Genomic DNA, 54,174 nt, shown 5'->3' with positions numbered 1-54,174 from the left:
GCTCGGCGAGGCGGACGTCGTCACCCTGTTCCTGCTCCCGGAAGTCAATCTGCGCCTGCGCCCTCGCCTGCTGGCACAGCTGCGCCCCGGCGCGCGTGTGGTCAGCAATCGATTCGACATGGGCGATTGGGAACCGGACGAGGAGCGGCGCGTGGCGGGTTATCCGGCATACCTGTGGATCATCCCGGCCGATGTGTCGGGCACATGGCAGATGGAGTTCGACGGGCGGACAGCGATCCTTGATCTCGGCCAGCAGTTCCAGCAGGTCAGCGGCACCGCCACCATCGATGGAGTGTCCCGGCCCGCCATTGTCAATCTGGTCGGGGAGAGCCTGCATATCACGCTCGACCTCGCAAACGGGCAACGCTTCTTCGAAGGTCGCATAGACGGCGATCGGCTTGTTTCGACGAATGAAGACAGCTGGTCGGCGATGCGCACCGGGGGAGAGGTGGCAAAGGGTTGAGGGAACCGGCCGCGACCTTACATCAAGGGCCGACCATGCCGCTTCACCTCACCAAGATCGCCTTCGGCGCGCAGAGCTTCGCCGATATCGAGGCATGGTATGCGAACCGCGCCGGGTTCAAGGTCAACACCCGCTATCGCCCCACGCGCTGGGAGGAAACGATCGGCGGATCGCTGTTCTGGATCCACGAGCACAACCTCGTCGCCCGCAGTCGCATCACCGGTTACGAGCAGCAGGACAACGGACGCTGGTGGATCGTAATCGAGCCGAAGCTGGTGAAGGTCCTCCCCCGTCCCAAGCGCGCGCACCAGGGCTGGCGCTACCTCAAGGGCGAGCCGCCGCGCGACCTGGAGGACGGCGAGGACCCCGGCGATGTCATCCCCGGCAGGCTGGCGGGCAAGCTCTCGCGTCTCGGCCTCATCTGATCCATACACATTTGCGAAAGCCGCGCGCGCCTACACCCGCCGCACCATTCCGATCGAAAGGATCACCAGGCTCATGAAAATCGCCCTTGCCCTCGCCGCCGCCGGTCTCGCCCTGGCTACCCCGCTTGCCGCGCAGGACGTTTCGCCCGAGGCGCTGAGCCAGGTTCAGCCCGCCGATCCCGCAAGTGTGAGCGACGAGGAGATCGCCACCTTCGTGACCGTGGTGATGCAGGCGCAGGCGCTCGAGGAGGACGAGAGCCTGAGCGACGAGCAGCGCATCGAGGGCTTGTTCAACGCCGCCATCGCGCAGGGCATGAGCGCCGACCGCTTCGTCGCGCTGAGCATGGCGATCGGGCAGGACGAGGCGCTGCAGCAGCGCGTGCAGGCTGCCGTCATCGGCATGGTGCCGGGCGACGCCGAAGGCTAGGCCGGGCTTTTCGGAACACCCGGTGCTCCTCGTCCATTGATGGACAAAGGAGAACCGAAATGTCCGAGCGCCAGAGCGCCCATCCCGACAACGAACTGATCGACACCCTCACCGACGTCGCCCCCTCGCAGCAGAGCCGCGCGGGTGGCGAGGTCGCCAAGGACGTCGGCACGCGCGGTGAACTGAACCGCGCGACCGATCCCGACAACCGCGAGCCCGTGGTCGGCAGCGACAATCCGTCAGACGATGCGAAGAAGGGCCCGAAGACCCGCGCCGCGATCCAGTCGGAGCGCGACGACGCCTAGACCGGCGGCTGCGGCGGGCACATCAGCGTCACCGTCTCGGCCTCGCGGTCGAAGGTGATGCTGGCGCAGTGGCCGATCGTGTCGAGGCCGATGTAAAGCCGCTGCATAGGCACCTCGCGCCCGCTGTCGCCCGTGACGACGATTTCGTTGGGATCGGGCTCGGGCGGCGCTTCATCGGTCAGCCCGCTGGCATCGCCCATATCGGAGACGCGCACCGCCAGGTTGCGTATCTCCAGCTCGCCAAGCATCAGCGGTGCGCTCAACGTCAGCGGGCGCACGGGGCGCTCCACGCCGTACAGCACCGGGATCTCGCGCGCCTCGCCGGAGAGCCATCCGCCAGTGGCATCGGCGATCCACTTGCCGCCCGTCGCGCTGACGAGGCTTTCGGCCCGGGTCAGATTGAAGGCGACGAAGATCGTTCGGTCGCCGACCTGCAACGAAGGGCCCGACTGGCTGCGTCCCATGTCGGGCGCGATGGCAAAGGTCAGCGGACGGTCTTCGGCCTGCGGTGCCCGCATCTGGATGACGGTGCGGGCGAACGGAAAGGTGGTCGGACCGGCCAGCACGTCGGCCCCGTCGATCACCTGCGCCTGGCTGAAGGCGGTGCGGCGGCGGAAAGTCCCGCCGTGGGTATGGTAACGCACGGTATCGGTGCGGAACAACAGCCGCGTCGCCCCGATGACGTAGACGTAGCCGATCATGCTCGGCTCCAGCCCCAGCCGCGCGGCGGCATCGGCGTTGACCGTGGGCACGGATATCGCGTCGGGCGCGACGATCACCTCGACCGGCATTTCGTTGATAGTCATCGTGACGGGCTGGTTGGCGTTGACCACCAGTTCCATCTGTTCGAGGTCTGCGCGCTGCGCAAAGGCGCGCGCCTCGGGCACCACGGCGGCGCCGAGCGCAAGCCCGGCCAATGCGAGATTTCGCGGCAATTGGTAACTCCCCTGTCGTGCCCCTGCTTGCGTTTGAGGGCCGGGCGACTTAACGGGAAGTGAAGCGTCAGGCGGCCGCTTCCATGCTGGCGATCTGCACCAATGCGCGGGCGAAATCGGCGGGCTCGGCGCTGCCCTGGAGGATGTATTTTCCCGCGATCACGAAAGTGGGGACGGCGGTGATACCGCTTGCCCTCGCGCGGGCCTCCTCGTGGCGGACGGCTTCGTCCAGCGCGGGATCGTCGAGCGCGCCGAGCGAAGCCTCGCGCTCCAGCCCGATGCCGGCGGCGACATCGGCCAGCACCTCGCGGTCGGATACGTCCCGCCGCTCGCGGAAATGCGCGGCGAACAGCGCCAGCTTCAAGCGTGTCTGCACCTCCGGTCCCGCGTCTGCCAGTGCCCAGCGCAGCAGCTTGTGCGCATCGAGGGTGTTCCACATCATCGGTTCGGGCGAAGGGTCCTCGGTGCCGGTGTAATCCAGCGGAAAGCCCGCCTCGCGCGCCTTGGCGTGCAGCGTTTCGCGAATGGTCGCGCTTTCTTGCGCCGAACGACCGTAGACCTCGGCCAGGTGGGCGGCCTGCGACTTGCCTTGCGGCGGCGCCTCGGGATTGAGCTCGAAGGGCATCCAGCGGATCGTCGCCGCGACATCGCCGCCAAGCTGCTCCAGCGCGCGGGCGAGGTTGGCGTGGCCGATGGCGCACCACGGGCACATCACGTCGGACCAGATGTCGATGTCGAGAGCGGTCATGCAGTTTCCTCCAGCCACCATTGCAGCAGGTAGCACGCGATGGCGACGGGCGGCGGGGCGACAAAGGCGCGGGCGTCCTGCCCCCGCGCCATCGCGTCGGCCACGTCCTCGCGGGTGAACCAGCGCGCGTCCTCGAGTTCCGTCAGGTCGACAGACAGCTTGGCGCTGTCGGCGCGCGCATGGCAGCCGATCATCAGCTGGCTGGGAAAGGGCCACGGCTGGCTGGCGACGTAGGAGACGTCGCGCACGTTGAGGCCGACCTCTTCCAACACCTCGCGCGCCACAGCATCCTCCACGCTTTCGCCCGGCTCGACGAAGCCGGCAAGCGCGGAATAGGCGCGATCGGGCCAGCCACGCCCGCGGCCGAGAAGCAGCGCGCCATCATGTTCGACCAGCATGATGACTACCGGGTCCGTGCGCGGAAAGTGCTGCGCCGAGCACGACGGGCAATCGCGCTGCCAGCCGCCCTTGGCGATGGTGGTGGCCGCGCCGCAGCGGGCGCAGAACCTGTGCCGCGCATGCCAGTCCACCAACGCCCGCGCCCCGCCGTAAAGCGCCAGCTGGTCGGCGGGCAGGCGGCCGAGCGCGGCGCGGTCGATGCGCTGCTCGTATGCGGGGCGATTGTCGCCCTCCGCGGGGACGGCGGCAAACAGCGCATCGCCCTCGCGCAGGCCGAGGAACACCAGCTCCGCACCATCGTCCGCCAGCGGCACGAAGGTCAGCGCGTCGCCAGCAGTGACCGCGGCGAGACCGTCCATCGCCAGCAGGCGGGAGGCAGGGTCGGCGCGCAGCTGCGCCAGGTATTCGGGATCGGCGCGGACGTGGTCGGCCCGGTCGATGCCGTGGCCGGTAAAGGCGATCCCCGCCCCGCTCACGCCGCCGCCCTCATGCGGCTCGCCGCGCCGCCATCTGCGCCGCCGCGTCCTCGGCCACGACCACCGGGAAACGCTGCTGCACGTCGTAGCTTTCGGCGGGCATGTACTGCGTCATCAGCGTCTGGCGCAGGCCCCAGTCGAGGTTCACCAGCCCCGCCGTTCCCGCCGCCCCGAACCAGCCGAACAGGCCGGCCGCCTCGCCCGTGCCGACCAGCCCGCCGGCACCGTAGCCGAAGGCGCGCCCACCGCTGGAAAAGCCGCCGTTCGCCGCCAGCGTATCGGGCATGAGGTCCGACGTGCCCAGCCGCACCGCCGCCTCGCTCATCACCCGGCGCCCGTCGAATTCGCCGAGGCCGGCGAGCATCTGCAGGAAACGGTCGTAGTCGCGCGCGCTCGAAACCAGCCCCGCTCCGCCAAAGGGAAAGGCCGGGCGGTCGAGGAAGACCGAGCTGTTCGGCAGGTCGATGGGGATCGGCAGGCCGCCCATCACGAAATAGTTGGCCGCCAGCCGCCCGGCATCGCCGCGCGCGACGCGGAAGGTGGTGTTGTCCATCCCCAGCGGATCGAACAGGCGCGTTTGCAGGAACGCATCGAAGGCCTGCCCGCTGACCATCTCGATCACCCGCCCCAGCAGGTCGAGCCCCATGGAATAGCTCCAGCGCGTGCCCGGCTGGTAGACCAGCGGCATCTCCGCGAGGCCGTCGGCGAAATCCTCGAGGCTGCCGGTCGCCGCGCCGCCGAAGAATTCCTGCGCCAGTTCCATCCGGCTGACCGCGGCGGGCACCAGCCCGCGCCGCCCGTAGGCCGCCTTGATCGGGCCCTGCTGGATGATCGGATACCCGAGCCCCGAGGTATGGGTCAGCAGGTGACGGATGGTGATCGGGCGGACCGCCGGCTCCAGGTTGTCGGCAGTGATTGGCCCATCGTAGACCTTTTGCACGCGCATGGTGCGATAGGCGGGGAGAATCTCGTGAAGCGGCTGGTCGAGCGCCAGCAGCCCGTCGTCGATGCACATCATCGTCGCCATGCCGGTGATCGGCTTGGTCATGGAATAGATGCGCCACAGTGTATCCGGCCCCACCGCGTCGGGCCCGCCGAAGGTGCGCGATCCGGCAGCGATGAAATCGGGCGCGTCCTGCTGCCAGCCGAGCCCCGCGACCATGCCCGCCACCTTGCGCTGGTCCACGAAGCCGCTGACGAAGCGCTGGACCGAAGGCCAGTCCGAAGCGCGCGCCAGCGCCGCCAGCGGCGAGGCGGCAAGCAGCGCGCCCGCGCCCAGCACGGCGGACCCGCGCAGCGCCTCGCGGCGGGAAAGCGAGATGGCGAAATCGGTCATGGCAAGGGGCTCTCGGCGGAAGGTTGCGAATGCAGACCTAGATACCCCGCAAGGCTGCATCAAGCTTGAACGGGCGCGCTGTATTGCCTATCTAAGACAGATGCTGAACATCGTCTCGATCCTTGTCGGCCTGCTCTCGCTGGTCATCGTCATCCCCTCGCAGATACCGCTCCTCGGCATCGGCAACTGGCTCGCCCTGCCGCTGCTGGCGGTGGGCATCGTGATCGGCCAGCTGTCGAGCAAGAACACCGGGCGCAACCTCAACCTGGTGATCCTCGCCATCGCGGTGGTGCGGCTGATGCTCGGCGGCGGCGTCCTCTAGTCCGCGCGGCTCGCCAGCACCCGCTCGGCCGCCTTGGCGAAGAGCGTGGGCAGGCCCGCCTCCGCCAGCCGGTCGATAGGCCACCATTCGCCCTCGCCCTGCGGATTTGTATCGCCGGCGTGAAGCGCCACGCCCAGCTCGAGATCGAAATGGGTAAACCCGTGGCGCACGACGCCTGCCGCTTTCCACGCGCCCGCTATAGGCGCATCGCCGCCGCCATCCGCGCCCGCGCGCCAGCCATCGTCGGGTAAGGCGCGCATCCCGCCGAGCATTCCCTTCGCCGGGCGCCTGACCAGCCAGACCGCCCCCTCGCGCTCGATCCAGAAGGCCGTGCCGGTCCTCAGCGGCTTCGCCTTTTTCGCCGCCTTTATCGGATAGCGCAGCGGGTCACCCGAAGCGCGTGCCGCGCAGTCCGATTGCAGCGGGCAGAGCAGGCACCTGGCGTCGCGCGCGGTGCAGATCGTCGCGCCGAGGTCCATCATCGCCTGCGCGAAGTCGCCCGCCCGCTCGTCGGGGGTGATTTCGTCGGCCTTCGCGCGGATCGCCTTGCGCGCGCCCGGCAGCGGCGCGTCGATGGCGAAGATCCGTGCGACCACTCGTTCGACATTGGCGTCCACCACCACGGCGCGCCGGCCGAGGGCGATCGCGGCCACGGCGGCGGCGGTATAGTCGCCCACGCCCGGCAGCGCGCGCAATCCGGTCTCGGTATCGGGAAAGCCGCCCAGCCCGGCCACCGTCCGGGCGGCCTTCACAAGGTTGCGGGCACGCGAATAGTATCCGAGCCCGGCCCAGGCGGCCATCACCTCTTCCTCCGGCGCGGCGGCGAGGGCCTCCACCGTGGGCCAGCGCGCGGTGAAGCGGGCGAAATAGGGCACGACCGCGGCGGTCGTGGTCTGTTGCAGCATCACCTCGCTCAGCCACACACGGTAGGGATCGGGCCGCTCCTCGCCCCTCACCCGCCACGGTAGGCGCCGCGCGTTGCGATCGTACCATTCGAGCAGCTTCGCGGAAATCGTGGCAGTCACAGTAGCGGGCACGGCCCGGCTATGGCATGGCGGCACGGCTCATGGAACGCGACGAATCCGAGAAACCGGGGAAGACCCCGCCCGCCACCGCGCGCGCAAAGGGCAAGGCCAAAGCCAAGGCCAAGCCCTACGAGCGCCCGCGCGGCGGCCCGGCCCTGCCCGTCGCCGACCTCGTCCCGCAGATCGGCCGCGCCGCCTTTCGCCGCTTCGGCTTCGTGCAGTCGAGCGTCGTCACCCGCTGGCCCGAGATCGTCGGCGCGGCCCACGCCCGCGTCTGCATGCCGGAATCGATCCGCTTTCCGCCGGGCGAAAAGTCGGACGGCATCCTCCAGCTCGTGGTGCTGCCGGCCCACGCCCCGCTGATCCAGCACGTCATCCCCGAGATCATCGAGCGGGTGAACCGCTTCTTCGGCTACAGGGCCATAGCCCGGGTGAAGATGCGGCAAGGCAGCGTTAAGCCGCCGTCATCCACGGAAAGGCGCGTGCCGCCGCCCTCGCTCAAGCCCATTCCGATGGACCTTGGCGAAGGCTTGCGCGATATCGGCGATCCCGAATTGCGCACGGTGCTCGAATCACTGGCCCGCGCTGTCGCGCAGGAAGAGGACGAAGCGAAATGAAGACCTGGCTGTCAGCAGCCCTCGCCGCCGCCCTGTGCGGGCTGGCTGCCGCCCCCGCCGCGGCGCAGAACTGGAACGCGACGTACGAGCGCACGGCCACCGGCCACCGCATCGGTAATCCCGATGCCGATATCCAGCTGATCGAATACGTCAGCTACACCTGCCCCCACTGCGCGCATTTCGAGGCCGAGAGCGAGGCGGAGCTGCGCTACGTCTACGTCCACGAAGGTCAGGCCGGGGTCGAGGTGCGCCATCTCATCCGCAACATCGTGGACATTGCCGCCGCGCTTAGCGCCGAATGCGGGCCGGAGGACGCGTTCTACGAAAACCACCGGATGTTCCTGAATACGCAGGACGAATGGATGGGCCGCGGCCGCGCGCTTTCGCAGGCGCAGCAGGCGCGCTGGGCGGCGGGGGACTGGGGATCGCGGATGCGGGCCATCGCCTCCGACCTCGATTTTTACGAGATGATGGAGCCGCGCGGCCTGTCGCGCTCCCAGCTCGATGCCTGCCTGACCGACCAGGCGCGGGCCGAGCGGATCGTTGAACAGTCGGAGGCCAACGCCGCCGAATTCGGCGTGCAGGGCACGCCCAGCTTCGTGCTCAACGGCTCGCTGCTCGACGGCGTGCACAGCTGGCCGCAGCTCAGCCAGGTGCTCGCCGCCACGCGCGAGATGGCCCTCGCCCCCACGCAATAGGGCATAAGCCTGTGCAAAAGCGCCGTCACGCGGACCCGCGGCGCTTTGCTCACCCGCCGCCGTGCGGTTAGTCTCGGGGTTCGCCTGACTACGGGAAGACTTCTGCCATGAGCCGTTCGCGCCGCCTTACCCTCGCCCTCATCGCCGCGCCGCTGGCGCTGGCGCTCGCCGCCTGCGGTGACGAAGCCGACGACGAGGCGGTCCTTGCCGGAGAGCCGGTGGCTGCCGTGCCGGCACCCGCGGGCAGCACGTGGTCGGAACAGGCCGTGCGGACCGAGGCCGGTGGCTGGCAGGTCGGCAACCCCGACGCGCCGATCAAGCTGATCGAATACGGCTCGCTCACCTGCCCCGCCTGCGGCCAATTCTCGGTCGACGGGTCGGAAGCCCTGCACCGCGAATACGTCGACACCGGCCGGGTCAGCTACGAATTCCGCACCTTCATGATCCACGGCGTGCCCGATCTCGTGATGTCGCGTCTGCTCGAATGCGGCGCGGTGACCTCGGCGGTGCCACTGGCCGATCAGATCTGGCAGTCGATGATGGCGGGCAGCCCGCCGTTCGACACCACCAACGGCGCGGCGCTCGAACAGGCGAACGCCCTGCCCGAAGGCCAACGCCTCGTCGCGCTTGCCGACACCGCGGGCACGCTCGACTTCTTCGCCGCGCGCGGCATCAGCAAGGACCAGGCCGCCACCTGCCTCGCCGACTTCAATGCCGCACAGGCGCTGTCGGACAAGACCACGGCCGCAGCCGAGGCCGACAACGTCAACCGCACGCCGACCTTCTTCCTCAACGGCCGCCAGATCGACGAGAGCAGCTGGGCGGGCGTCGAGGCCGCCCTGCAACGCGCCGGCGCGCGCGACGAATAGGGCCTGAGAGGGGGCGGCGCAGCGATGGAGTTCCGCAAGCTCAGGCTGAGCGGCTTCAAGAGCTTCGTCGAGCCCGCCGAACTGCGCATCGAGCCGGGGCTGACGGGCGTCGTCGGCCCCAACGGCTGCGGCAAGTCCAACCTGCTCGAGGCGATCCGCTGGGTGATGGGCGAGAACAGTCCGAAGTCCATGCGCTCGGGCGGGATGGAAGACGTGATCTTCGCAGGCACCGCCACCCGCCCGCCGCGCGATTTCGCCGAGGTGGTGCTCCACGCGCGGGACGACGGCGGCGACGAGCTCGACGTGGTGCGCCGGATCGAGCGCGGCGCGGGCAGCGCCTACCGCGTCAACGGTCGGGACGTGCGGGCCAAGGACGTCTCGCTGATCTTCGCCGATGCCGCCACCGGCGCGCACAGCCCAGCGCTCGTCAGCCAAGGCAAGATCGCGCAGGTCATCGCCGCCAAGCCGACCGAGCGGCGCATGATGCTGGAAGAGGCGGCGGGCATCGCCGGTCTGCACGTGCGGCGGCGCGATGCCGAACTGAAACTGCGCAGCACCGAGAAGAACCTCGAGCGGCTCGAGGACCTGATGGCAGGGCTCGACACGCAGATCGCTTCGCTGCGGCGGCAGGCCAAACAGGCCGAACGCTACAAGGCGCTGTCCGACCAGATCCGCGTGGCCGAGGCGCGGCTGCTGTTCGCCCGCTGGCGCGACGCCGCGGCGGCCGCGGAGGCGGCGCGGGCCGAGGCGAAGGCGGCGGACGAAAAGGTTGCAGAGGCGCAGGAACTGGCGAAGCGGGCGCAGGCGGCGCAGCACGCTCTGGCGGCGAAGCTGGCAGAGCTGCGCGACGAGCTCGCCGACCGCCGCGACGATGCCTCCGCCCACGGGCACCGCATGGCCGCGCTCGCCAGCCAGCTCGAGGCGGCGGAGCAGCGGCTGCGCGATCTCGACCGGCAGCACGCGCGGCTGGAGGAAGACCGCGTCGATGCCGACCGCATGACGCGCGACGCGGCGCAGGCGATGAAGGATCTGAGCGCCGCGCTGGCCCAAGGCGAGCGCACGCTGGCGCAGGACGAGGCGAAACGCCCCGAGCTCGAACGTGCGCTGGAGGCGGCCGAGCGCGCGGGCCGTGCGGCGGAACTGGCGCTCGCCAATGCCACGGCCGAGAACGCCGGGGTCGAGGCGGAATGGCGCGTGGCCGAGGCCGAGGTGACGCAGGCCGAGGCGCGGCTGGCGCGGCTGGACGGCGAGGCGCGGCGCGTGGCCGACCAGCAGGCGGCGCTCGCGGACGAAAGCGATCCCGAGGCAGAGGTGGCGGAAGCCCGGCAGGCGGTCGCGGCGGCGGGCAAACGGCTGGCCGCCCTGCGCGGCGAGATCGAGGCAGAGCGCGCGCGCAAGGACACTCTCACCGCGGCGCGTGACGAGGCGGCGGCGGCACTTTCTTCCGCGCGGGCCGAACTGGCGGGCGTGGAGCGCGAATACCAGGCGCTGAAGCGCGACCGGGAGGCGCGCGAGCGGCAGCAGGCGGGGCGGCGGGGACTGCCCGTGGCGCTCGACCGCGTGGCGGCGGAACGCGGCTACGAACGCGCCCTCGCCGCTGTGCTGGGGCGCGATGCAAAGGCACCGCTCGGCGCTCCGCAAGGGACCGGAGAGGGGCGGTACTGGACAGGGTCAGAGCCGCCCAAGCCGGTGGCGGACAGCCTGGCCCACCACCTGCGCGACATTCCGGCGGAGCTCGCCGCCCGCCTGGCGCTCGTCCACGTCGTCGACGAGGATGACGGGCGCACGCTCGCTTCCGGCGAGTGGCTGGTCACCCGCGAGGGCGCGCTGCGGCGGTGGGACGGCTTCGTGGCGCGCGGCGAAGGCGCGGCGGAGGCGGCCCGTCTGGAGGCGGACAATCGCTTTGCCGACCTTGCGAACCAGCTCCCCGACCTGCGCTATGCGGCTCAGGCTGCCGAGACGGCGCAGGGCGAGGCGCAGGACGCGCTGAGGACATTGCAACAGGATCTCGTCGTCCGCGACCGGGCGCTGGATGCGGCGGCGGAGGCCGAGCGCCATGCCCTGCGCGCGCTCGACCAGGCCGAGGCGCGGCGTGAGAGGCTGGCGGAGCGACGCGACGTGCTTGCCGCCGCCTTGGCCGAGCACGCGGGCCAGCGCGAAGCGGCGGAAGCGGAACTCGCCGCCGCCAGGAGCAAGCGCGACGCCCTGCCCGATCCGGAGGCAGGGCGCGCCGCGCTCGGAGCCGCGCGGACCCGGCACACGGCCAAGCGCGAGGGCGTGCAGGCCGCGCTCGCCGCGCTCTCCACCCATGACCAGTCGCTTGCCGTCCTGCGCGAGCGGGTCGCGACCCAGCGCGCCGACATCAAGGGCTGGGAAGCGCGCGCGGGCGATGCCGCCACCCGCCTCGCAGGCATGACCGCGCGTTTCGAGGAAATCGCCGAGGAACGCGCCGTTGTCGCCGCCAAGCCGCAGGGGTTGCTGCGCGAGATCGAGGGTGGCGAAGCTGTGCGCGCCCGGCTCGGCGAGGACCTGCGCAAGGCCGAGGCCGACGTGGCCGAGGCGACCGAGCAGTCGCGCGAGGCCGACAAGGCGCTGGCCGACCTCAACGAGGCGCTCTCCACCACGCGCGAGCAGCGCGCGACGCTTGCCGCGCGGGCAGAGAACGAGGAGCAGCGGCGCGAGGAGATGGCGCGCATTTCCGGCGAGCGATTTCAGTGCCCGCCCCCGCTGCTGCCCGGCCGCTTCGACTTCGACGATGCGGCGGTGCGCAACCACGGTCTCGAAGGCGAGGAGATGGACCGCCTCGTCAACAGCCGCGAGCGGATCGGCCCGGTCAACCTCGTCGCCGCCGACGAACTGGCGAAGATCGAGCAACAGCACGGCGCCAGCGCCGAGGAGCAGGCGGAGCTTGCCGAGGCGGTCAATCGCCTGCGTCATTCGATTGGCAGCCTGAACCGCGAAGGCCGCGAGCGGCTGCGTGCCGCGTTCGAGGAGGTCGACGGCCACTTCCGCCGCCTGTTCACTCGCCTGTTCGAAGGCGGCCAGGCGCATCTTGCCATGATCGACAGCGACGACCCGCTGGAGGCCGGGCTGGAAATCTTTGCGCAGCCGCCGGGCAAGCGGCTGCAATCGCTCAGCCTGCTTTCGGGCGGCGAGCAGGCGCTAACCGCAACCGCGCTGATCTTCGCGCTGTTCCTAACCAATCCGGCACCAATCTGCGTGCTAGACGAGGTCGACGCGCCGCTCGACGATGCCAATATCGAGCGCTTTTGCGACCTGCTCGACAGCATGGTGCGCGAAACCCAGACGCGCTACCTCATCGTCACCCACAATGCCGTCACCATGAGCCGGATGCACCGCCTGTTCGGCGTGACGATGGTGGAAAAGGGCGTCAGTCGCCTCGTCAGCGTGGATCTGGGCGAAGCCGAGGCGCTGGCGGCGGAGTAGCGCGAAGAGCTGCGTCAGGCCCGTACAAGCTCCGGGCGCACGGCAAAGATCATGTGCATCTGCAGGCCGCGGTCGGTGAACTCGCGCTCGATCCGGCCTTCGAGCTGGCGGATGGAGGCATCTATCATCCTCGTCCCGAAGCCACTCTCGCCCGGTGCGTCGGCAGCGCCCGCCTGGCCGACACCGCTTTCGATCCAGTCAAGTTCGACGCAGCGATCCTCCGGCACCGGCACGCGCCAGCTGATGTCGAGGCTGCCGCCCAGTTCCGACCAGGCGCCATACTTGACGCAATTGGTCACCAGCTCGTGCAGGATCAGTCCGAGCGGAGTAACCTGCCGGGCCACCACCTCCACCTCTGGACCGGACAGCGAGAGTTTCGTCGCCTCGGTCACATAAGGCGCGACGGCCGTGCGGATGAGGTCCTCAAGCCGGGCGACCGGGGTTTCCAGCTGCCCCTGCGTGACGGAATGGGCGATCGACAGGGCATTGATCCGCTCGCTGATCTTGTTCGCCGCCGCGGCCGTGTCGCTCTCGCCCCGCAGCGACATCCGCACGATGGCCTGCACAACGGCAAAGATGTTCTTCACCCGGTGATTGAGCTCGCGCGAGAGCAGGTCGGCCCGGTCTCTCGCCTCCGAAAGCGATTGCGCCGTGCGCGCCTCCGCCTCGGCGCGGGCGGTGCGAAAGATCTGCCACAGACCCAGCGCCAGTGCCGCCAGCATGGTGACGAGTAGCGCGATCAGCACCGGCACGATGCGGTTTTCGGTCGCCAGCGCGGCCTTGGTGGCATCGGCGAGAATATCACGCTCGATCGCCTCCAGCTCGCCGATGGCATTGCGGAAGCCGACCATATCGGCGCGCCCCCGATCGGTCTCGATCAAGCGCTGCGCATCCGTATTGCGACCGCTCTCGACCAGATCGATGGTCTGCGACATTTCCGCCAGCTTGGCATCGCCGAGGCGCTGCATGGTGTCCAGCAGCTCACGCTGGCGAGGCGTGGCGACGGGGCCCATCAGCCCTTCGAGCCGCTCCATCGCCAGCGGAAAATCGCGGCTGCCGGTGTGATAGGGCGCAAGGTAGTCGGGATCGCCGGTGATGACATAACCACGCTGCCCGGTCTCGGCATCGATCAGGGCGCGGCCACCCTGGCGCAGGGCGAAGAGGATGTCGCTGGTCAGCTGCACCTGCGCACGCTCGCGCCGCTCGGCAGAAATGTTGACGAGCACGGTCGCGATGCCACCCACTAGGCTGATGGCGAACAACGCGAACAGCACGAGACTGGGGATTCGCGGACCATCTCGCAGCAATTTCAATCGCATTGCCTGCCCTCACCCCCACGACATGTCGCGAAGCCGTTCCTAAGCCGATTTGCCGTTCTTTTACAAGAGCTTCCGAGCAGCCCTTCGGAACTATCTTAGTCCAGCACAGCCCGCGGTCCCGGGCCCTTCAGACCCAGCTTGTCGTCCTTGTTGTAAAGCTGGCACTTCGCAAGGCTGAGACAGCCGCAACCGATGCACTGGTCGAGCTGGTTGCGGGTGCGGGTGAGGAGGTTGATCTTCTCGTCGATGGCGCCGCGCATGGCCCGGCTGATCTTCTGCCAGTCGGAGAGTGTCGGATTGCGGCCTAGCGGCAGCTCGGCAAGGTGCGCCTCGATCTCCGCCAGACCCAGTCCCAGCTTCTGCGCGATCAGGATGAAGCTGACCCGGCGGATGTCGCCGCGCAGGTACTTGCGCTGGTTGCCGCCGGTGCGCAGCGGATTGAGCAGCCCCTTGTCCTCGTAGAAGCGGAGCGCCGACACCGCCACGCCGGTGCGCCGTGCAAGCTCGCCGATGCCGATGAACTGTGGCTGCATCGCATCTCCCCTCCTTCTTCCACAAAAGCTTGACCTCAACTTAGCTTGAGGTTGCACAAAGACCAAGTGCGAGTCGCGGCGGCCAACCCCGTGGTGGCATCCTCGCAATGTTTGGAACGCCTTACTGGAAGGATTTCATATCGTGACAGAGACAAGCCCGAGCGCCCGGATAGAGCACGTCAATCTCACCGTGAGCGACCTCGACCGCTCGATCGCCCTGTTCCAGAGCCTGTGCGGGTGGCATCTGCGCCTTCGTGCCATGCACGGCGCGCGCGGCGAATTCGCCCATGTCGGGACGGACGAGGACTACCTCGCGCTGTGGGCCGATGGCGGCGACCATTCGGGCCAGGCCAAGGGCCGACCGCTCAATCACGTGGGGTTGCAGGTGGCCGATCTTGACGCGGCCGAGCGCGCCGTGCGCGATGCGGGGCTCGAAACCTTCAGCCACGGCAAGTACGAGCCCGGCCCGCGCACGTTCTACTTCTTCCACTGGGACGGGATCGAATTCGAGGTGGTCAGCTACGCCTGAGGGTCAGAAGCTTTCTTCGTAGACCCGCGCGATGTCGCCTCCCCAAGCGCCGTGATACTTGTCGAGCAGGACCTGCGCCGGCACCTTGCCGCTGTCGACGATCTGACGGAGCGGCGCGAGGAAGCCGCTTTCGTTGTCGCCCATCGAGTTGAGCCGCGCGCGCGCGACGAGGCCGGCGTGGGCGATATCGAGCACCTCGCGCGCGAGGTCGCGCAGGGTTCCGCCGCCGGGAATCGGCGCGGCGAGCGCCTGCGCGGGCACGGCGGCGCGCAGGGCCTCGCGCTCGTCCATCGACCAGTCCTTGACGAGATCCCAGGCGGCATCCAGCGCGGTATCGTCGTAGAGCAGGCCGACCCACAGCGCGGGCAGCGCGCAGATGCGGTTCCACGGGCCACCATCGGCACCGCGCATTTCGAGGAAGCTCTTGAGGCGCACCTCGGGAAAGGCGGTGGAAAGGTGGTCCCACCAGTCGGACTGCGTGGGCAGTTCGCCCGGCAGCACGGCGAGTTCGCCGCGCAGGAAGTCGCGGAAGCTGTGTCCGGCGGCATCGATGTACTTCCCGTCGCGGAAGACGAAATACATCGGCACGTCGAGCATGTAGTCGACCCAGCGTTCGTAGCCGAAGCCGTCCTCGAACACGAAGGGCAGCATGCCCGTGCGATGCGGGTCGGTGTCGGTCCAGATGTGGCTGCGGTACGAGAGGAAACCGTTGGGCTTGCCTTCGGTGAAAGGCGAATTGGCGAACAGCGCGGTGGCGAGCGGTTGCAGCGCCAGCCCGGTGCGGAATTTCTTCGCCATATCCGCTTCTGACGAATAGTCGAGATTAACCTGTATGGTACAGGTTCGAAGCATCATGTCGAGGCCCAGCGTTCCGACTCGCGGCATGTGCCGCATCATGATGTCGTAACGCTGCTTGGGCATGACCGGCAGTTCGCCGCGGGTCTTGTCGGGCCACATCCCGAGGCCGAGGAAACCGACGCCCAGCTCCTCGCCCACGGTCTTGCACTGCGTCAGGTGGCGGCCGGTCTCGGCGCAGGTCTGGTGCAAGGTCTCGACCGCCGCGCCGCTGAGTTCGAGCTGGCCGGCAGGCTCCAGGCTGATCGTCCCGTCACTGCCGGACATGGCGATGACGTCCACGCGGCCGTCCGGTCCTGCTTCCTCGACCGGCTCCCAGCCGAACTGGCGCATGGCGAGGAGGATGTCGCGGATGCCGCCCTGTTCCAGGTAGCCGGGCGCACGGTGGTCCGTCGTGCGATAGACGAGCTTCTCGTGCTCGGTGCCGATGCGCCAGCGTTCGGGGGACTTCTCGCCCTTCTGCATCGGCTCAACCAGCTGGTCGCGGCTCTCGATCCGCGGTTCGTCTGCGGCGGAGGCCGCGCGGGTGCTCATGATCCCTGCTCCATGTGCCGACCTGTAGCGGGTCGATTGCTATTTGCCACTCGAATCCGTGCCGCCATCCGACCAGTCGCCCCTTGTGCCCATCCACAGCGAGAGCGCGGCCAGCGCCGCCGTCTCGCCGCGCAGGATGCGCGGACCGAGCGACACCGCGCGCGCCTGCGGGTGGGCGCGGATCATGGCGCGCTCGGCATCGTCGAACCCGCCCTCAGGGCCGATCAGCACGGCGGCTTTGTCCGGACCGGCGGCAAAGGCGGCGGCAGCGGGCGCACCGCCCAGCTCGTCGGCGAAGAACAGCGCGCGCCCGGCGGGCCAGTCGCGCAGAAGGGCCTCCAGCTTCACCGGCTCGCCGAGTTGGGGGAGCGCCGTGCGCGCGCATTGCTCGGCCGCCTCCGTCATCAGGGTTCGCGCCCGGTCGGCGTTGAGCTTGTCGGCGACGCAGCGCCGGGTGACGACGGGCTGGATGCGCGCGGCACCGAGTTCCGTCGCCTTTTCCAGCACCATGTGGAAGCGGTCCTTCTTGAGCAGCGCCGGGACCAGCCACAGGTCGGGCACTTCCTCGCGCGCGCGCAGGCGCTCGGCCGCTTCGAGCACGACTGAACGCTTGCCCGCCTCCACCACGCGCGCGGCCCACTCGCCGGTCGCATCGTCGCACAGCACCACCGCATCGCCCTCCCCCACGCGCATCACGCGCGCGAGATAGTGTGCCTGCGGGCCACCGAGAGCGATCCGGGCGCCCGCCGACAGCGTCTGCTCGACGAACAGGCGCGGGGCGGAGCGCGGGGGCCAGGCCGGGGTCGCGGGCATGGCTAGGCACTTGGGCGAAGCGCGGCTAACAGGCAAGCCCACGATGACTGCCGACACGATCACCCCCGACACCCAGCACCGCAGCCTCGCCGAGCGTCTGCCGCAGCCCATGCGCGACTATGCGCTGCTGGCGCGGTTCGACCGGCCGATCGGCTGGTGGCTGCTGTTCTGGCCCTGCGCCTGGGGCGTCTGGCTGAGCGGGACGGGGTTCCAATGGTCGCTGATCGGCTGGCTGCTGCTCGGCGCGATCGCCATGCGCGGGGCGGGCTGCGTCTACAACGACGTGGTCGATGCCGATCTCGACCGCCGCGTGGCGCGCACGGCCAGCCGCCCTGTGGCGAGCGGCAGGGTGACGAAGCGTGCCGCCTGGGGCTGGTTGCTGGCGCTTTGCCTCGTCGGCCTCGTGGTGCTGCTGCAACTGCGCTGGCAGGCGCAGCTGGTGGCGCTTGGCAGCCTGGCGCTGGTCGCCGCCTATCCCTTTATGAAGCGGATCACCTGGTGGCCACAGGCCTGGCTGGGGCTGGTCTTCACCTGGGGGGCGCTGGTCGGCTGGACCGAGATGCGCGACGACCACTGGGCCGTCATGTTCGCGCTGTGGGGCGGCGCCTTCTTCTGGTGCATGGGATACGATACGATCTACGCCCTGCAGGACCGCGAGGACGATGCGCTGGTCGGCATCCGCAGCTCCGCCCTGAGGCTGGGCCGCCACGTGCGCGGCGGCGTGGCGCTGTTCTACGCGCTGGCGGCAGGCCTGTGGGCGCTGGCCTTCTGGCTGCTGCGAGGCGATGCGCTGGCGCTGCTCGCGCTCGCTCCTGCGGCGCTGCACCTGGCCTGGCAGGTGGCGACACTCGACCCGGCGGACCCGGTCAATCCGCTCGCCCGCTTCCGCTCCAACCGCTTTGCCGGCGCGCTGGTGGCGGCGGCGTGCTTCGTGGCGGGGAACGCCGGGGCCTGATCACTCCGCGGGCTGGAGGCGCACCGGCCTTCGCGGATCGATCCGCACCAGCACGCGCGCGAGGCGGCTCGTCACCGCGCCGTGCTCCTGCATCCACGCGTGGTAGGCGCCGTACCGCTCATCCTCGAGCAGCAGGTGCGCCTCCTCCGTCCGGGCGCGCCAGTAATAGATGCCGCTGACCACGGCGAGGAACACGGTGTTGCGCACCATGTCCGTCAGCGATCCGCCGGTGACGAGGAAGGGCATGACCGTCGACCACCAGAACAGGTTCTTCGACAGGTAGGCCGGGTGGCGGGTGAAGCGATAGGGGCCGTTGGTCAGCACGCCGCGATAGGTCAGGTTCGAGAAGCGTATGCCGAAGGCCATCGTCGCCCAGGCATAGACGGCGGTAAGAAACACCAGCCAAGTCAGCCACACCCACAGCAGCGCCTGCCAATCGCCCAGCCAGTAGGCCCAGCCCGCGGTATTTGTCTCGTAGGCGAGGATGTTGCCCAGCACGCCCCAGCTGAAGGGCGGATAGCAGGCGAGCGCCGCCAGCCAGCCGGCGAGGAAGGGATTGCCGCTGCGGATCTGCGCGTCGAGCGGGCGCATGGTGAGCAGGTAGCCGACCGTGCCGATTTGCACGTCGATCACGAACAGCAGCTCGAACAGCGCCGTGCCCAGCCGTACCGGATCGGCAGCGATGGCGGCAAAGTCGGTCTCCACCACCGAGGCGAAGCCCGGCGGCAGGATGGAGATCATGAAGGCCCCGAAGAATCCCTTGATGAACCAGGTGCGGGCGTGCTTCCTCACCTGCTCGCCGTCATAGCTCTCGCGCCCGATCAGCATGGCGCCGAAGTGCCAGGCATGGTCGCGCGGGTTCACCAGCACGCGGTCGAGCCACACGACGTAGGGCACCGACAGCACGAGCAGCGGCACCACGGCGGCGCCCAGCACCTCCATCGCGAACAGGTATTGCCCGTCCCAGTACCAGCGGCCGAGGCAATAAAAGGCGCCGATCGCGAACCACGTCACCCACAGCCCGGCGAGCTTGGTGATCGACACGTCGAGTGTTTCCGTGACCGGCTTGCGGCGACTCCAGTCGATGCCGGTGGTGGGGCGGCGGTGGACCTTGTCGACCAGCACCGACCATGCCGCCATCGCCACGCCGGTGAGCGCCATCGCCAGCAGCGCCGAATAGGGGCCCGACAGCCTCCCGCGCGATCCGTCGAAGCCGAAGGCCTCGACCACGGCGGGAAAGTTGCGGGCGAACAGGATGTAGCCGACCAGCGTCAGCAGGCCGACCGCGCCGACCCAGCCGGATACGTCGCTTTTCGGCAATGCGGGCGGGTTCGATCGGGCGTTGCGGGTCACGCCTGCCGCCCTAGCGCGAGAGGCGTCAGCGGCGGGTTAACGCCGCCGGGCGCTCTCGCCGCTGTCCCGTTGCGGGACGATCAGCGGTAGGCGGTGATGGTCCCGCTGTCGTCGAGGATGTACATCGTGTTGTTCGCCACCACCGGCGGCAGCGATACGCCGCTGTCGAGCTGGCTGTGATCGGCGACCGCGCCGGTCATCACGTCGACCGACTTCACCGCGCCGCGCGAACTGGCGATCCACAGACGGTTGCTGGCGAGCACCGGGCCGGTCCAGAAGATCGGGCCTTCGCGGTCGTCGGGATCGCGCCACTGGTCGAGCTGGGTCATCCAGCGGATGCGCCCCGTGGTGCGCTGGATCGCCAGGATGCGCGAATCGTCGGTCAGGGTGAAGACCCACTCGCCGATCACCGTAGGGGTGGAGATGCCGGCCAGCGTCAGTTCCCAGATGCGCTGGCCCGTCAGCAGCTCGTAAGCCGCCATGCGTCCGCCCTGTCCCAGCGCGTAGACGCGGCCTTGGTCGATGATCGGATCGGCATCGACGTCGGTCAGCGTGCCGACCGAGGTGGAGATGGAGGTGCGCGCCAGTGCGTCCGACCACAGCTCGCGCCCGTTCTCGTAGCGGTAGGCGACCAGTTCGCCGCTGGAGAAGCCTGCCAGAACGGTGCCCTGCCCGGCGGCAGGCGCGGCCACGCCGAACACGCCCTGCTGGCCGGAAGCCGCGGCGCGCTGCCAGCTCACCGCGCCGTCGTCGGCGCCGAGCGCGAAGATCTGGTTGTCCTGCGTCATCACGAAGACATTGTTGAAGGCGATGGTCGGCGCGCCGCGCAGCGGGCCGCCGGGCTTCACGCGCCAGATCTGCGCGCCGGTGGCAGCATCGAGCGCGACCACGTCGCCTACGCCGTTGGTGGCATAGACCCGGCCGTTCGCGAAACTCGCGCCGCCGCCGAAGGTGGCATCGGCCAGGTCGCCCGACACCTCGATGCGGTGCTGCCATACCCGCGCGCCGGTGGCGGCATCGAAGGCGTGGACCACGGCGCTGGTATCGACGGCGTAGACGCGCCCTCCGCCCACGACCGGCGAGGAGGCCAGGCGGCGGGTCTTGGTCGTTCCGGCAATGTCGGCGCTCCACGCGCGGACCGGGGTGGTCGACAGGGTGACGTGCCCGGCGACCTTGGCCGCGTTGCCGCCCGCCTGTTCCCAGCTGGCATTGGTCTGCGCCGGGGGCACCACGACTGCGACGTTCGCGAGCGCCGGATCGGCGACGATCTCGGTGGCGATGCGCGACAGGATCGGCTGGCGATTGCCGACCGTCGGAGTCACCTCCGAGTCATCGTCACCGCCGCCGAGGAAATCGAAGGTCTGGCAGCCGCCCAGCGACAGCGCGAGGGCGCAGGCCAAAAGGCGCGGGAAACGGGTGGTCGTTGTCATGGGTGTCATGCCTCTATTCGGCCAGCTCTACGGACGGCTGCTGGGCGTCCTGTCCGGTGATTTCCGCCAGCGCGGCATCGACGTCCTCGATGGCGTCGAAGCCGAGCAGACCGGCCAGCTGCCGGGTGCGTGCGCGGATGGATTGCGGGACGTCCTCGTCCTTCGAAATCGCGACCAGCAGCGGCCCCGCCTGATCGCGCTGGTTCTGCGCCAGGTAAGCGTGGGCGACGAGCTCGCCCGCGCTGCCGTAATAGGGATTGCCCGGCTGGGCGAGCGGGCCGATGCGAGCGATGACTTGCGCCGGCTCCATGTCGTCGTACTGCGTCGAAACCGAGCGGATCGCGGCAATGTCGCGCATCTGCGACGGCAGGTCGGCGTTGTTGGCGACCCGGTCGAACAGGGCCGCGGCCTCTGCCGGGCGATCCTGCTGGATGGCGATGCCTGCCTGCAGCATGGCGGCGGCCGCGGCCGCGCCGTCCTCGCCCGCGGCGATCGCGGCAAGCTTGGTATCGGCGAGGTTGACGTTGCCCGCCTCCAGCTCGTCGAGCGCCTGCACCAGCTGGGTCGAGCGTTCCTCGTCGCCCGCATGCTGCGAGGCGTTATACCACAGCCACCCGCCATAGGCCGCCATCAGAGCGACGAAACCGATGCCAAGCGGAACGCCGTATTTCTTCGCAAACGACGTGACCTCGTCCTGCCGGACGGCCTCGTCCACTTCGCGCATGAGCATGTCCTGCTCGCGGTCGCGCTGGGGGGTGGCGGGCGTGATGCTGGTTGCGGGAGGTTTGGCCACGAGGTCGGTCTGTCTTTACGGATGTTTGGTCAGGTGCCGCTCTTTAGCGGATGGCCCACGCATTTCAATCGAAGAGGCAGACGTGTCCCCGCGGCCGTGAATGGTGGATGAAGGCCCGCCCGCTCAGGCGCGCGGATATTTCTGCATCAGCCCGAAATACAGCGCGCGGTAGCGATCGATCATGCGCCGCTCGTCGAATTCCTCGCGCGCCTTTTGCTTGTTGGCCTGCCCGATCCGCTTGCGCGCAGCGGGATCGGCGGCGAGCCGTTGCAGGGCGCCGGTCAGTGCCCCGGCATCGCCCGGCGGAACGAGGAAGGGGCCGTTGTCACTCGACACCATCGCGCCGATGTCGCCCACGCGCGGCGCAACCACGGGCAGACCCGCGGCCATGGCCTCGACCACCGAAATGGGGAATTGCTCGGACCGGCTCGAGAGCGCGAACACGTCGAACAGGCCGACGAGTTTTGCGGGCTCTGCTACGAAGCCCGGTAGGTGGACGCGGTCCTCCACGCCAAGCCGCTCGGCATGGGCCAGCAGCGCCTCGCGCTCCGGCCCCTCGCCGGCGATGACCAGCTGCCATTCGGGCGGCAGGGCGGCAATGGCCTCGATCAGCAGTTCGAGCTGCTTGACCTTGCGCAGCCCTGCCAGTGTGCCGACCCAGAATTCGCCCTTGCGCTTGATCAGGCGCGGCAGCACATCGCGACTGGGCGGCGCGGCATAGGCGCGGGTATCGATGCCGTTGGGAATGCGCCGCACGCGGCTGCGCGGCTGGTCCCACGCGTTTAGCGCGATGTCCTCCAGCGTCGCGGAAGGCACCACCAGCGCGGCGCTGCGACCCAGCGCGATCCGGCGATACCAGTTGCGCCGCTTCTTCAGGCGCTGCGCCTCGTCTTCGTTGAACCCGTCCTCGTGGTGCACCAGCGGCGGCAACTTAAAGGCATCGGCGAAGATGGTGTGCGCCATCGCCGCGTCGATCGCGCCCCAGTTGTAGGTGCAGACGAGATCGTAGCCGGCCATCGCCTCGGCCAGTTTCTTGAGCCTGCCCGGCGTGGGCCTGCCGGTGAGCGAGGGAAACTTCGGCCAGCTGACCTTCGGCTTCCGGCCGATGAGGTGGGCCGCCCCGCGCTTCTCCAGATCGCCCGAGACGATGGCGTGATCCACCTCCTTCCCGAAGGCGTTGATCAGCTGCACCGTGCGCAGTTCCTTGCCGCCCGGATCGAAAGTCGAGTGCAGGTGGAGGATTTTCGGCACCCGGGCGCTCATGCCGCCACCCGCGCTAGGAGGTCGGCGACGGCGGAGCGGGCGGCCGGCTCCTCGAAGGTGGGAACGTGGCCTACCCCCGGCACTACGACGGCGGTGCAGCCGTCGATCTCGGCCACCATGCACGCCTGCGTTTCGGCGGAGAACAGGTCGGACCGCTCGCCTCGCAGCGACAGCACCGGCCGCCCGGCGAGCGCGCGGAAGACCGGCCACATGTCGACCGGTTCGTCCGGCGGCGGGGAGGAAATCGGCTCGGCGATGCGCATATCGTAGTCGAAGGCGATGCGCCCGCCGCCGCCCAGCGCCATCGTGCGCTTGGCCATGCGCAGCCAGTCCGCCATCGCGTAACCGGGATAGACGTCGGTATTGGCCTCCTGCATCGCGCGCGCGGCATGGACCCAGGTGGGGAAGCTGCGTCCCTGACCGACGTAGTCCTTGATCCGCTCGAGCCCGGCCGCCTCGATGTCAGGCCCGATGTCGTTAATGACGGCCCCTGCAAAGCGCGAGGCATCCTGCGCCGCCAGCAGCGCGATCACGATCCCGCCGAGCGAGGTTCCGACCGCGACGACCTGCCCCAGCCCCAGCGTGTCGAACAGCGCCGCCACGTCGGCGGCATATTGCAGCGGAATGTAGGTGGACGAATCCTTGGCGTACTCGCTTTCGCCGCGTCCGCGCAGGTCCGGACAAATCAGCCGCCATTCTCCGGCAAAGGCATCGGCCAGCGGCTCGAAGTCGCGCGCGTTGCGGGTCAGGCCGGGGATGCACAGCAGCGGCGGACGATCCGTCCGGCCGGCGTAATCGCGGTAATGCAGCGTCAGCCCGTCGGCGCTCTGCCAAGTGCCGGTGGTGTAGGCGGGTTCGCCCAAGGCGCAGTCCTTTCCCGATGGCCCGGCTTGCGGCGGGCGCTGGCGATGGCCACTAATGGTGCCATGCGCGACGAACCGCAACCTGCCGAATACCGCCTCGACCCGAAAATCCGCGAAGTGGCGGGCTTTCTCGCCGACCCGGTCGAACCGGCGCGCTTCCCGCGCGAGGAACTGCGCTTTCGCAATCGCCGGTGGGACAAGGCGGTGGGCCTCGGCGCGCTGACCGACGCGCAGTGGTGCACGCATTTCGCGCGGTTCGAGCCGCTGCCCGGCAACCTCGAGCAGCCGCTCGCCCTGCGCTATCACGGCCACCAGTTTCGCGTGTACAACCCGGAGCTGGGCGACGGGCGCGGGTTCCTGTTCGCGCAGCTGCGCGATGGCGACAACCGCCTGCTCGACCTCGGCACCAAGGGCAGCGGGACGACCCCGTGGAGCCGCACCGCCGACGGACGCCTGACGCTGAAGGGCGGCGTGCGCGAAATCCTCGCCACCGAGATGCTGGAGGCGCTGGGGGTGAATACTTCCAAGACTTTTTCCGTCATCGAGACCGGCGAGGAACTGGTGCGCGGCGACGAGCCGAGCCCCACCCGCTCCGCCGTCATGGTGCGCCTCAGCCACGGCCACATCCGCATCGGCAGCTTCCAGCGGCTGATGGCGCTCGGGCAGCACGAGGAGCTCGCCCGCCTCGTCGACTACTGCCTCGCGGTCTATCCCGGCCCCCTGCCGCCCGAGGGTGCTCCGGGGCGCGAGTTGCCCGCCGTCGTGCTGCTGCAGCAGGTAGCCGAGCGGCTCGCCGACCTTGCCGCGAGCTACATGGTCGCGGGCTTCGTCCACGGCGTGCTCAACACCGACAACATCAACATCACCGGCGAGAGCTTCGACTACGGCCCCTGGCGCTTCCTGCCCGCCTGGGACCCTGCCTTCACCGCCGCCTACTTCGACACCGGCGGCCTCTACGCCTTCGGTCGCCAGCCGGAGGCGATCCGCTGGAACCTCGGCCAGCTCGCCATCGCCTTGCGCCCACTGCTGCCGGACGATTCGGATGCCGAGCCGCTCATCGCCGCGCTCGATCGCTTTGGTCCGCTCTACGGCAAGGCAATGACGCGGCGGTTCTGCTGGCGGCTGGGGGTGAGGAGCCGCGGGATGGAGGCAGACGCGCGGCTCATCGAGACTGCGGAAAAAACCATGCGCGAGGCGCGCCTTTCTCCCGACGACTTCTTCTATCGCCACCGCGGCGGGCGCGCGGCCGACGGCGCACTTGGCGAGGCGCTGGCGGACTATCGAGCGCTCGAAAGCTCTCACCCCTACTGGTCTGAAAACGCACCGCAATCCATGCTGATCGACGAGGTCGAAACGCTCTGGAGCGCCATTGCGGAGCGCGACGACTGGACACCGCTCGAACACAAGATCGCCGCGATCCGGCGCATGGGCGAGGCGCTTGGCACCACCCCTCAGCCGTCCGGCCACGCCGAGTGAATTAACCCTACCTTTGCGCTCGCGCCCCAGCCGCGTTAGGGGCCTTGCCAGACCAGAACGCGGGAGCGCGCTACCCTTGCCTGAACTGATCTCTTACGAACCGGCCACCGGCGCCGAGCTCTGGCGCGGCCGTCACGGCGATGTCGACGATCTCGTCGCCCGCGCCCGCGCCGCCTGGCCGAACTGGGCCGCCCAGCCGCTCGCCAACCGCATCGAGCTGGTTCGCCGCTTCGCCAACGAGGTGCGCAAGGACACGGATGGGTTCGCCGAGCTGATCGCGCGCGAGACCGGCAAGCCCCTGTGGGAAGCGCGCACCGAGGTCGAGGCGGTCATCGCCAAGGTCGAGATCTCGGTGCGCGCCTATGCCGACCGCACCGGACAGAGGAAGCTCGACAGCGCGTTGCAGGGCACCGCCGCGCTGCGGCACAAGCCGCACGGGATCATGGCGGTGCTCGGACCCTACAACTTTCCCGCGCACCTGCCCAACGGCCACATGATCCCCGCGCTGATCGCCGGCAACGCGGTGATCCTGAAGCCGAGCGAGAAGACGCCGGCGGTGGGCGAGAAGCTGGTTGAGCTGCTCAACCGCAGCGGCGTTCCCGAAGGCGTGGTGCAACTCCTCGTCGGCGGCCCGGACGAAGGCAAGGCCATTGTCGCCCATCCCGACATCAACGGCGTGCTGTTCACCGGCAGCGCGCAGGTCGGCATCGCCATCAATCGCAAGCTGGCGACGGAGCCCGGCAAGATTGTGGCGCTGGAAATGGGCGGCAACAACCCCATCGTCGTATGGGACACGCCCAAGGTGGCCGACGCCGCCGCGCTGATAGTGCAGAGCGCCTTTACCACCGCAGGCCAGCGCTGCACCGCGGCGCGCCGCCTGATCGTCAACTCGAAGATGTACGACGCGGTCCTGGCAGAGACCAAGAAGCTCGCCGACCGCATCATCGTGGGCGCGCCGTTCGACGAGCCTGCCCCGTTCATGGGCCCGGTGATCGATAATACGGTGGCCGACCAGATGACCGAAAGCTTCGTCTACCTGCTCTCCAACGGCGGCCGGGCGATCAAGCACATGCGACGTCCGGACGATTCGCTGCCCTTCCTCAGCCCCGCAATCATCGACACCACCGCCATGCGCGAGCGGCCGGACGTCGAACTGTTCGGCCCGCTGCTGCAGGTGATCCGCGTCGACGATTTCGACGAGGCCATCGCCGAGGCAAACGCCACCCGCTTCGGCCTCTCCGCCAGCCTGGTGGGCGGCACGCCGCAGCAATACAACCGCTTCTGGGCCAACGTGCGCGCCGGGATCGTCAACTGGAACCGTCCGACCAACGGCGCGAGCAGCGCCGCGCCCTTCGGCGGGGTCGGCTATTCGGGCAACCACCGGCCCGCCGCCTTCTACGCCGCGGACTACTGCGCCTATCCGGTCACCAGCACGGAAATGGAACAGCCGCGCGCGAGCGTGGGCGTGGGGTTCAAGGAAGGCTGAGCGCCTGAAAATACAAGGCCCCCGAACCGAAGTCCGGGGGCCCACGGAACCCTGAAAAGTACAAGGCCCCCGAACCGAAGTCCGGGGGCCTTGGCGCGGCCCTCAACAACACGACCCGTGAAGGCCGCGCGCCGGTGCATTCCAACAGGGAAAGAACGCGCCCGGAAACTGTCTCTCTTACCGGAGATCGCAATCCTTCTAGCGCGGCCTGTCTGAATAGGCCGCAACTCGCACCGATGCTTGTCGTTCAGCATCGAGGAGCCTAGCGGGCTGGCGATGAGCGATACCCCGATCACCCGCCGCCGCGCCCTCTCGCTGGCGCTGGGCACCCACGCGATCTGGGGCGCGATGCCGATCTACCTGCTGCTGGTGCGCGAGGTGCCGCCGCTCGAATACATCGCCTGGCGCACGCTGTTCACCCTGCCGATCTGCCTGGCCTTCGTCTGGTACCTCTCGCGCGGCGAAGAAATGCGCCTGACGCTGTCGAGCGGGCGCACGATGCGCACCCTGCTGGCAAGCGCCACGGCGGTGGCGATCAACTGGTATCTCTACGTCTGGGCGATCCAGACCGGGCACGTCTATGCCGCGAGCCTCGGCTACTACATCCTGCCGCTCGTGATGATGCTGCTGGCCTTCCTTTTCCTGAAGGAGCGGCTCTCGCGCTGGCAGGCGGGCGCGGTGGCTCTGGCGGCACTGGGCGTAGGCGCCCTCGCGGTGGGGGCGCTGACGACGCTGTGGGTCAGCCTGACCCTGGCGACGACCTTCGGGCTCTACGGTCTGTTGCGAAAGACCGTGGCGGCGGGGCCGCTGACGGGGCTGACGGTCGAATCGATGATCCTTGCGCCCTTCGCTCTCGCCTATCTCGGCTGGGCGGCGCTGCAGGGCGAGGGGCTGGCCTTCGGGCGCGACGGGTGGGAGACCTTCGGCATCGTGATGGGCGGCTTCATGACCGCGGTGCCGCTCATCATGTTCGCCACCGCCACGCGCGCCCTGCCCTATACCGTGATCGGCTTCCTGCAGTTCCTCTCGCCCACCATCATCTTCATCCTGGGCCTGACGGTGTTCGGCGAGGAGCTGAAGCCCGCGCAGCTCGCCTGCTTCGTCGCCATCTGGATCGCGGTGATCGTCTTTACCTGGGACCTCCTGCGCACAAGCCGCAAGGCCGAGCCGCCGGTGCCCGCTACCCCCTGAAGCGCCAGCCCAGCGTTTCGCCCGCGTGGAAGGGCACGAGCTGTGTCTCGCCCGCGGTGATCATGTCGGGCACCATGAATTCGCCGCGCTCCAGCGTCACCGTGTCCGCATTGACCGGCAGGCCGTAAAACGCCGGGCCGTGGAGGCTGGCAAAGCCCTCGAACCGGTCCAGCGCCCCTTCCGCCTCGAACACCGCGAGGTAGCTCTCGAGCGCGTAGGGCGCGTTGAAGATGCCCGCGCAGCCGCAGGCGCTTTCCTTCGCCTCGCGCGCGTGCGGAGCCGAATCGGTGCCGAGGAAGAACTTGGGGCTGCCTCCTGTCGCCGCGCGGCGCAGGGCGAGCCGGTGCTTCTCGCGCTTGGCGACGGGCAGGCAATAGGCGTGCGGACGGATGCCGCCGACCAGCATGGCGTTGCGGTTGATATGCAGGTGCTGCGGGGTGATCGTGGCCGCAACGTTACCCCCCGCGCTCTCGACGAACTGCACGCCCTCCTCGCTGGTGATGTGCTCGAATACGACCTTGAGCGTGGGCAGCTCGGCCAGCAACGGCGCGAGGATCTGCTCGATGAAAACCGCTTCGCGGTCGAACACGTCCACATCGGCGTGGGTCACCTCGCCGTGGACGCACAGGACCATGCCGATCTCGGCCATCGTCTCCAGTACCTCGCGGATGTTGGCCACGTCCGTCACCCCGCTTGCCGAGTTGGTCGTGGCTCCGGCGGGATAGAGCTTGGCGGCAGTGAATACGCCTGCCTCGAACCCCCGGCGCACCTCGGCGGGATCGGTGCGGTCGGTGAGGTAGCAGGTCATCAGCGGCTTGAACGCCATGCCTTCGGGCACGGCGGCGAGGATGCGCTGGCGATAGGCCTCGGCGGCGGCGACGTCGGTGACGGGCGGGGAGAGGTTGGGCATCACGATGGCGCGGGCGAACTGGCGCGCGGTGTGGCCCACCACGCCCGCCAGCATCGCGCCGTCGCGCAAGTGGACGTGCCAGTCGTCGGGGCGGCGGATGGTCAGGGTCTCGCTCATGGCTTTGCCTATGGCGCGCGGCCACCTATCTGTCACCCATGACGATCGGACGCCTCGCCGCCCGCGCCGTGGTGCGCGTTTCTCCCACGGACGATGGCGAGGACGCCGCCGCATTCCTGCAGGGCTTGCTGACCAACGACGTGACCGGATCGGGGCCTACCTACGCCGGGCTGCTGACGCCGCAGGGCAAGGCCATGTTCGACATGATCGTCTGGCGTGACGGCGCGGACGTCCTGCTCGATTGCGAGGCGGAAGCGGCCGAGGATCTCGTCAGGCGGCTGTCGCTCTACCGGCTGCGGCGCAAGCTGGCGATTGCCGTGGACTCGGGGCTGGCGGTGTTCTGGAGCGACGAGGCCGAGAGCAGCTTAACACCCGACCCTCGGATGCCTGCGCTTGGCTCTCGGCGGCTGGGATTGGCGGACGACACGCCTCCGGTGGACCATGCCTACCTCGCCCATCGCCTCGCGCTCGGTGTGCCGGAGGGCCGCGCGGAACTGGGCGACGTGCTGTGGCTGGAGACCAACGCGGCCGAACTGAACGGCGTCAGCTTCACCAAGGGCTGCTACATCGGGCAGGAGAATACCGCGCGCATGAACTGGCGCAGCAAGGTCAACCGGCGCCTGATGGTGGTGCCGCTGGAGCGTTCGGACGAGAAGCGCCGCAAGGCCGCCTACCCGGATTTTGGTCTGGCAGTGGACCACCTTCGGGTGGAGGACATTCCAACCGATCTCGTGCCGGAGTGGATGACACCGGAAGGCTAGGCGCTTTCGCCGTAGGCTTGCGTGAAAGTCGCCACCAGCATCGCCTCTGCCCGGTCGCGAACCACCGAGCGCCGCACGCTCAGCGATTCGGCCAACGGCTCACCCAGCAGGGCATCGCCCAGCGCCATCAGCACCAGCGTAAAGGTGTTTTCGTGCATCGTTCGGCCGTTCTCCGGCGCACAGTCCTCGGGCAGCAAGTCGTCCACCAGCGCGTGAATCGTCTCGACGATGGGATCGAGCGCGTCCTCGTTGCCCGAGGCCAGCATCCAGCTCGCCAGCGCGCCGCCGCCCTCGCGACCGAAGGCATCGAAGGTGAGGTCAACCACCTCGCGCGGGCTGCCGATCCCGGCGCGCGTCGCCCGCACGGCGTCGGCGATCGAGTCGCACACGGTCTGCGCCAGGTGCCGGGCGAGCGCCTTTTGCAGGCCACTGGCGCTGCCGAAATGATGAAGCAGGTTCGCATGCGTGCGCCCCACGCGCCCCGCCACGGCCTTCAGCGTCACCGCCTGCGGCCCGGCCTCCAGCAACAGCGCGCGCGCCGCCTCAAGCGCGGCGGCACGGCTCTCGTCAGGGCTCATACGCTTTCTTGTTGACATTGGTGTTAGTAAGTCCCAAATTCAAGCGTCGGTAACGAAGGTTAGCATTATGACCGCCCAGCCACACTGGCAAGCTGCCAACCCCTCTTCCAGCCTCGTCGTGCGCGACCTTCGCTTCGCCAGAGACCTGCGCCGCGAAGAGGGTGTCGATCCGGTCGCGGCCGCCTGGTTTTCCGCGCTGTCGGCCAGCTTCCCGCGCGGAGAAGCGATGTTCATCGCTGCCGTAAAGGCTTTTCGCGAAGGCGCGCCGCCTGCGCTCGCCGCCGAGATCCGCGAGTTCGTGCGGCAGGAGGTGAATCACAGCCGCGAGCATCTCGCCTTCAATCGCGCGGTCGCCGCCGCCGGTTACGATATGCGCGAGATCGACGCGAGCGTGAACCGGCTGGTCGACCTTGCCATGTCGCGGCCGCCGATCGTGCAGCTTGCCGTGACCATCGCGCTGGAACATTTCACCGCCGTCTTCGCGCACGAATTCCTGAAAAACCCCGCCTCGCTGGCCACCGGCGGAATCGGCGATCCGGCGATGTGGGCCTGGCATTCGGTCGAGGAGATCGAGCATAAGGGCGTCGCCTACGACACTTGGCTCCACGCCACGCGCGACTGGTCCGACGGCAAGCGCTGGCGGGTACGCTGCCTGCTGATGCTGGTGGTGAGTCGACGCTTCCTCGTCAATCGCTCCACCGACGCGTTGCGTCTCCTCGAGCAGGACGGCATCACCGGTTTGCGGGCGAAGTGGCGGCTTGCGAAATATCTGTTCGGCAAGCCCGGTATCCTGCGGCGCATCTTTCCCAGCTGGCTCGGCTATTTCCGCCCCGGCTTCCACCCGTGGGACCACGACGACCGCCACCTGATCGCCGCGTGGGAGCGAGAGCAGGCGGCAGTCGCAGCGTAAAGGACTCGGCGCGCGTTCCTGCCGATCAGGCCGCGCGCCGCCATTCAAAAGGCGCCGGTTGGTCTTCCAGTTCGCAGGCGAACTCGACCAGCGGAGCGTCCTCGCCGCGCGCGAGGCTGTGGCGCATGGCCACGGTGCCGGTGGGGACGAAGCCCGCCTTGTGCAGGACCCGGCCCGAGGCGGGATTGTCCACGAAGTGTCCGGCGACCAAACGGCGGTGGCCGATCATGCGGGCGAGGTCGATCAGCGCACGTGCGGCCTCGGTGGCATAGCCCTGCCCCCAATGCTCGCGCGCGATCCAGTAGCCGATCTCCACGTCCTCGCCCTGCCTGCCGAACCCGGCGCTGCCGATCACGCCTTCACCCGGCAGTTGCACGAGGAAGTGGGGCGCTTTTCGGTCCTGCGGCAGGGCCACGAACTGCTCCGCCTCCGCCAGGCCGTAAGGCCAGGGCGCGCGGGCGAGGTTGCGGACGATTTCGGGCGCGGCGATGGCGCGGGCGATGGCGGGCGCGTCCTCGCTCCAGGCGGGACGCAGGAACAGACGCTCGGTACGCATGAACATCGGATTTCTCCCCATGGGTCGGGCCATGCGCCTCCAGTGCACGGCCCAGGTTTCAGAACGGGGAAGGAGAATGCAAAAAAGGAGACGGGGCGGCCCCATCTCCTTCCTGCTTTCCGGACCTTTTGGTGTCCGAAAGGGGCCATCCCGGTGGATGACCCCGTTATCGGATCATCCGATTACTCGGCAGCTTCCGCCATGGCGTCTACCGAGACGTACTTGCGGCCTTGCTTGCCATCGTGGAAGCGGACGCGGCCGGCCTCGAGCGCGAACAGCGTGTGGTCCTTGCCCATGCCCACGTTGGTGCCCGGGTAGAACTTGGTGCCGCGCTGGCGCACGATGATGTTGCCCGGAATCACTTCCTGGCTGCCGAACTTCTTCACACCGAGGCGACGGCCGGCCGAATCACGACCGTTACGCGACGAACCGCCTGCTTTCTTGTGTGCCATGGTCTTCTACTCCGTATCCGTCGGGCCGCGGCCCGATCAGTCCTTCTTGGCCGAGGTGGCGGCCTTCTTCTTGGGCGCGGCCTTCTTGGCGACGGGCGCCTTGTCTTCCGCGGCGTCCGTGGCAGGCGCGGCCTTCTTGGCAGCGGGCTTCTTGGGCGCGGCTTCCTTCTTGGGAGCGGCCTTGGCCTCTTCCGTCTTGGGGGCCTCGTCAGCCTTCTTAGCCGCTTCCTTCTTCGGAGCCGCCTTCTTCTCGTCGCCCACGCCCACGATGCGCAGCAGGGTCATCTGCTGGCGGTGGCCGTTCTTGCGGCGATAGTTGTGGCGGCGGCGCTTCTTGAAGACGAGCACCTTCTCGCTCTTGGCCTGGGCGATGATCTCTGCCGAGACGACGACCTTGGCCGCGTCCTTCATCTCATCCCCGTCGCCGGCGAGCAGAACGTCGCCCAGCGTGATCGTGTCGCCGGCATCGCCCGCCAGCTTTTCGACCGCGATCTTGTCTCCTGCGGCGACGCGATACTGCTTGCCGCCCGTGCGCACTACTGCGAACATGGTCCTGTCAACCTGTCTATCTGGTGTCCTCGCCACGGGCCACGCCCCCGGCAACAACAAAAAGGGCGCCCCGAGGGGCACCGGAAAGAGCGCAGCCGTTAGGCCAGCCGCCCCGCGCTGTCAACTGCCACCGATGCCGATTTCGCGGCATTTGTGCGCTGGAAAGCCCTTGTCCCACGATGTAGGGCGGTCGCGTGACCATGCAACCGCGCCTGCTGCCCGTTTTCGCCGCTTCGCTGGTGCTTCTCCCGCTGCTGGGGGCCTGCGCCAGCGCCGGCGAGGATGACTATCCGTCGCTGGCGATTCGCGAGGCCGAGCGCGATACCGGCGCGTTCCAACCGCCCCCCTATGTGCCGACCTACCCTGCCCCTGCCGCCGTCGCAGGTGCGCAAGGGTTCGCGGCGCAGGCCCGCGAAGCTCACGCCGCGTTCCTCGCCGCCCTTCCCGCCGCCCGTGCCCGCGTGAACACCGCGCGCGGCAGCGGCATGGGCAGCGACGCCTGGTCGGTAGCGCAGGTCGCCGTCGCCACGCTGGAGGGGCACAGGGCCCGGGCGATGATCGCGCTCGTCGAGCTGGACCGCATCTATGTCGATGCCGGGACCGAGGGGCAGGAAACGGCCGGCGTGCAGGACCTGCGCGGGCCGGTCGAGGCGCTGGTGGCCGAGGAGAATGCGATTGTCGCAGGCTTGCTGGGAGACCTGCGCTAGGCCCAGCGCGACAGGTCGGCGTGATCCTGTTCGCGCGGCTCGATCCAGTGCCAGCCGTCGCCGCGCTTCTCGCGTTTCCAGAACCAGCTTGCCGACTTCAGGTGATCCATGGCGAAATCCACCGCCTCTATCACATCGCGCCGGTGCCGGGCGGCGGCGGCGACGAGGACGATGGGCGCGCCGGGCCGCATCACGCCGTGGCGGTGGTGGATAAGCAGGCCATCGAGCGTCCAGCGCGCCTCCACGTCGGCGGCCAGCGCCTCCATGCCGGGAAGCGTCATGCGCGGGTAGGCCTTCAGCTCCAGCACCTTCACGTCCGCCTCGGGCCGCACCTTGCCCACGAAGCTGGCTATGCCGCCCGCATCGGGATGCGCCTTGGCGAACAGGCCGAGCGCCTTGCCGGGCGAGAAGCCCTTGGCGAGAAGCTGCACATCGCGCACCCGCTCAGCCGCCGCTGACGGGCGGCAGCAACGCAATCTCGCTGCCGTCGGCGGCGCGCAGGGCCGTCTTTTCGGCGAGCAATTCGCCATTGAGCGCTACCCGCACGCGCTCGCCCCTCACTTCGTCGGCCAGGCTTGGCGGCAGGGCTTCCAGCAGGCCCGCCCAGTCGAGTGGTCCGGGCAGGCTCGCTTCGGCCGCACCGGATAGGTCGGCCAGCTTGCCGAGGAAAACGACCGCTACTGCCATGACCTAACCGCCCGTCACCGACATATGCCTCGGCTGGGCGGGCGTGGCGCCGCGAGCGTGGGCGAAGTGGTGGCGCTCGGGCTTGATGCGCATCGCGGTGTCGAGCGCCTCGGCCAGCCGCGCTGCAGGGTCGTCGGAGCGCAGCGCGGCGCGCAGGTCCACCTGTTCCGCCCCACCGAGGCAGGCGAAAAGCTGGCCCGTCGCGGTGACCCGGATGCGGTTGCAGCTGGCGCAGAAGTTGTTGGTGAGCGGGGTGATGAAGCCGAGCCGTCCGCCAGTCTCCTCCACCCGCACGTAACGCGCCGGGCCGCCGGTATCGTCCGGCAGGTCGGTGAGGGTGAAACGCTCCTCCAGCCGGTCGCGTATCGCAGGCAGCGGCAGGTAGTGGTCGACGCGCTCTCCATCGATTTCGCCCAGCGGCATGACCTCGATCAGCGTTATGTCGTGTCCGTGCGCGTGCGCCCATTCGACGAGGTAGGGTATCTTGCCCTCGTTCAGACTCTTCAGCGCAACGGTGTTGATCTTGACCTTCAGCCCGATGGCGCTCGCCGCCGCAATGCCGCGCAGGACCTGCACCAGCCGGTCGCGGCGGCTGAGCGTCTCGAACAGAGTGGCGTCCATCGTATCGAGGCTGACGTTGACGCGCTTCACCCCGGCATCGAGCAGCGGCCCGGCAAACTCCGCCAGCCGCGTGCCGTTGGTGGTCAGCGTCAGCTCTTCGAGCCCGTCCCCCAGCCTGCGCCCCAGCGCCTGCACCAGTTCGACCACGTCGCGCCGCACCAGCGGTTCGCCGCCGGTCAGGCGGATCTTCGTAATGCCGCGGTCGATGAATGCGAGCGCGAGGCGGTGCAGCTCCTCGAGGCTCAGCACCTCCTTCTTGGGCAGGAACTGCATCCGTTCCGGCATGCAGTAGGAACAGCGCAGGTCGCAGCGGTCGGTTACCGAGAGCCGCAGGTATGAGATGCGGCGGTCGAAGGCATCGACGAGAGGCTGGCTACAGGACATCGCCCACCAACCTAGGCGGCCGCGCCCGCGACTTCCAGCACTTGTCCGGTCACGCCGGGCGCGCGGGCGAGAAAGTCCAGCACTTCGTTCGCAGCTGTCTCGTCGGGTGCGACCACGGCATTGACCCGGCGCGGTGCGGCCTCGCGGGCAAGCTCCTCGATCACCGCCTTGCGCCAGCTGGCGTGGGTGTGGTCGGCGGGGGACAGCAGGACGGCGAGGTCGGTATCGGCCTCCCGCGCCTCCGCCATGTGAGCCCGCGCAAACTCGATCGCCGCATCGAGCGGCGCGCCGGGCAGATCGCGCGCGTCGATCAGCTTCACTTGCGCTGCCGCGTCAGGGTGATGCCGATGCTCTCGTTCGCTTCGGACAGCGCCAGCTTGACGATCTTCACCCGCACCTCCTCCACGCGCCTGTCCTGCAGGAACAGAGTTTCGCACACGTGATCGGCCACCGCCTCGATCAGCTTGTAATGGGTATCGCCCAGCGCATCCGAGCAGGCGAACTTCAGGTCCATGTAGTTTTTGCTCTGGTCGAGCGGCATGTCGGAATGGAAGAACGCGGGCGCCTTCAGCCTGACCCGCACCGTGAAGCGCAGCGGTTGCGGCTTGCCGGTTTCCTCGGAATAGATGCCGGTGTGAACCATGTGCTCGAAATCGGCGAGCTCGAGATAAAGGCTGTCTCCCATGCGCGGCGACCCTAGCGCCGCCGCGCCGCTTGGCAAGCGGTCGGGCACGCCCTATCCGTCAGGGACACGAACAGGGACCTGCAAAGATGACCGACGAAATTCATGACCAACCCGCGACCACCGCCAGCCCCGCGAGGCGGCACCCGGCCTGGTCGTGGCGCATCGGCGTCTTCGCGCTCGGCGGCGCGCTGCTGGCGCTGCTGATCGCCGGCCTGATGCTGACGCTGGCGCGCTTCGACGTGATCGACAAGCTGACGGGCTTCGGCTGGTACGTGAAATCGAACTATATCGGCCTCGCCAGTGCGCTGATCGGCCTGATCGCGGTGATCTGGGCTGCGATCCGCAAGACCCCGGGCCGGCTCGCGGGCATCGTGGCGCTGGTCATCGGGCTGGGCATGGCGGGCGTGTTCTACGCCGCGGTCATGGGACCGGCGCAGGCCAATCCCAACATGCACGACGTCACTACCGACGTGGACGATCCGCCGCAATTCGTCACGCTGCCCTTGCGCGAAGACAACCTCAAGCAGTTCGACGGCGACATCGAGGCCTGGCGCGCCATGCACCGCGAGGGCTACCCCGACATCCAGCCGATCATCGTGAACGAGGCGCCAGCGCAGGTGCTCGCCCGCGCCCGCGCGCTGGCCGAGCAGAAGGGCTGGGACATCGCCGCCTACGATCCGGCCACCGGGCACATGGAAGCCACCGCCTACGCCGGGTACCTGCGGTTCCGCGACGACGTGATCGTGGAGGCGACGCCGATCGCCGACGGCAGCACGCGGGTGGACATGCGCTCGGTCAGCCGCGTGGGCGGCAGCGATCTCGGCTACAACGCCGCGCGCATCCGCGAATTCCTGATCGACCTGAAGAACGGGGGCTAGTCGCGCCGCCAACGGGCGAAGATGGCGGTGGGCAGCAGGCGGCCGCCCTCCCCTTCTTCGCGCACCGCCAGTTCGCCGTGCTCGACCGTGCCGGGCAGGCCCGCCATGGCCTCGGCCAGCAGGCCGCCGATGGCGAACGAGCTCATTCTGACGGCATAGACGGTAAGGAACAGGAAGCGGCTGTCGTCGTCCAGCAGCCGGCGGCAGTCGGCGATCAGCGGCGGCAGGCCTTCCTCCAGCCGCCAGACCTCGCCGCCCGGCCCGCGCCCGAACTTGGGCGGGTCGAGGATGATCCCGTCATAACGCTTGCCCCGCCGAACCTCGCGCGCGGCGAACTTGGCGGCATCGTCCACCAGCCAGCGGACCTTGCGATCCTCCATGCCTGAAAGCGCGGCGTTCTCGCGCGCCTGGGCAACGGATTTCTTGCTGGCATCGACGTGGGTGACGGGACCGCACCCGCTGAGCGCCAGGCTGCCAACGCCGGTGTAGCCGAACAGGTTGAGGGTCTGCGCTTCCTCCCGCCCCGCCAGTTGCCCGCGCATCCATTCCCACACCGGGGCCATGTCGGGGAAGAAGCCGAGATGGCGGAAGGGCGTGCACTGCGCGGTGAAGCGGACATCGGCCCAGCCGAGCAGCCATCCCTCGCGCGGCACATCGTCGGCGAACTGCCAGCGCCCGCCACCGTCCTCGTCGCTACCGGGGACGAACTCCGCGTGCGCGCGCCATTCGCCTGTCGGCAGGCGCGGCTGCCACATGGCCTGCGGTTCGGGGCGGACGAAACGGTAGGGGCCGTAGCGCTCGAGCTTGCGCCCGTTGCCGCTGTCGATCAGGCCGTAGTCGGTCCACGGCTCACCGACCATCAAGACGGGTTGGGTGGCGAGGTCAGCCATCAGCTCACCGCAGTAGCGCGCGCCGCAACGTAGTCGCGCACGGCCTCGTAGTCGCCCGGCAGCGTCTCGTATCGCTCCTCGCGCTCGAACAGGTCGCCCGTGCGCGGGGGCAGTTCGGGACGCACGCCGGTGGCCCGCTCGACCGCGTCGGGGAACTTGGCCGGATGTGCGGTGGCGAGGGTGACCACGGGCACGGCGCTGTCGATCGTGCCCGCCTCGCGCAGCCGGCGCGCGGCTTGAAGGCCGATGGCAGTGTGCGGGTCGATGACCTGACCGCTCGTTTCGTAAGTGTGGCGCATGGCCGCATTCATCGCCTCCGGGGCGACCGCCAGCGAGGCGAACAGACCCGCAGCCCCTTCCCGCTGGGCATTGGTCAGCCGCATGGCCTTCGACGCCTCGAACCCGCGCATCTGTTCGGCCAGCGCCGCCCCGTCCCTTCCGCCTTCGCAGAACAGCAGCCGCTCGAAGTTGCTGGAGACCTGGATATCCATGCTCGGAGCATCCGTGGGGGTCACCTGCCCTTGCGAGTAGTCGCCCGCCGACAGCGCGCGGTGAAGGATGTCGTTGACGTTGGTGGCGACGACCAAGCGCTCGACCGGCAGTCCCATCCGCGCCGCGACATAGCCCGCGAAGACATCACCGAAATTGCCCGTCGGCACGCTGAAGCCAACCTTGCGCTCGGGCGCGCCAAGCTGCACGGCGGCGTAGAAATAGTAAACCACCTGCGCCATCAGCCGCGCCCAGTTGATGGAATTGACGGCGGCCACGTGAAAGCGGTCCGTCATGCTGCGGTCGGCGAACATCCGCTTCACCATCGCTTGCGCGTCGTCGAAGCTGCCGCCGATGGCGATGTTGTGGACGTTGGCGGCGCTGACGGTGGTCATCTGCCGGCGCTGCACTTCGCTTACCCGGCCTTCGGGGTGGAGCATGAACACGTCGATGTTGGCACGGTCCGCCACCGCGTGGATCGCGGCGCTGCCGGTGTCGCCGCTGGTCGCGCCGACGATGGTCAGGTGATCGCTGCGGCGGGCAAGAAAGGTCTCGAACAGGCGGCCGAGCAGTTGCAGCGCCACGTCCTTGAAGGCGAGCGTGGGGCCGTGGAACAGCTCGAGCAGCCAGTCGCCCTCGCCCAGCTGCACCAGCGGCGTGACCGCGGCGTGGCTGAAGGTGCCGTAGGCGGACTGGCAAAGGGCGATCAGTTCGTCCCGGCTCAGGCTGCCCTCGACGAAGGGAGCCATCACGGTGGTCGCCACCTGCCAGTAGGGCTGGCCGCGCATCGCCCGAATCTCGTCCGGCGAGAGCTGCGGCCAGCTCTCCGGCACATAGAGCCCGCCGTCCGGCGCGAGGCCGGCCAGCGTCGCGCCCTCGAAATCCAGCGCCGGAGCGCCGCCACGGGTGGAGATGTATCGCATCGCGCGCCGGACTAGCGAGGCACCCCGCAGGCGGCAAGCAAGCTGTGCTTGACCGGGAGGAACCTCAGCCCCGGTCCCTGCCTTGGTCTCTGCCACGGTCGCGCCAGCGCCGCCGCAGGGCCAGCCAGTAGATGACGAGCGCCGTCAACGCGAAGAAGAACCACTGTCCGGCGTAGGCGAGGTGGTTGTTGGGCAGGTCGCGCGGATCGGGCTGAGCCGAGGGCTCCAGACCCGCCAGCCCGTCCTCGGAAACGATCTTGTAGCCCTCGCCCGACTGCGCGAGCCTGCCGACGATTTCACCGCCTGCGAAGCTCGGTTGCTGGGGACCCGGCGACCAGCCGATTTCGCCGACAACCGGGCTCGCGGCTTGACCGTCCCCGGCAAAGACGCCGCAGTCGTATCGGTGGACGTAACCACTCCTGCCGGAAGCGCTGCGACCGGCGACGGCGTTCCAGCCGGACGGCGAACGACAGTCGAGACGGACGCGGCGATAGGTCGCCAGCGACGGCTCGACCGCGGAAAAGTCGCGCACCCCGGTATCGGCGGCATTACGGGCAAAGGTCGCCAGCAGCGCCTCCTTCTCCTCCTTGCGCCCGAGCTGCCAGAACCCCAGCGCAACCATCGTCGCGGCGGCGAGGGTGACGACAATCGTGGGGATCACGGGCAGGCGGCGCATCATTCGTCCGCCCCGCCCTCATGCCGATGCTCGGCCGCGCTCTGGCGGAATTCCATCGCCAGCAACCATGCCTTGGTGACACGCAGCAATGCCAGCACGCCCACGGTCGTCAGCGGCACCCACAGCAATACGTGGACCCACCACGGCGGCTCGAACGCCAGTTGCAGCCAAATGGCGAGGCCGACGACCAGCGAGCCGACGATCAGGATGAGAAAGGCCGCGGGCCCGTCGCCCACGTTGAATCGGCTGAAGTCCAGCCCGCAGGCCGAACACCGCTCGGAAAACCGCGCCCAGCCGGCGAACAGCGTTTTCGCGCCGCAGCGTGGGCAAAGACCGAAAAGGGCAGCCTCGCGGATCGCGGGCTGCCCCTTGCTCGGTGTCGGACTGTCGCTCACGCAGGGTACCTAGTGGATTTCGGCACCCCAGCCGCCCCAGACGTAGACGACGATGAAGAGGAACAGCCACACCACGTCGACGAAGTGCCAGTACCAGGCCGCCGCCTCGAAGCCGAAGTGCTGGCGCGGGGTGAAATGGCCCTTGTAGGCGCGGAACAGGCAGACGGCGAGGAAGATGGTGCCGACCAGCACGTGGAAGCCGTGGAAACCCGTCGCCATGTAGAAGGCGCTGGAATAGGTGTTGCCGCCGAAGTCGAACGGGGCGTGCGCATACTCGTAGGCCTGGATGGCGCTGAACAGCACGCCCAGCGCAATGGTCAGCCACAAACCCTTCTTCAGGCCGTCGCGATCACCATGGATAAGCGCATGGTGCGCCCAGGTAACCGTGGTGCCCGAAGTCAGCAGGATGATGGTGTTGAGCAGCGGCAGGCTGAACGGATCGATCACCGCCTCGATCGCCTTGGGCGGGAACTCGCCGCCGATCACCTCCGACAGCGTGTTGGGGAACAGCGCGAAGTCGAAGAAGCTCCAGAACCAGCCGACGAAGAACATGACCTCCGAGGCGATGAACAGGATCATGCCGTAGCGCATGTGCAACTGCACCACCGGGGTGTGGTCGCCGCGCTGCGCCTCGTTCACGATCTTGGTGAACCAACCGAAGAAGGTGGCGATCAGCAGGGCGACGCCCGCCCACAGCACCACGTGCCACAGGTCGCCGAAGAACTCCTGGTGCATGAACATGACCATGCCGGAGGTGAAGGTCAGCCCCGCCAGAGCGCCGATGAACGGCCAGATGTCGGGGGCGAGAATGTGGTAATCGTGGTTCTTGGCGCCGGCCATCGTGTGTCTTCCTGAACCTTGGTTTCGTGGATGCCCTTAACCCTCGCAACCGCGCGGGTCCAGAGCCTTAGCTGGGTTGTTCGCCCTTGCCCGCGGCAGCCGCATCGGCGGCTACCGTGTCTCCGGGCTTGCGGTGGAAAGTGTAAGACAGGGTGATCTGCTCCACCCCGTCGAGATCGGGATCGTCGAGGATCGCCGGATCGACGAAATAGAGGACGGGCATCCGCACCTCCTGCCCCGGTTGCAGCACCTGTTCGGTGAAGCAGAAGCACTGGATCTTCTTGAAATGGATTCCCGCCGCTTCCGGCTCCACGTTGAAGGTGGCGGTGCCGGTGATGGGTACGCTCGAATCGTTGCGGGCGATGTAGGTCGCCATGTCGCGCTGGCCGACGGCGACGGTGTCGGTCCGCTGCACGGGGGCGAATTCCCACGGCATATCGCGCGCGGTATTGGCGTCGAAGCGTATCGAGAAGGTGCGCCCGCCCGCGCTCGCCGCCTGCTGTTCGGCAAGCTGCGCCTCGCTCATCGTCGCGACCTGCGTGGTCCCGCCGAAGCCCGTGACCTGGCAGAACAGGCGGTAGAGCGGCACCGAGGCGAAGCCCAGCGCCAGCATGGCGAGCGCGCCGAGGAAGGCCCAGCCCATCGTGCGGCGATTGCGCGCATCCAGAGTGAGCGCGGCCATCAGTCGCCCATCCTGACGATGGTGATGGCGTAGAACAGGATCACGAAGCCCAGCAGCACGGCGCCGACCACCAGGTTGCGCTGGCGGCGGCGGCGGTCGAACTCGGCTTTTTCTTGGGGGGTCATGCAAGCACCAATCGGTCGATGACGAGCGCGCCGAACAGCGCGAACAGGTAGAGTATGGAAAAGGCGAACAGCCGCTTCTCCGGCCGCATCGCATCGTCCGGCTGCGAACGGCGCAGGCCGACCTGCACGCTCAGCACGAGGAACACCGCCGACAGCGCCAGCGCGGCCACGCCGTAGATCGCGCCCGTCCCACCGATGAACCACGGCGCGGCGGCCAACGGCAGGAGGATCGCGGCGTAGGCGAGGATCTGCTGGCGTGTCGCCCGCTCGCCCGCGACGACGGGCATCATGGGGATGCCGGCCTTGGCGTAATCGGTCTTCACGAACAGCGCGAGCGCCCAGAAGTGCGGCGGGGTCCACATGAAGATGATGGCGAACAGCAGCACCGGCATCAGCGTGATCTCGCCCGTCACGGCGATCCAGCCGATCAGCGGCGGAAAGGCCCCCGCCCCGCCGCCGATGACGATGTTCTGCGGCGTGCGCGGCTTCAGCCACATGGTGTAGACGACGGCGTAGTAGACGATGCTCAAGGCCAGAATGATGGCCGCCAGCCAGTGGATGGCGAGGCCCATGACCAGCACCGAGGCGCCCGAGAGAAGCAGGCCGAAGTCGCGTGCGTCCTCGCGCCGCAGCCGGCCGCCGGGCAGCGGGCGATTGGCAGTGCGCTTCATCTGCGCGTCAATGTCCGCTTCCCACCACTGGTTGAGCGCCGCCGCCCCGCCTGCGCCGAGCGCGATGCACAGGATGGCGGTGAAGCCCAGCACCGGGTGGATGTGGCCCGGCGCGGCGAGCAGGCCGCACAGCCCCGTGAACACCACCAGCGTCATCACCCGCGGCTTCGTCAGCGCGAAGAAATCGCGCCAGTCGGCCGGCAGCGGAGTTGCGATGGGGGCGGCGGTTGCGGTCATGGTCCTGTTCGTCGTTTGGGCCCGATGTGGCGAGGGGCGCCTGCCGTTGCCGGTGCGCCCCTCCCCTGTGTTCGTCTGCGGGCCAGGCCTGTTATGCCTTGGCGGGCTTCTCGCCGATGTGATCGTAGTGCGAATGATGCTCCTCGATCACCGGCAGCGTCTCGAACTGGTGGAACGGCGGCGGGCTCGACAGGCTCCACTCGAGCGTCGTCGCGCCTTCGCCCCAGTAGTTGCCCGGCGCCTTCTTGCCCGCGAACAGGGCGTAGAAGGTGTTCACGAAGAACACGAGCATCGACACGGCCATGATCACGTAGCCCCAGCTGGCGATGTGGTTCCATTGCTCGAAGGCCGGGGTGTAGTCGGGATAGCGGCGTGCCATCCCCTGCAGGCCCAGGAAGTGCATCGGGAAGAAGATCACGTTCACGCCGATGAAGAACAGCCAGAAGTGCACGTGGGCGAGGAACTCGCTGTGCCAGCGGCCGAACATCTTGGGGAACCAGTAGTACCAGCCCGCGAACAGGCTGAACACCGCGCCCATCGACAGCACGTAGTGGAAGTGCGCCACCACGTAGTAGGTGTCGTGCATGTTGTCGTCGATGCCGCCGTTGGCCAGCACCACGCCGGTCACGCCGCCGACGGTGAACAGGAAGATCATGCCCAGCGCCCAGACCATCGGGCTCTTGAACTCGATCGAGCCGCCCCACATCGTGGCGATCCAGCTGAAGATCTTCACGCCGGTCGGCACCGCAATAACCATGGTGGCGGCGGTGAAGTACATCTTCGTGTTCACGCTGAGGCCCACGGTGTACATGTGGTGCGCCCACACGACAAAGCCGACCACGCCGATCGCAACCATGGCATAGGCCATGCCGAGATAGCCGAACACCGGCTTGCGGCTGAAGGTCGCGACGATCTGGCTGATCATGCCGAAGCCCGGAAGGATCATGATGTAGACCTCGGGGTGGCCGAAGAACCAGAACAGGTGCTGGTAGAGCACCGGATCGCCGCCGCCGTCGGCATTGAAGAAGGTGGTGCCGAAGTTGCGGTCGGTCAGCAGCATGGTGATGGCCGCGGCCAGCACCGGCAGCGCAAGCAGCAGCAGGAAGGCGGTAACCAGCACCGACCACACGAACAGCGGCATCTTGTGCAGCGTCATGCCCGGCGCGCGCATGTTGAAGATGGTGGTGATGAAGTTGGTCGCGCCCAGGATCGAGCCCGCACCGGCGAGGTGGAGCGAAAAGATCGCGAAGTCCACCGCCGGGCCGACGCTGCCCTTGGTCGAGAGCGGCGCATAGACCGTCCAGCCCGTGCCCGCACCGTTGCCGGCGGGGCCGCCGGGAACGAAGGCGCTGGCCATCAGCGAGACGAAGCCCGCCACGGTCAGCCAGAACGAGATGTTGTTCATGCGCGGAAAGGCCATGTCCGGTGCCCCGATCATCAGCGGCACGAACCAGTTGCCGAAACCGCCGATCATGGCCGGCATGACCATGAAGAACACCATGATCAGGCCGTGCGCGGTGATCAGCACGTTCCACATATGGCCCTGCTGTTCGATGGTGGTGCCATCGCCGCCCATGAACTGGATGATCTGGCCCAGCACCTGAATCCCCGGCTCTGCCAGCTCCCAGCGCATCAGACCCGACACGGCGCCACCGATGATGCCAGCGATGATCGCAAAGATCAGGTACAGCGTGCCGATGTCTTTGTGGTTCGTGGACATGAACCAGCGCGCGAAGAAGCCGGGCTTGTGATCGGCATCGTGGTGCGCGTGGGCGTGATCGGCATCGTGGTGGGCGGTGAAGCCGTCGGCGGTGGTGGCCATGTTCGTCTCTCGGACCTTGTCTTTAAGCGTCTATTCTAAATCGGGCGGCGCGGTCAGGCGGTCTGGCCTTCGGAGGCGGCGACTTCGGCGTTCTCTTCCTCGGCGGCGGGACCGTCCTGCTCGGCCGCGTCCTCGGCAGCGGCGGGAGCGGCGGCGGCCGCGGCTTCCTGCGCCGCCTGCGCGCGGACCTGCTCCACCGTCATGCCGCCGGGCTGCGTCTGCACCCAGGCGTTGTAGTCCTCCAGCGTGCGCGCCTCGATGGCGATGGGCATGAACCCGTGCAGCGCGCCGCAAAGCTCCATGCACTGACCGTAATAAATGCCGGGCTCGTCGATGGTCAGCATCAGTTCGTTGATGCGGCCGGGCACGGCGTCCAGCTTGAACCACAGCGAGGGGATGCCGAACGAGTGGATCACGTCGGACCCGAAGGTCTGCAGGCGGATGGGAACGCCCACGGGCACGACCATGCGGTTGTCGACGGCCAGCTGGTGCGGCTCGCCCGCGTCCAGCGCCTCGGCCTCGTCGAGCATGTTCGAGATCACCTCGAACCCACCGTTGTCGACGTATTCGTAGCCCCAGTACCACTGGTAGCCGTTGGCCTTGATGGTGATGGCATTTTCCGGCGGCGATTCGTATTGGCGCGCCAGCAGGGTGATCGAGGGCACGGCGATGCCGACGAGGATCAGCACCGGCAGCACCGTCCAGATCACCTCGATCAGGGTGTTGTGGCTGGTCTTCGAGGGCACCTGGTTGGCGCGCTTGTTGTACCGGAACACCACCCACATCAGCAGGCCGAGCACGAAGAAGCTGATGATGGTGATGATCGGCATCAGGATGGCGTCGTGCATCCACAGGCCGAAACGCCCGTTGTCCGAATACTGCGGTTGGAAGCCATATGCGCCTGCCTCGGGCTGGCCCTTGATCATCTCAGGGCCGAAATGCTGGAACCCGCCGCCCGCCTCGTCACCGGCAACGACCTCGCCCTCGGCCACGCTGCGGTTCTCTGCGGCGTTGGCATTCACCTCGGACGCGGCCGAAAGGTCGGTGTTCGGCGAATCCGTCACCTCCGCCACCGCCGGGTCGGCAGCCTGCGCGAAACCCGCCTGCGGCAGCGAGACGAAGGCGAAGGCGGCCAGCAGCAGTGCCAGGAAATGCAGCTTGGTGCGGGCAAAAGCGCCAGAATTCATTGCGAGTTGCTTTCCATCTTTTTCATGCGGGCAACAGGACCCAACGGCCGGCAGAGGGCCGCGTCCGGCGCGCCTATACGCGCGCTTGCCCCATGCCTCAAGCGCCACTAGGGACTTTTTTCCCGGCGGGTCAAGCGGGCCAAAGGCCGTGTCCCGCGCGCCAGCGCCGGGCCAATACAAGGTCACCATGACGCAGGACGAGATCCTCGACGAATTCCGCGCCAGCGAGGCGCTGCTGGAAGGGCACTTCAAGCTTTCGAGCGGCAGGCACTCCGGCCACTACTTGCAGTGCGCGCGCGTGCTGATGAACCCGCACCGCGCGGCCCGGCTGGCCGAGGCGCTGGCGGATCGCCTGCCCGCCGACCTTCGCGGCTCCCTGGACTGCGTCGTCAGCCCGGCCATGGGCGGCATCATCATCGGCCACGAGATGGGCCGAGCGCTGGGCCTCGACGCGATGTTCCTCGAGCGGCCCGAGGGCGAGTTCCACCTGCGCCGCGGCTTCGCCCTGCCCGAGGGCGCGAAGGTGCTGATGGTTGAGGACGTGGTCACTACCGGCCTCTCCAGCCGCGAGGCCATCGCCGCCGTCGCGCGCGAAGGCGGCGAGGTGCTGGCCGAGGTCGCGCTGGTCGACCGCTCAGGCGGCACCGCCGATCTCGGCGTGCCCTTCTACCCGCTGGTCGACATCGATTTCCCCACCTATGCCGAGGACGAGGTGCCTGCCGACCTCGCCGCCGTGCCGGTGACGAAGCCGGGCAGCCGGAAGTAGAGTGGCGCACTATCTCCGCCTCGGCGTCAACATCGACCACGTCGCCACCATCCGCAACGCGCGCGGCGGCGATCATCCGGACCCGGTGCGTGCCGCACAGATCGTGGCAGCCTGCGGCGGCGACGGGATCACCGCACACCTGCGCGAGGATCGCCGCCACATCCGCGACGACGACCTGAAGCGCATTCAGGACGCCACCGACCTGCCGCTGAACCTGGAGATGGCCGCGACGCCCGAGATGCTCGCCATCGCGCTCGCCCACCGGCCGCACGCCGCCTGCATCGTGCCCGAGAAGCGCGAGGAGCGCACGACCGAGGGCGGGCTGGATGCCGCCGGCCTGCACAATCATCTGACCTCCATCGTCGGCCCCCTGCAGGACGCGGGCATCCGTGTCAGCCTGTTCATCGAAGCGAGCGAGCGCCAGCTCGACGCCGCGCTGCGCCTCGGCGCGCCGGTCGTGGAGTTCCACACCGGCGAATATGCCCACGCCGGGCTTGACGGCGATGCCGAGCGCGTGGCCCGCGAACTCAAGCGCATTGCCGACATGGCCGCTCTTGCCGCCAAGAACGGCATCGAGCCGCATGCCGGCCATGGCCTTACCTACGACAACGTCCAGCCCGTGGCCGCCATCCCGCAACTGGCAGAGCTCAACATCGGCCACTACCTCATCGGCGAGGCGATCTTCGACGGGCTGGAGCCGGCGGTGCTGAAGATGCGCGAGCTGATGGATCTGGCGCGGTGAGTGGCCCCGGATTGCCGTCGTGATAATCGGTCTCGGCTCCGACCTGTGCAACATCGAGCGCATCGCCAACTCACTCGAGCGCTGGGGCGACCGTTTCCGCCAGCGCAGCTTTACCGACATCGAGAACGCCAAGGCCGCGCGCCGGCCGCTCACCCAGGCGGGCACGTACGCCAAGCGCTTCGCCGCCAAGGAGGCCTTCAGCAAGGCGGTGGGCACCGGTTTCAAGCGCGGTGTCTTCATGAAGGACATCGGCGTGGTCAACGCCCCCTCGGGCGCGCCCACTCTCGCGCTGACCGGCGGGGCGGCGGCGCGGCTTGCGGAAATGGTGCCGGACGGCCATGAGGCGCGCATCCACCTGACGCTGACCGACGATCACCCCTGGGCGCAGGCCTTCGTGATCATCGAGGCTATTCCGAAAGCCTGACCCTTCCCCCATGAGCGACAAGCAAGAGAAACCCGTCAACTGGTGGGCCGAGTTGCGCGGCCTCGCGGCCATGCTGCTCGCCGTGCTGGCCTTCCACACCTTCGTCGCCAAGCCGTTCTACATCCCCAGCGCCAGCATGGTGCCGAACCTGCTGGTGGGCGACCGGCTGGTGGTGAGCAAGTATCCCTACGGGTGGTCGTGGGTCTCGGCGAGCTTCCACGTCCTGCCCCGCAGCGACTGGCGGGTGGCCCCGGCAACGCCCGAATACGGCGACATCGTCATCGCCGTGCCGCCGGACCGGGCGGAGGACTACATCAAGCGCGTGATCGGGCTGCCCGGCGATACCGTGGCGGTGGTCAACGGCCAGATCGTGCTCAACGGCGAGCCCGTGCCGCGCGAATTCGAGCCGCCCGTGCGCATCCCGGCCGATCACGACAACCTGTGCGACGGCATCGAATGCCTCTACTACTTCGAGCCCTACCGCGTCACGCTGGAGGACGGCACGCAGGTGTTCGAGCCGCCGACCTACCGCGAGACCCTGCCCAACGGGGCGAGTTACCTGGTCGTCGACCACGTCGAGAACAGCCGGTACGACAACTTCGCCCCCGTAACCGTGCCCGACGGCCACGTGTTCCTGATGGGCGACAACCGCGACCATTCCTCCGACAGCCGGGCGGAGGCCGCGCCGCTCGGGCTCGGCCTCGGCGGACCCGTGCCGCTCACCAGCATTGGCGGGCGGGCGGAGTTCATCACCTTCTCGCTCGACGGCACCTCCAGCTATAATCCGCTGACATGGTGGGGAGCCTTGCGCGGGGAGCGCGCTTGGCGCAGCTTGCGGCCCGAACTCAGGGGAGAATCGCAGAGATGAGCGAGAGCGGCGGCGTCGAGCAGGACGGTGAGCCCATCGGCGAGGAACAGGTCGGCGCAAGCCCGACGCGGATCGCCAGCCCCAAGCTGCGGTTCGAAGCGAAGCGTGCGCTGGTCTGGTGCGCGGTCATCGGCCTCATCATCCTGTGCATCTACATCGCAGACAGCCTGCTGGTGATCTTCGGCGCGCTGGTCTTCGCCGCCATGATCGACGGCGGATCGCGCCTGCTGGGCCGCATTCTGCCGATCGGGCGCGGCCTCAGGATCGCCATCGTCCTGCTGCTGGCGACCGCTTTCCTGCTCTGGCTCGGCTATTTCACCGGCTCGCAGGTATCGCAGCAGGCGGCCGAGTTCCCCAGCATCGTCAACGAACAGGTGGGTCGCGCCATCGCCTGGCTGCGGAGCAAGGGCTTCGTCATCAGCCAGGGCGACATCCAGAGCCTCGTCGGCCAGTTCGCCAGCGGCGCGGGGGCCGTCACCAAGGCCATCGGCGGCGTCTTCGGCGGCCTTGCGACACTGCTCATCATCGTGGTTGTCGGTATCTACGTCGCATTGGAGCCGCGCCTTTACGAACGCGGCGTTGCGTGGATGCTGCCCGAGGACAACCGCGACCGCTTCTACGATACGGCCAGCAAGATGGCCTACACCATGCGCCGCCTTATGGCAGGGCGACTGGTGGGCATGGTGTTCGAGGGGTTCTTCACCTATTTCGCGCTGCTCGCCTACGGCCTCGTCACCGGCGAATACATCCCCATGGCCGCCCTGCTAGCGATCCTCACCGGCCTGCTGGCCTTCGTGCCCAACGTGGGCGCGGTGGTGTCGGGCGTGCTGATGGTCCTCGTCGGCTTCTCCGGCGGGGCACAGATGGGTATCTATACCATCGTCGTCTATCTCGTGGTGCAGAACATCGACGGCTACGTCATCGTGCCGATGATCGCCCGCAAGACCGTCGACCTCGCGCCCGCGCTGGTGCTGGCCTTCCAGCTCGTCATGGGCATCCTGTTCGGCATCCTCGGCCTGTTCCTGGCCGATCCGCTGCTGGCCATGATCAAGGTCGCGCTGGAGGAACGCTCGAGAGCCAACGACGAGGACGACGAGGCGGCCGCGCGGGAAAAGGTCGGGCACACCACGGAGGCACACCCTGCGTAAGTTTCTCTACATCGTCACCTTTCTCATCGTGCTGGTCGCAGCAGGGCTGTTCGCGCTGCGGATCTGGAGCGACGAACTGACCGAGATCGCACTGGTGCCCGACACCGAATTCGTCGAGCAGGATCCGCTGGCGCAGAACGCCTACCAGGACCCGGACATGTGGTTCAGCCGCCCCGGCAAGGGCGTGGCGAACGACCCCGCGCGCTGGCAGCCGGCCTTCGCCGCGCCCGAAGAAGGCGCGCTGCCGGCGGCATCGGCCAGTGCCACGCCGACCGCTTCGCCGAGCGCCACCGCCAGCCCCGCCACCACGGCGCCCCCCGCCTCCTCCGCAACTCCGGCCCCCGGCGCGGCGGTGGGCGAGCCACCCCGGTTCGCCGTGTTCTTCGTCCACCCGACCAGCTTCTACGACAGCCGCGCCTGGAACGCCTCGCTCGACGACAGCGAATCGCAGAACCGCGCGCGGCTGATGGTGCGCGGCATGGCGAGCGCGTTCAACCAAGCCGCCGAGATCTGGGTGCCGCGCTACCGGCAGGCTACCTTCGGGGCCTTCATCACCGTCGATCCCGCGGGCACGCAGGCCATCGACGCGGCCTATCGCGACATTTCGCAGGCCTTCGACTTCTTCGTCGATTCGATCCCCGCCGACATGCCCATCGTCCTCGTCGGCCACAGCCAGGGCGCCTATCACGTCACCCGCCTGTTGCAGGACAAGGTGGCCGGATCGCCGCTGCAGGCGCGCGTGGCGATGGCCTATCCGATCGGCTGGCCGATCAGCATCGAGCACGACTTGCCGAGCCTTGCCCTGCCCGCCTGCGCCACGCCCGATCAGAGCGGCTGCGTGTTCTCCTACGCCAGCTTCGCCGAGCCGGCCGAGCCGGGCCAGTTCCTGCGCCGCTATGCCGAGCTGCCAGGCATGGACGGCCAGCCGCGCGGCGAGAGCCCGATCCTCTGCGTCAACCCGCTGACCGGCACGTTGAACGGCGATGCGCCCGCCGCCGCCAATCTCGGCACGCTGGTGCCCGACGACGAGCTTACCACTGGCGAGCTGGTGCCCGCCGCGCTGGGGGCGCGGTGCGGGACAAACGGCCTGCTGCTGATCGGAAGCCCGCCCGACCTCGGCCGTTACGTGCTGCCGGGCAACAACTACCACGTCTACGACATCCCGCTGTTCTGGGCGAACCTGCAGGCCGACGTGGCGCGGCGAGTGCGAAACTTCACCGGCGTCGGTCCGGTCGCGGGAAACCGGCCATCGCCGCGCTCGTAACCGAAAGCGCGCCGGAATTTCGCGACGCGCTGCCCGAGGGCGGCGTGCTGCTGGGGCTCGACCTCGGCACGAAGACCATCGGCGTCGCGACCTGCGATCCCGGCTGGTCTTACGCCACCGCGGGCAAGACGCTGGCCAGGGGCAAGTTCGCCGCCGATCGTGCCGCCATCGAGGCGATCGTGCGCGACCGGCGCGTCGCCGGGCTCGTCGTCGGCCTCCCGCTGAACATGGACGGTTCGAGCGGCCCGCGCGCGCAGGCGACCCGCGCCTTTGCCCGCAATATCGCGGTGCTCGGCCTGCCCGTGCTGCTATGGGACGAGCGCTGGTCCTCCGCCAGTGCCGAGCGGGACATGATCGCGCAGGATTTCAGCCGCGCCAAGCGCGCGACACGCATCGACAGCCACGCCGCCGCAGTCATCCTGCAAGGCGCGATCGACCGGCTGGCGGGCGGCCTTTTCTAGGCCGCTTCCAGCGCCCGCCGCCACGACGCGCCGCGCTCGGTCCCGCCGTCAAACCCCATAGCCGTGCGCGGGAAGTGCCCGATCGAGCCTCTGTCAAGCCCTTGCCGATTGCATCAAGGCGACGGCGGCGCCGCGTCCTACACGAGCACGGCTAGCATGACGATGATGTCGTCCAATCAGGGGGCGAAGCGCAGGATCACCACGATGCCGCCGGGCAGGTCGTCGGCTGGCGGCCATGCCAGCTGCTCGGCATCGGCGCGGGCGCGGGCGAGGATTTCCGGCGGGACGGCAGGGTCCGTCAGCACCGCGTCCGCCGTGCCGAGCAAGCGCGCCTGGCGCAGGGTCAGGTCGTCGGGGTCGGGGCTGGTGAGGACGAACTCGAACACCTCCCCTGTCCCTGCATGGTCCGCCCCCGCCAGCCAGTCCGCCACCCGCTCCGCTCCGCCCGCGCGCAGGGGATCGAGCGTGCCGCCCTCGGCCAATGCCGCGTCGAGGGCGGCGCGGCGCTCGGCACCGCCGGGAAAGCGCAGGCGCTGGGCAGCGCGCGCCGCGTGCAGGGCATCGGCCAGTGCGCCCAGATCGGCGGGCAGCAGCGCCTCAAGCCGCAGCCGAAGCTGCTTGGCGAGACCGGCCGACGCGCTGCCCGTGCCCACGGCCACCAGCACCGGATCGCGGTCGAGCACGCTGGGGGTGGTGAAGTCGCACAGCTCGGGCCGGTCGACGACGTTGACCAGCAGACCGGCGCAGCGAAGGCGGATCGCCTCGGCCTCGCAGGCGGCGGCATCGTCGAGTGCCACGAAGGCGAGCCGCGCCCCCTCGTCCACGCCGCGCTGCACATCGTCGACGACCATGCCGCCCGCGCGCTCCACCAGCCGCCGCTTGGCCAGTGCCGCCGCGCCCTCGCCCAGCACCAGCACCGGTTGCCCGGCGATGTTATGGAACAGCGGGAGCTGGCGCACGCCCGGTCAGTCCTGCAGGAAGTCGGGCACCCGCTCGGCGTCCATGATCACGTCGGCGGCGATGCGGTCGGCGACCACGGCATAGCGCGCCCCGTCCACCATCGTCTCGGCCACGAAACCGCGCGAGTTGTAGCTCGACGCCATCGTCGCGCCATAGGCGCCGGCGGTTCGGAATACGGCGAGATCGCCCGATTGCAAGGCGTCGCAGTCGCGGTCGGTGGCAAAGGTGTCTCCGGTCTCGCAGATCGGGCCGACGACGTTGGCGGTCATCCGCTCGCCGCTGGGGCGCACGGCATCGAAATCGTGCCAGGCACCGTAGAGCGCGGGCCGTGCAAGGTCGTTCATGGCGGCATCGACGATGACGAAGGGCGGCCCGTTGCCGCCGCGCTTCACGCGTACCACGCGGGTGAGGAGGACCCCGGCATTGCCCGCGATCACGCGGCCCGGCTCGAAGGCGAGATGGACGCCCCAGTCGCGGGTGACGCGGGCGACCATCGCGCCGTAGTCGGCGGGGCTCGGCGGGTTCTCGCCCGCGCGGTAGGGCACGCCAAGCCCGCCGCCGAGATCGACGTGGGTGATCGTGTGCCCGTCCGCCCTGAGGTCCGCCACCAGCTGGCCAACCTTGGCGAAGGCCGTCTCCAGCGGCTCCAGGTCAAGGAGCTGGCTGCCGATGTGCACCGCCACGCCGCGCAGGTGCAGGCCGCCGAGCGCAGCCAGCTCGGCGAACGTCTCGCGCGCGCGGATGAGCGGGATGCCGAACTTGTTTTCCGCCTTGCCGGTGGAAATCTTCGCGTGGGTCTTTGCATCGACGTCCGGGTTGATCCGCAGCGTCGCCTGCGCCGTCAGCCCCTGCCCGTCGGCCAGCGCGGCCAGCTCGCGGCCTTCCTCGCTGCTCTCGATGTTGAACTGGCCGATGCGCCGGTCGAGCCCCAGTTGCAGCTCGGCGCGGGTCTTTCCCACGCCCGAGAACACGATCCGCTCCGCCGGCATCCCCGCCGCCAGCGCCCGCACCAGCTCGCCGCCGGAGACGACGTCCGCCCCGTAGCCTTCGCGCGCCAGCACGCGCAGCACCGCGAGATTGGGGTTGGACTTGACGGCAAAGGCGATCAGCGGCTCTGGCCCGCCCTGCTCCACGATGGGCGCGAGGCCTTCGCGAAACACCCGCGCGTGCCGCTCCAGCGTGGCGCGCGAATAAACGTAGACGGGCGTGCCTACCTCCGCGGCGATGCGCGACAGCGGCACGTCCTCGGCGTGGAGCTCGCCGTCGATCAGGCGGAAATGATCCACTCAGTCTTCCGGCGGGAGGTCGAAGGGGTCGTCCTCGCGCTCCTCGCTCTCGCGCCGCAGCTCGACGCTGCGCTCGGGCGCGGCCTGTGGGTCGAGCGCCAGCAGGTCGTCGGCATCGGGCGTGCTCGTCGCGCCGTAGGGCGGCGGCGGCAGAGCCTCGCCCGCGGCAGGTTCGAGGCTGCTCTTCTGCCCGCAGGCGGCAAGCGCCAGCAGCAGCGCGGCGACAAGTGCGGTTCGCTTCATTCGTCCATCCCCAATGCCATGCGCGCCTCGGCCACGCGGGCGCGAACCTCGTCAGGCGCGGTGCCGCCGTGCGATTTGCGCGCGGCGACCGACGCCTCGACGTTCAATGCCTTGTACACGCGCTCGTCGATCCGCGCATCGATGGCCTGCAGATCGTCCAGCGCCAGCGCATCGAGCGCCACGCCGCGCTGCTCGGCCAGCTTGACCGCCGCGCCGGTGATATGGTGCGCCTCGCGGAAGGGCACGTCGGCGGCGCGAACCAGCCAGTCGGCGAGGTCGGTCGCCGTGGCATATCCGAGTTCGGCGGCCTCGCGCATCCGTTCCGTCCGGAAAGTCGCGCCTTCGACCATGCCGGTCATCGCGGCGATACACAGCTGGAGGAGGCCCGCGGCCTC

At 68.7% G+C, this 54,174-nt stretch carries 63 protein-coding genes (2 of these 63 only partly in view); 25 read left to right on the top strand and 38 right to left on the bottom strand.

The window, feature by feature from the left end:
• The 4 genes from AAW00_RS00780 to AAW00_RS00765 all read left to right on the top strand — a co-directional run.
• Positions 1 to 463, top strand: partial view of an SAM-dependent methyltransferase gene (locus tag AAW00_RS00780; protein WP_052761700.1) — the 3' portion only. 398 nt of this gene lie to the left of the window's left edge; only the last 463 of its 861 coding nucleotides appear in the window; its start codon lies beyond the left edge, outside the window; the stop codon is at positions 461 to 463.
• Positions 464 to 498: 35 nt separating this feature from the next.
• Positions 499 to 888, top strand: a complete 390-nt coding sequence (locus tag AAW00_RS00775; RefSeq protein WP_047002468.1) for a DUF1489 family protein — start codon at positions 499 to 501, stop codon at positions 886 to 888.
• Positions 889 to 961: 73 nt separating this feature from the next.
• The gene (locus tag AAW00_RS00770) at positions 962 to 1,315 is read left to right on the top strand and encodes a hypothetical protein (protein ID WP_047002467.1); all 354 of its coding nucleotides are present in this window, start codon (positions 962 to 964) and stop codon (positions 1,313 to 1,315) included.
• Between the two features lie 59 nt (positions 1,316 to 1,374).
• The gene (locus AAW00_RS00765; protein WP_047002466.1) at positions 1,375 to 1,620 is read left to right on the top strand and encodes a hypothetical protein; all 246 of its coding nucleotides are present in this window, start codon (positions 1,375 to 1,377) and stop codon (positions 1,618 to 1,620) included.
• On the opposite strand, the gene AAW00_RS00760 is transcribed toward AAW00_RS00765, so the two are convergent.
• The 4 genes from AAW00_RS00760 to AAW00_RS00745 all read right to left on the bottom strand — a co-directional run bounded on the left by AAW00_RS00760 (position 1,617) and on the right by AAW00_RS00745 (position 5,514).
• On the bottom strand, positions 1,617 to 2,537 hold the full coding sequence (locus AAW00_RS00760; RefSeq protein ID WP_047002465.1) for a cupredoxin domain-containing protein: 921 nt from the start codon (positions 2,535 to 2,537) through the stop codon (positions 1,617 to 1,619). The genes AAW00_RS00765 and AAW00_RS00760 overlap by 4 nt on opposite strands.
• Before the next feature lie 85 nt (positions 2,538 to 2,622).
• Positions 2,623 to 3,303 (bottom strand): DsbA family oxidoreductase, encoded by a 681-nt coding sequence (locus tag AAW00_RS00755; RefSeq protein ID WP_047002464.1) that lies wholly within the window; start codon positions 3,301 to 3,303, stop codon positions 2,623 to 2,625.
• Positions 3,300 to 4,178, bottom strand: a complete 879-nt coding sequence (gene nudC / locus AAW00_RS00750; protein WP_047002463.1) for an NAD(+) diphosphatase — start codon at positions 4,176 to 4,178, stop codon at positions 3,300 to 3,302. Before nudC ends, AAW00_RS00755 begins: the two co-directional genes overlap by 4 nt.
• Before the next feature lie 10 nt (positions 4,179 to 4,188).
• Positions 4,189 to 5,514 carry a serine hydrolase domain-containing protein gene (locus AAW00_RS00745; RefSeq protein WP_047002462.1) on the bottom strand — a complete coding sequence of 442 codons (1,326 nt, stop codon included), beginning with the start codon at positions 5,512 to 5,514 and terminating at the stop codon, positions 4,189 to 4,191.
• Between the two features lie 100 nt (positions 5,515 to 5,614).
• Here AAW00_RS00745 and AAW00_RS00740 point away from each other — a divergent pair, with 100 nt between their 5' ends.
• Entirely contained in the window at positions 5,615 to 5,836 is a 222-nt protein-coding gene (locus tag AAW00_RS00740; RefSeq protein ID WP_047002461.1) for a hypothetical protein, read from the top strand.
• Here AAW00_RS00740 and mutY read toward each other — a convergent pair.
• A complete protein-coding gene (gene mutY / locus AAW00_RS00735) occupies positions 5,833 to 6,861 on the bottom strand; it encodes an A/G-specific adenine glycosylase (protein ID WP_047002460.1) in 1,029 nt (342 codons plus the stop codon). The genes AAW00_RS00740 and mutY overlap by 4 nt on opposite strands.
• Positions 6,862 to 6,887: 26 nt before the next feature.
• On the opposite strand from mutY, the gene AAW00_RS00730 reads away from it, so the two are divergent.
• The 4 genes from AAW00_RS00730 (at position 6,888) to AAW00_RS00715 (ending at position 12,492) form a co-directional block, all read left to right on the top strand.
• The gene (locus tag AAW00_RS00730) at positions 6,888 to 7,478 is read left to right on the top strand and encodes a DUF721 domain-containing protein (protein WP_420911606.1); all 591 of its coding nucleotides are present in this window, start codon (positions 6,888 to 6,890) and stop codon (positions 7,476 to 7,478) included.
• Complete coding sequence (locus tag AAW00_RS00725) at positions 7,475 to 8,176, top strand: DsbA family protein (protein ID WP_047002458.1); 702 nt, start codon at positions 7,475 to 7,477, stop codon at positions 8,174 to 8,176. The genes AAW00_RS00730 and AAW00_RS00725 overlap by 4 nt, the downstream gene beginning before the upstream one ends.
• A 107-nt stretch (positions 8,177 to 8,283) precedes the next feature.
• Positions 8,284 to 9,045, top strand: a complete 762-nt coding sequence (locus AAW00_RS00720) for a thioredoxin domain-containing protein (protein WP_047002457.1) — start codon at positions 8,284 to 8,286, stop codon at positions 9,043 to 9,045.
• A gap of 24 nt (positions 9,046 to 9,069) precedes the next feature.
• Positions 9,070 to 12,492, top strand: coding sequence for a chromosome segregation SMC family protein (locus tag AAW00_RS00715; RefSeq protein ID WP_047002456.1), 3,423 nt, complete (start codon positions 9,070 to 9,072; stop codon positions 12,490 to 12,492).
• A gap of 14 nt (positions 12,493 to 12,506) precedes the next feature.
• On the opposite strand, the gene AAW00_RS00710 is transcribed toward AAW00_RS00715, so the two are convergent.
• Together AAW00_RS00710 and soxR are read right to left on the bottom strand one after the other, a co-directional pair.
• Complete coding sequence (locus tag AAW00_RS00710) at positions 12,507 to 13,766, bottom strand: CHASE3 domain-containing protein (RefSeq protein ID WP_052761699.1); 1,260 nt, start codon at positions 13,764 to 13,766, stop codon at positions 12,507 to 12,509.
• Between the two features lie 140 nt (positions 13,767 to 13,906).
• Entirely contained in the window at positions 13,907 to 14,344 is a 438-nt protein-coding gene (gene soxR, locus AAW00_RS00705; protein ID WP_047002455.1) for a redox-sensitive transcriptional activator SoxR, read from the bottom strand.
• Positions 14,345 to 14,486: 142 nt separating this feature from the next.
• On the opposite strand from soxR, the gene AAW00_RS00700 reads away from it, so the two are divergent.
• The gene (locus AAW00_RS00700; RefSeq protein ID WP_052761698.1) at positions 14,487 to 14,873 is read left to right on the top strand and encodes a VOC family protein; all 387 of its coding nucleotides are present in this window, start codon (positions 14,487 to 14,489) and stop codon (positions 14,871 to 14,873) included.
• Between the two features lie 3 nt (positions 14,874 to 14,876).
• On the opposite strand, the gene AAW00_RS00695 is transcribed toward AAW00_RS00700, so the two are convergent.
• Together AAW00_RS00695 and AAW00_RS00690 are read right to left on the bottom strand one after the other, a co-directional pair.
• Positions 14,877 to 16,262 carry a glutamate--cysteine ligase gene (locus tag AAW00_RS00695; RefSeq protein WP_047002453.1) on the bottom strand — a complete coding sequence of 462 codons (1,386 nt, stop codon included), beginning with the start codon at positions 16,260 to 16,262 and terminating at the stop codon, positions 14,877 to 14,879.
• Between the two features lie 39 nt (positions 16,263 to 16,301).
• Entirely contained in the window at positions 16,302 to 17,075 is a 774-nt protein-coding gene (locus tag AAW00_RS00690) for a 16S rRNA (uracil(1498)-N(3))-methyltransferase (protein WP_047002452.1), read from the bottom strand.
• A gap of 43 nt (positions 17,076 to 17,118) precedes the next feature.
• Here AAW00_RS00690 and ubiA point away from each other — a divergent pair, with 43 nt between their 5' ends.
• Positions 17,119 to 18,030, top strand: a complete 912-nt coding sequence (ubiA, locus tag AAW00_RS00685) for a 4-hydroxybenzoate octaprenyltransferase (RefSeq protein WP_047002451.1) — start codon at positions 17,119 to 17,121, stop codon at positions 18,028 to 18,030.
• Here ubiA and AAW00_RS00680 read toward each other — a convergent pair whose 3' ends face one another.
• The 5 genes from AAW00_RS00680 to AAW00_RS00660 form a co-directional block, all read right to left on the bottom strand.
• Positions 18,031 to 19,383 (bottom strand): methyltransferase family protein, encoded by a 1,353-nt coding sequence (locus tag AAW00_RS00680; RefSeq protein WP_241461597.1) that lies wholly within the window; start codon positions 19,381 to 19,383, stop codon positions 18,031 to 18,033.
• 80 nt (positions 19,384 to 19,463) lie between these two features.
• Positions 19,464 to 20,813, bottom strand: coding sequence for a PQQ-binding-like beta-propeller repeat protein (locus AAW00_RS00675; RefSeq protein WP_479370964.1), 1,350 nt, complete (start codon positions 20,811 to 20,813; stop codon positions 19,464 to 19,466).
• A gap of 13 nt (positions 20,814 to 20,826) precedes the next feature.
• The gene (locus AAW00_RS00670) at positions 20,827 to 21,606 is read right to left on the bottom strand and encodes a tetratricopeptide repeat protein (RefSeq protein ID WP_047002448.1); all 780 of its coding nucleotides are present in this window, start codon (positions 21,604 to 21,606) and stop codon (positions 20,827 to 20,829) included.
• A gap of 123 nt (positions 21,607 to 21,729) precedes the next feature.
• Entirely contained in the window at positions 21,730 to 22,869 is a 1,140-nt protein-coding gene (locus AAW00_RS00665) for a glycosyltransferase (protein ID WP_047002447.1), read from the bottom strand.
• Entirely contained in the window at positions 22,866 to 23,732 is an 867-nt protein-coding gene (locus AAW00_RS00660; RefSeq protein WP_047002446.1) for an alpha/beta fold hydrolase, read from the bottom strand. The genes AAW00_RS00665 and AAW00_RS00660 overlap by 4 nt, the downstream gene beginning before the upstream one ends.
• A gap of 63 nt (positions 23,733 to 23,795) precedes the next feature.
• Here AAW00_RS00660 and AAW00_RS15260 point away from each other — a divergent pair, with 63 nt between their 5' ends.
• The 3 genes from AAW00_RS15260 to rarD all read left to right on the top strand — a co-directional run bounded on the left by AAW00_RS15260 (position 23,796) and on the right by rarD (position 27,885).
• Positions 23,796 to 25,208: a protein adenylyltransferase SelO family protein gene (locus AAW00_RS15260; RefSeq protein ID WP_047002445.1), complete on the top strand. Its 1,413-nt coding sequence runs from the start codon at positions 23,796 to 23,798 to the stop codon at positions 25,206 to 25,208.
• A gap of 76 nt (positions 25,209 to 25,284) precedes the next feature.
• On the top strand, positions 25,285 to 26,694 hold the full coding sequence (astD, locus tag AAW00_RS00650) for a succinylglutamate-semialdehyde dehydrogenase (protein ID WP_047002444.1): 1,410 nt from the start codon (positions 25,285 to 25,287) through the stop codon (positions 26,692 to 26,694).
• 276 nt (positions 26,695 to 26,970) lie between these two features.
• Positions 26,971 to 27,885, top strand: a complete 915-nt coding sequence (gene rarD, locus AAW00_RS00645; protein ID WP_047002443.1) for an EamA family transporter RarD — start codon at positions 26,971 to 26,973, stop codon at positions 27,883 to 27,885.
• Here rarD and pyrC read toward each other — a convergent pair.
• Positions 27,875 to 28,912: a dihydroorotase gene (gene pyrC, locus AAW00_RS00640; RefSeq protein WP_047002442.1), complete on the bottom strand. Its 1,038-nt coding sequence runs from the start codon at positions 28,910 to 28,912 to the stop codon at positions 27,875 to 27,877. The genes rarD and pyrC overlap by 11 nt on opposite strands.
• Positions 28,913 to 28,950: 38 nt before the next feature.
• On the opposite strand from pyrC, the gene ygfZ reads away from it, so the two are divergent.
• Positions 28,951 to 29,673 (top strand): CAF17-like 4Fe-4S cluster assembly/insertion protein YgfZ, encoded by a 723-nt coding sequence (gene ygfZ / locus AAW00_RS00635; protein WP_047002441.1) that lies wholly within the window; start codon positions 28,951 to 28,953, stop codon positions 29,671 to 29,673.
• On the opposite strand, the gene AAW00_RS00630 is transcribed toward ygfZ, so the two are convergent.
• Positions 29,670 to 30,269: a TetR/AcrR family transcriptional regulator gene (locus AAW00_RS00630; RefSeq protein ID WP_047002440.1), complete on the bottom strand. Its 600-nt coding sequence runs from the start codon at positions 30,267 to 30,269 to the stop codon at positions 29,670 to 29,672. The genes ygfZ and AAW00_RS00630 overlap by 4 nt on opposite strands.
• A 49-nt stretch (positions 30,270 to 30,318) precedes the next feature.
• Here AAW00_RS00630 and AAW00_RS00625 point away from each other — a divergent pair, with 49 nt between their 5' ends.
• Positions 30,319 to 31,161 (top strand): metal-dependent hydrolase, encoded by an 843-nt coding sequence (locus AAW00_RS00625; RefSeq protein ID WP_052761697.1) that lies wholly within the window; start codon positions 30,319 to 30,321, stop codon positions 31,159 to 31,161.
• Between the two features lie 25 nt (positions 31,162 to 31,186).
• Here AAW00_RS00625 and AAW00_RS00620 read toward each other — a convergent pair whose 3' ends face one another.
• From AAW00_RS00620 to rplU, 3 genes are all read right to left on the bottom strand, one after another.
• Complete coding sequence (locus tag AAW00_RS00620; RefSeq protein ID WP_047002439.1) at positions 31,187 to 31,723, bottom strand: GNAT family N-acetyltransferase; 537 nt, start codon at positions 31,721 to 31,723, stop codon at positions 31,187 to 31,189.
• 176 nt (positions 31,724 to 31,899) lie between these two features.
• Complete coding sequence (rpmA, locus tag AAW00_RS00615; RefSeq protein ID WP_047002438.1) at positions 31,900 to 32,169, bottom strand: 50S ribosomal protein L27; 270 nt, start codon at positions 32,167 to 32,169, stop codon at positions 31,900 to 31,902.
• A 36-nt stretch (positions 32,170 to 32,205) separates the two neighbouring features.
• On the bottom strand, positions 32,206 to 32,718 hold the full coding sequence (rplU, locus tag AAW00_RS00610) for a 50S ribosomal protein L21 (protein WP_047002437.1): 513 nt from the start codon (positions 32,716 to 32,718) through the stop codon (positions 32,206 to 32,208).
• 194 nt (positions 32,719 to 32,912) lie between these two features.
• On the opposite strand from rplU, the gene AAW00_RS00605 reads away from it, so the two are divergent.
• Positions 32,913 to 33,425 (top strand): hypothetical protein, encoded by a 513-nt coding sequence (locus AAW00_RS00605; RefSeq protein ID WP_156169885.1) that lies wholly within the window; start codon positions 32,913 to 32,915, stop codon positions 33,423 to 33,425.
• Here the strand turns inward: AAW00_RS00605 and AAW00_RS00600 are convergent.
• Genes AAW00_RS00600 through AAW00_RS00580 form a run of 5 tightly spaced genes read right to left on the bottom strand, consistent with a single transcriptional unit; the run spans position 33,422 to position 35,802 of the window.
• A complete protein-coding gene (locus tag AAW00_RS00600; RefSeq protein ID WP_047002435.1) occupies positions 33,422 to 33,865 on the bottom strand; it encodes a molybdenum cofactor biosynthesis protein MoaE in 444 nt (147 codons plus the stop codon). The genes AAW00_RS00605 and AAW00_RS00600 overlap by 4 nt on opposite strands.
• 4 nt (positions 33,866 to 33,869) lie before the next feature.
• Positions 33,870 to 34,112, bottom strand: a complete 243-nt coding sequence (locus AAW00_RS00595) for a MoaD/ThiS family protein (protein ID WP_047002434.1) — start codon at positions 34,110 to 34,112, stop codon at positions 33,870 to 33,872.
• 3 nt (positions 34,113 to 34,115) lie between these two features.
• The gene (gene moaA, locus AAW00_RS00590; protein WP_047002433.1) at positions 34,116 to 35,117 is read right to left on the bottom strand and encodes a GTP 3',8-cyclase MoaA; all 1,002 of its coding nucleotides are present in this window, start codon (positions 35,115 to 35,117) and stop codon (positions 34,116 to 34,118) included.
• 11 nt (positions 35,118 to 35,128) lie between these two features.
• Positions 35,129 to 35,437, bottom strand: coding sequence for a Rossmann fold domain-containing protein (locus AAW00_RS00585; protein ID WP_052761696.1), 309 nt, complete (start codon positions 35,435 to 35,437; stop codon positions 35,129 to 35,131).
• The gene (locus tag AAW00_RS00580) at positions 35,434 to 35,802 is read right to left on the bottom strand and encodes a dihydroneopterin aldolase (RefSeq protein WP_047002432.1); all 369 of its coding nucleotides are present in this window, start codon (positions 35,800 to 35,802) and stop codon (positions 35,434 to 35,436) included. The genes AAW00_RS00585 and AAW00_RS00580 overlap by 4 nt, the downstream gene beginning before the upstream one ends.
• Before the next feature lie 86 nt (positions 35,803 to 35,888).
• On the opposite strand from AAW00_RS00580, the gene AAW00_RS00575 reads away from it, so the two are divergent.
• Entirely contained in the window at positions 35,889 to 36,680 is a 792-nt protein-coding gene (locus tag AAW00_RS00575) for a DUF1499 domain-containing protein (protein ID WP_052761695.1), read from the top strand.
• Here the strand turns inward: AAW00_RS00575 and AAW00_RS00570 are convergent.
• The 10 genes from AAW00_RS00570 to coxB form a co-directional block, all read right to left on the bottom strand.
• The gene (locus tag AAW00_RS00570; RefSeq protein WP_047002431.1) at positions 36,677 to 37,570 is read right to left on the bottom strand and encodes a class I SAM-dependent methyltransferase; all 894 of its coding nucleotides are present in this window, start codon (positions 37,568 to 37,570) and stop codon (positions 36,677 to 36,679) included. The genes AAW00_RS00575 and AAW00_RS00570 overlap by 4 nt on opposite strands.
• Entirely contained in the window at positions 37,570 to 38,982 is a 1,413-nt protein-coding gene (gene thrC, locus AAW00_RS00565; protein ID WP_047002430.1) for a threonine synthase, read from the bottom strand. The genes AAW00_RS00570 and thrC overlap by 1 nt, the downstream gene beginning before the upstream one ends.
• A gap of 64 nt (positions 38,983 to 39,046) precedes the next feature.
• Positions 39,047 to 39,661, bottom strand: coding sequence for an SURF1 family cytochrome oxidase biogenesis protein (locus tag AAW00_RS00560; protein ID WP_047002429.1), 615 nt, complete (start codon positions 39,659 to 39,661; stop codon positions 39,047 to 39,049).
• Positions 39,658 to 40,053 carry a DUF983 domain-containing protein gene (locus AAW00_RS00555; RefSeq protein ID WP_047002428.1) on the bottom strand — a complete coding sequence of 132 codons (396 nt, stop codon included), beginning with the start codon at positions 40,051 to 40,053 and terminating at the stop codon, positions 39,658 to 39,660. The genes AAW00_RS00560 and AAW00_RS00555 overlap by 4 nt, the downstream gene beginning before the upstream one ends.
• A gap of 9 nt (positions 40,054 to 40,062) precedes the next feature.
• Positions 40,063 to 40,893: a cytochrome c oxidase subunit 3 gene (locus AAW00_RS00550; protein WP_047002427.1), complete on the bottom strand. Its 831-nt coding sequence runs from the start codon at positions 40,891 to 40,893 to the stop codon at positions 40,063 to 40,065.
• Between the two features lie 67 nt (positions 40,894 to 40,960).
• Positions 40,961 to 41,575, bottom strand: coding sequence for a cytochrome c oxidase assembly protein (locus AAW00_RS00545; RefSeq protein ID WP_047002426.1), 615 nt, complete (start codon positions 41,573 to 41,575; stop codon positions 40,961 to 40,963).
• On the bottom strand, positions 41,575 to 41,700 hold the full coding sequence (locus AAW00_RS15480) for a hypothetical protein (RefSeq protein ID WP_047002425.1): 126 nt from the start codon (positions 41,698 to 41,700) through the stop codon (positions 41,575 to 41,577). The genes AAW00_RS00545 and AAW00_RS15480 overlap by 1 nt, the downstream gene beginning before the upstream one ends.
• Positions 41,697 to 42,608: a heme o synthase gene (locus tag AAW00_RS00535; protein WP_047002424.1), complete on the bottom strand. Its 912-nt coding sequence runs from the start codon at positions 42,606 to 42,608 to the stop codon at positions 41,697 to 41,699. Before AAW00_RS00535 ends, AAW00_RS15480 begins: the two co-directional genes overlap by 4 nt.
• 91 nt (positions 42,609 to 42,699) lie before the next feature.
• Positions 42,700 to 44,430 carry a cytochrome c oxidase subunit I gene (ctaD, locus tag AAW00_RS00530; protein WP_047002423.1) on the bottom strand — a complete coding sequence of 577 codons (1,731 nt, stop codon included), beginning with the start codon at positions 44,428 to 44,430 and terminating at the stop codon, positions 42,700 to 42,702.
• A 53-nt stretch (positions 44,431 to 44,483) separates the two neighbouring features.
• Positions 44,484 to 45,617 (bottom strand): cytochrome c oxidase subunit II, encoded by a 1,134-nt coding sequence (gene coxB, locus AAW00_RS00525; protein ID WP_052761694.1) that lies wholly within the window; start codon positions 45,615 to 45,617, stop codon positions 44,484 to 44,486.
• 187 nt (positions 45,618 to 45,804) lie between these two features.
• Here coxB and pyrE point away from each other — a divergent pair, with 187 nt between their 5' ends.
• Genes pyrE through ruvX form a run of 7 tightly spaced genes read left to right on the top strand, consistent with a single transcriptional unit; the run spans position 45,805 to position 51,290 of the window.
• Positions 45,805 to 46,383, top strand: a complete 579-nt coding sequence (gene pyrE / locus AAW00_RS00520; protein WP_047003401.1) for an orotate phosphoribosyltransferase — start codon at positions 45,805 to 45,807, stop codon at positions 46,381 to 46,383.
• A 1-nt stretch (position 46,384) separates the two neighbouring features.
• Entirely contained in the window at positions 46,385 to 47,125 is a 741-nt protein-coding gene (locus AAW00_RS00515; RefSeq protein WP_047002422.1) for a pyridoxine 5'-phosphate synthase, read from the top strand.
• A 19-nt stretch (positions 47,126 to 47,144) separates the two neighbouring features.
• Positions 47,145 to 47,549, top strand: coding sequence for a holo-ACP synthase (acpS, locus tag AAW00_RS00510; RefSeq protein WP_047002421.1), 405 nt, complete (start codon positions 47,145 to 47,147; stop codon positions 47,547 to 47,549).
• 10 nt (positions 47,550 to 47,559) lie between these two features.
• Positions 47,560 to 48,417 carry a signal peptidase I gene (gene lepB / locus AAW00_RS00505; protein WP_047002420.1) on the top strand — a complete coding sequence of 286 codons (858 nt, stop codon included), beginning with the start codon at positions 47,560 to 47,562 and terminating at the stop codon, positions 48,415 to 48,417.
• Positions 48,414 to 49,565: an AI-2E family transporter gene (locus AAW00_RS00500; protein ID WP_047002419.1), complete on the top strand. Its 1,152-nt coding sequence runs from the start codon at positions 48,414 to 48,416 to the stop codon at positions 49,563 to 49,565. Before lepB ends, AAW00_RS00500 begins: the two co-directional genes overlap by 4 nt.
• 28 nt (positions 49,566 to 49,593) lie before the next feature.
• Positions 49,594 to 50,829, top strand: coding sequence for a DUF3089 domain-containing protein (locus tag AAW00_RS00495; RefSeq protein ID WP_241461596.1), 1,236 nt, complete (start codon positions 49,594 to 49,596; stop codon positions 50,827 to 50,829).
• Entirely contained in the window at positions 50,814 to 51,290 is a 477-nt protein-coding gene (ruvX, locus tag AAW00_RS00490; RefSeq protein WP_047003400.1) for a Holliday junction resolvase RuvX, read from the top strand. Before AAW00_RS00495 ends, ruvX begins: the two co-directional genes overlap by 16 nt.
• A 176-nt stretch (positions 51,291 to 51,466) precedes the next feature.
• On the opposite strand, the gene AAW00_RS00485 is transcribed toward ruvX, so the two are convergent.
• The 4 genes in view from AAW00_RS00485 to argH are tightly spaced (at most 6 nt apart) and all read right to left on the bottom strand, a layout consistent with a single transcriptional unit that may run on beyond the window.
• A complete protein-coding gene (locus tag AAW00_RS00485) occupies positions 51,467 to 52,249 on the bottom strand; it encodes an NAD(P)-dependent oxidoreductase (RefSeq protein ID WP_047002417.1) in 783 nt (260 codons plus the stop codon).
• 6 nt (positions 52,250 to 52,255) lie between these two features.
• A complete protein-coding gene (gene lysA, locus AAW00_RS00480) occupies positions 52,256 to 53,536 on the bottom strand; it encodes a diaminopimelate decarboxylase (RefSeq protein WP_047002416.1) in 1,281 nt (426 codons plus the stop codon).
• Entirely contained in the window at positions 53,537 to 53,779 is a 243-nt protein-coding gene (gene lptM, locus AAW00_RS00475; protein ID WP_047002415.1) for an LPS translocon maturation chaperone LptM, read from the bottom strand.
• Positions 53,776 to 54,174: the end of an argininosuccinate lyase gene (argH, locus tag AAW00_RS00470; RefSeq protein WP_047002414.1), read on the bottom strand. The gene runs 978 nt beyond the window's last position; 399 of the gene's 1,377 nt are visible here — the last part of the coding sequence; its start codon lies off the right edge, out of view; the stop codon is at positions 53,776 to 53,778. Before argH ends, lptM begins: the two co-directional genes overlap by 4 nt.

This window comes from Aurantiacibacter luteus (genome assembly GCF_001010945.1).
GTDB lineage: Bacteria > Pseudomonadota > Alphaproteobacteria > Sphingomonadales > Sphingomonadaceae > Alteraurantiacibacter > Alteraurantiacibacter luteus.
This window is presented reverse-complemented; position numbering and strand designations above follow the sequence as displayed.

Bases quoted from the DNA above. Each gene is read 5' to 3' on its own strand.
- AAW00_RS00775 (WP_047002468.1), top strand. From the start codon at position 499: ATGCCGCTTCACCTCACCAAGATCGCCTTCGGCGCGCAGAGCTTCGCC.
- AAW00_RS00770 (WP_047002467.1), top strand. From the start codon at position 962: ATGAAAATCGCCCTTGCCCTCGCCGCCGCCGGTCTCGCCCTGGCTACC.
- AAW00_RS00765 (WP_047002466.1), top strand. From the start codon at position 1,375: ATGTCCGAGCGCCAGAGCGCCCATCCCGACAACGAACTGATCGACACC.
- AAW00_RS00755 (WP_047002464.1), bottom strand. From the start codon at position 3,303: ATGACCGCTCTCGACATCGACATCTGGTCCGACGTGATGTGCCCGTGG.
- AAW00_RS00745 (WP_047002462.1), bottom strand. From the start codon at position 5,514: ATGACCGATTTCGCCATCTCGCTTTCCCGCCGCGAGGCGCTGCGCGGG.
- AAW00_RS00740 (WP_047002461.1), top strand. From the start codon at position 5,615: ATGCTGAACATCGTCTCGATCCTTGTCGGCCTGCTCTCGCTGGTCATC.
- AAW00_RS00730 (WP_420911606.1), top strand. From the start codon at position 6,888: ATGGCGGCACGGCTCATGGAACGCGACGAATCCGAGAAACCGGGGAAG.
- AAW00_RS00725 (WP_047002458.1), top strand. From the start codon at position 7,475: ATGAAGACCTGGCTGTCAGCAGCCCTCGCCGCCGCCCTGTGCGGGCTG.
- AAW00_RS00720 (WP_047002457.1), top strand. From the start codon at position 8,284: ATGAGCCGTTCGCGCCGCCTTACCCTCGCCCTCATCGCCGCGCCGCTG.
- AAW00_RS00715 (WP_047002456.1), top strand. From the start codon at position 9,070: ATGGAGTTCCGCAAGCTCAGGCTGAGCGGCTTCAAGAGCTTCGTCGAG.
- soxR (WP_047002455.1), bottom strand. From the start codon at position 14,344: ATGCAGCCACAGTTCATCGGCATCGGCGAGCTTGCACGGCGCACCGGC.
- AAW00_RS00695 (WP_047002453.1), bottom strand. From the start codon at position 16,262: ATGAGCACCCGCGCGGCCTCCGCCGCAGACGAACCGCGGATCGAGAGC.
- AAW00_RS00690 (WP_047002452.1), bottom strand. From the start codon at position 17,075: ATGCCCGCGACCCCGGCCTGGCCCCCGCGCTCCGCCCCGCGCCTGTTC.
- ubiA (WP_047002451.1), top strand. From the start codon at position 17,119: ATGACTGCCGACACGATCACCCCCGACACCCAGCACCGCAGCCTCGCC.
- AAW00_RS00675 (WP_479370964.1), bottom strand. From the start codon at position 20,813: ATGACAACGACCACCCGTTTCCCGCGCCTTTTGGCCTGCGCCCTCGCG.
- AAW00_RS00665 (WP_047002447.1), bottom strand. From the start codon at position 22,869: ATGAGCGCCCGGGTGCCGAAAATCCTCCACCTGCACTCGACTTTCGAT.
- AAW00_RS15260 (WP_047002445.1), top strand. From the start codon at position 23,796: ATGCGCGACGAACCGCAACCTGCCGAATACCGCCTCGACCCGAAAATC.
- rarD (WP_047002443.1), top strand. From the start codon at position 26,971: ATGAGCGATACCCCGATCACCCGCCGCCGCGCCCTCTCGCTGGCGCTG.
- pyrC (WP_047002442.1), bottom strand. From the start codon at position 28,912: ATGAGCGAGACCCTGACCATCCGCCGCCCCGACGACTGGCACGTCCAC.
- ygfZ (WP_047002441.1), top strand. From the start codon at position 28,951: ATGACGATCGGACGCCTCGCCGCCCGCGCCGTGGTGCGCGTTTCTCCC.
- AAW00_RS00630 (WP_047002440.1), bottom strand. From the start codon at position 30,269: ATGTCAACAAGAAAGCGTATGAGCCCTGACGAGAGCCGTGCCGCCGCG.
- AAW00_RS00625 (WP_052761697.1), top strand. From the start codon at position 30,319: ATGACCGCCCAGCCACACTGGCAAGCTGCCAACCCCTCTTCCAGCCTC.
- AAW00_RS00620 (WP_047002439.1), bottom strand. From the start codon at position 31,723: ATGTTCATGCGTACCGAGCGTCTGTTCCTGCGTCCCGCCTGGAGCGAG.
- rpmA (WP_047002438.1), bottom strand. From the start codon at position 32,169: ATGGCACACAAGAAAGCAGGCGGTTCGTCGCGTAACGGTCGTGATTCG.
- rplU (WP_047002437.1), bottom strand. From the start codon at position 32,718: ATGTTCGCAGTAGTGCGCACGGGCGGCAAGCAGTATCGCGTCGCCGCA.
- AAW00_RS00595 (WP_047002434.1), bottom strand. From the start codon at position 34,112: ATGGCAGTAGCGGTCGTTTTCCTCGGCAAGCTGGCCGACCTATCCGGT.
- moaA (WP_047002433.1), bottom strand. From the start codon at position 35,117: ATGTCCTGTAGCCAGCCTCTCGTCGATGCCTTCGACCGCCGCATCTCA.
- AAW00_RS00580 (WP_047002432.1), bottom strand. From the start codon at position 35,802: ATGGGAGACAGCCTTTATCTCGAGCTCGCCGATTTCGAGCACATGGTT.
- AAW00_RS00575 (WP_052761695.1), top strand. From the start codon at position 35,889: ATGACCGACGAAATTCATGACCAACCCGCGACCACCGCCAGCCCCGCG.
- AAW00_RS00570 (WP_047002431.1), bottom strand. From the start codon at position 37,570: ATGGCTGACCTCGCCACCCAACCCGTCTTGATGGTCGGTGAGCCGTGG.
- thrC (WP_047002430.1), bottom strand. From the start codon at position 38,982: ATGCGATACATCTCCACCCGTGGCGGCGCTCCGGCGCTGGATTTCGAG.
- AAW00_RS00560 (WP_047002429.1), bottom strand. From the start codon at position 39,661: ATGATGCGCCGCCTGCCCGTGATCCCCACGATTGTCGTCACCCTCGCC.
- AAW00_RS00550 (WP_047002427.1), bottom strand. From the start codon at position 40,893: ATGGCCGGCGCCAAGAACCACGATTACCACATTCTCGCCCCCGACATC.
- AAW00_RS00545 (WP_047002426.1), bottom strand. From the start codon at position 41,575: ATGGCCGCGCTCACTCTGGATGCGCGCAATCGCCGCACGATGGGCTGG.
- AAW00_RS15480 (WP_047002425.1), bottom strand. From the start codon at position 41,700: ATGACCCCCCAAGAAAAAGCCGAGTTCGACCGCCGCCGCCGCCAGCGC.
- AAW00_RS00535 (WP_047002424.1), bottom strand. From the start codon at position 42,608: ATGACCGCAACCGCCGCCCCCATCGCAACTCCGCTGCCGGCCGACTGG.
- ctaD (WP_047002423.1), bottom strand. From the start codon at position 44,430: ATGGCCACCACCGCCGACGGCTTCACCGCCCACCACGATGCCGATCAC.
- coxB (WP_052761694.1), bottom strand. From the start codon at position 45,617: ATGAATTCTGGCGCTTTTGCCCGCACCAAGCTGCATTTCCTGGCACTG.
- pyrE (WP_047003401.1), top strand. From the start codon at position 45,805: ATGACGCAGGACGAGATCCTCGACGAATTCCGCGCCAGCGAGGCGCTG.
- lepB (WP_047002420.1), top strand. From the start codon at position 47,560: ATGAGCGACAAGCAAGAGAAACCCGTCAACTGGTGGGCCGAGTTGCGC.
- AAW00_RS00500 (WP_047002419.1), top strand. From the start codon at position 48,414: ATGAGCGAGAGCGGCGGCGTCGAGCAGGACGGTGAGCCCATCGGCGAG.
- lptM (WP_047002415.1), bottom strand. From the start codon at position 53,779: ATGAAGCGAACCGCACTTGTCGCCGCGCTGCTGCTGGCGCTTGCCGCC.